The sequence below is a fragment of the Methanoculleus caldifontis genome (genome assembly GCF_032842345.1).
In the GTDB taxonomy this organism is placed as follows: Archaea; Halobacteriota; Methanomicrobia; order Methanomicrobiales; family Methanoculleaceae; genus Methanoculleus; species Methanoculleus caldifontis.
This window is the reverse complement of the sequence record NZ_WBKO01000002.1, coordinates 1-57671: the sequence shown is the minus strand read 5'-3', so window position 1 is coordinate 57671 and position 57671 is coordinate 1. Positions and strand designations below refer to the sequence as shown.

General features: G+C 61.4%; 48 protein-coding genes and 1 tRNA gene (1 of these 49 running past the window's edge). 22 read left to right on the top strand and 27 right to left on the bottom strand.

Going from position 1 to position 57671, the window contains the following annotated elements:
• The 5 genes from pscS to F8E02_RS09080 all read right to left on the bottom strand — a co-directional run.
• Window positions 1-28, bottom strand: the start of a protein-coding gene (gene pscS, locus F8E02_RS09100) for an O-phospho-L-seryl-tRNA:Cys-tRNA synthase (RefSeq protein ID WP_317065217.1). 1340 nt of this gene lie to the left of the window's left edge; 28 of the gene's 1368 nt are visible here — the first part of the coding sequence; its start codon is at window positions 26-28; the stop codon falls past the left edge of the window.
• 4 nt (window positions 29-32) lie between these two features.
• Window positions 33-104, bottom strand: a tRNA-Cys gene (locus F8E02_RS09095).
• Window positions 105-604: 500 nt separating this feature from the next.
• Window positions 605-1012 (bottom strand): molybdenum cofactor biosynthesis protein MoaE, encoded by a 408-nt coding sequence (locus F8E02_RS09090; protein ID WP_394357933.1) that lies wholly within the window; start codon window positions 1010-1012, stop codon window positions 605-607.
• Between the two features lie 14 nt (window positions 1013-1026).
• Window positions 1027-1305 carry a ubiquitin-like small modifier protein 1 gene (locus F8E02_RS09085; protein ID WP_317065215.1) on the bottom strand — a complete coding sequence of 93 codons (279 nt, stop codon included), beginning with the start codon at window positions 1303-1305 and terminating at the stop codon, window positions 1027-1029.
• A 10-nt stretch (window positions 1306-1315) separates the two neighbouring features.
• Window positions 1316-2050, bottom strand: a complete 735-nt coding sequence (locus F8E02_RS09080) for a HesA/MoeB/ThiF family protein (protein WP_317065214.1) — start codon at window positions 2048-2050, stop codon at window positions 1316-1318.
• Between the two features lie 262 nt (window positions 2051-2312).
• On the opposite strand from F8E02_RS09080, the gene F8E02_RS09075 reads away from it, so the two are divergent.
• A complete protein-coding gene (locus tag F8E02_RS09075; RefSeq protein WP_317065213.1) occupies window positions 2313-3362 on the top strand; it encodes a GNAT family N-acetyltransferase in 1050 nt (349 codons plus the stop codon).
• A 14-nt stretch (window positions 3363-3376) separates the two neighbouring features.
• Here F8E02_RS09075 and F8E02_RS09070 read toward each other — a convergent pair whose 3' ends face one another.
• Window positions 3377-4084: a PIN domain-containing protein gene (locus tag F8E02_RS09070; RefSeq protein ID WP_317065212.1), complete on the bottom strand. Its 708-nt coding sequence runs from the start codon at window positions 4082-4084 to the stop codon at window positions 3377-3379.
• Window positions 4085-4272: 188 nt separating this feature from the next.
• Here F8E02_RS09070 and F8E02_RS09065 point away from each other — a divergent pair, with 188 nt between their 5' ends.
• On the top strand, window positions 4273-7086 hold the full coding sequence (locus F8E02_RS09065; protein WP_317065211.1) for a PAS domain S-box protein: 2814 nt from the start codon (window positions 4273-4275) through the stop codon (window positions 7084-7086).
• Between the two features lie 25 nt (window positions 7087-7111).
• Here the strand turns inward: F8E02_RS09065 and F8E02_RS09060 are convergent, their stop codons facing one another.
• From F8E02_RS09060 to F8E02_RS09050, 3 genes are read right to left on the bottom strand one after another with little or no spacing between them, the layout of a single operon-like run.
• The gene (locus tag F8E02_RS09060) at window positions 7112-8548 is read right to left on the bottom strand and encodes a COG1470 family protein (RefSeq protein WP_317065210.1); all 1437 of its coding nucleotides are present in this window, start codon (window positions 8546-8548) and stop codon (window positions 7112-7114) included.
• Window positions 8545-9639, bottom strand: a complete 1095-nt coding sequence (locus F8E02_RS09055; protein WP_317065209.1) for an ABC transporter permease — start codon at window positions 9637-9639, stop codon at window positions 8545-8547. The genes F8E02_RS09060 and F8E02_RS09055 overlap by 4 nt, the downstream gene beginning before the upstream one ends.
• Window positions 9640-9643: 4 nt before the next feature.
• On the bottom strand, window positions 9644-10549 hold the full coding sequence (locus F8E02_RS09050; protein WP_317065208.1) for an ABC transporter ATP-binding protein: 906 nt from the start codon (window positions 10547-10549) through the stop codon (window positions 9644-9646).
• Between the two features lie 1273 nt (window positions 10550-11822).
• Between F8E02_RS09050 and F8E02_RS09045 the strand changes: the two genes are divergently transcribed.
• The 6 genes from F8E02_RS09045 (at window position 11823) to F8E02_RS09020 (ending at window position 20188) form a co-directional block, all read left to right on the top strand.
• On the top strand, window positions 11823-12968 hold the full coding sequence (locus tag F8E02_RS09045) for a glycosyltransferase family 2 protein (protein WP_317065207.1): 1146 nt from the start codon (window positions 11823-11825) through the stop codon (window positions 12966-12968).
• Window positions 12965-14110, top strand: coding sequence for a non-hydrolyzing UDP-N-acetylglucosamine 2-epimerase (gene wecB, locus F8E02_RS09040; RefSeq protein ID WP_317065206.1), 1146 nt, complete (start codon window positions 12965-12967; stop codon window positions 14108-14110). Before F8E02_RS09045 ends, wecB begins: the two co-directional genes overlap by 4 nt.
• A 46-nt stretch (window positions 14111-14156) precedes the next feature.
• Window positions 14157-15344, top strand: coding sequence for a glycosyltransferase family 4 protein (locus F8E02_RS09035; protein ID WP_317065205.1), 1188 nt, complete (start codon window positions 14157-14159; stop codon window positions 15342-15344).
• 349 nt (window positions 15345-15693) lie between these two features.
• Window positions 15694-16848 carry a glycosyltransferase family 4 protein gene (locus F8E02_RS09030; protein WP_317065204.1) on the top strand — a complete coding sequence of 385 codons (1155 nt, stop codon included), beginning with the start codon at window positions 15694-15696 and terminating at the stop codon, window positions 16846-16848.
• Between the two features lie 328 nt (window positions 16849-17176).
• Window positions 17177-18304: a glycosyltransferase family 4 protein gene (locus tag F8E02_RS09025; RefSeq protein WP_317065203.1), complete on the top strand. Its 1128-nt coding sequence runs from the start codon at window positions 17177-17179 to the stop codon at window positions 18302-18304.
• Window positions 18305-18325: 21 nt separating this feature from the next.
• Window positions 18326-20188, top strand: coding sequence for a glycosyltransferase family protein (locus F8E02_RS09020; protein WP_317065202.1), 1863 nt, complete (start codon window positions 18326-18328; stop codon window positions 20186-20188).
• Window positions 20189-20201: 13 nt separating this feature from the next.
• Here F8E02_RS09020 and pelF read toward each other — a convergent pair whose 3' ends face one another.
• The 4 genes from pelF to F8E02_RS09000 all read right to left on the bottom strand — a co-directional run bounded on the left by pelF (window position 20202) and on the right by F8E02_RS09000 (window position 27719).
• Window positions 20202-21347 (bottom strand): GT4 family glycosyltransferase PelF, encoded by a 1146-nt coding sequence (gene pelF, locus F8E02_RS09015; RefSeq protein WP_317065201.1) that lies wholly within the window; start codon window positions 21345-21347, stop codon window positions 20202-20204.
• Between the two features lie 106 nt (window positions 21348-21453).
• Complete coding sequence (locus F8E02_RS09010) at window positions 21454-22698, bottom strand: flippase (protein ID WP_317065200.1); 1245 nt, start codon at window positions 22696-22698, stop codon at window positions 21454-21456.
• 785 nt (window positions 22699-23483) lie between these two features.
• Complete coding sequence (locus F8E02_RS09005) at window positions 23484-25328, bottom strand: MASE3 domain-containing protein (protein WP_317065199.1); 1845 nt, start codon at window positions 25326-25328, stop codon at window positions 23484-23486.
• 315 nt (window positions 25329-25643) lie between these two features.
• Window positions 25644-27719 (bottom strand): PAS domain S-box protein, encoded by a 2076-nt coding sequence (locus tag F8E02_RS09000; protein WP_317065198.1) that lies wholly within the window; start codon window positions 27717-27719, stop codon window positions 25644-25646.
• 320 nt (window positions 27720-28039) lie between these two features.
• Here F8E02_RS09000 and F8E02_RS08995 point away from each other — a divergent pair, with 320 nt between their 5' ends.
• Window positions 28040-29965: a heavy metal translocating P-type ATPase gene (locus tag F8E02_RS08995; protein WP_317065197.1), complete on the top strand. Its 1926-nt coding sequence runs from the start codon at window positions 28040-28042 to the stop codon at window positions 29963-29965.
• A 13-nt stretch (window positions 29966-29978) separates the two neighbouring features.
• Here the strand turns inward: F8E02_RS08995 and F8E02_RS08990 are convergent, their stop codons facing one another.
• Both F8E02_RS08990 and F8E02_RS08985 read right to left on the bottom strand, forming a co-directional pair.
• On the bottom strand, window positions 29979-30842 hold the full coding sequence (locus F8E02_RS08990) for a cupin domain-containing protein (protein ID WP_317065196.1): 864 nt from the start codon (window positions 30840-30842) through the stop codon (window positions 29979-29981).
• Between the two features lie 62 nt (window positions 30843-30904).
• A complete protein-coding gene (locus F8E02_RS08985) occupies window positions 30905-33253 on the bottom strand; it encodes a PAS domain S-box protein (protein WP_317065195.1) in 2349 nt (782 codons plus the stop codon).
• A gap of 500 nt (window positions 33254-33753) precedes the next feature.
• Between F8E02_RS08985 and F8E02_RS08980 the strand changes: the two genes are divergently transcribed.
• The 3 genes from F8E02_RS08980 (at window position 33754) to F8E02_RS08970 (ending at window position 37209) form a co-directional block, all read left to right on the top strand.
• Window positions 33754-35787 carry a copper-translocating P-type ATPase gene (locus F8E02_RS08980; RefSeq protein WP_317065194.1) on the top strand — a complete coding sequence of 678 codons (2034 nt, stop codon included), beginning with the start codon at window positions 33754-33756 and terminating at the stop codon, window positions 35785-35787.
• 90 nt (window positions 35788-35877) lie between these two features.
• A complete protein-coding gene (locus tag F8E02_RS08975) occupies window positions 35878-36693 on the top strand; it encodes a hypothetical protein (RefSeq protein WP_317065193.1) in 816 nt (271 codons plus the stop codon).
• 153 nt (window positions 36694-36846) lie between these two features.
• On the top strand, window positions 36847-37209 hold the full coding sequence (locus F8E02_RS08970; RefSeq protein ID WP_317065192.1) for a type II toxin-antitoxin system PemK/MazF family toxin: 363 nt from the start codon (window positions 36847-36849) through the stop codon (window positions 37207-37209).
• Window positions 37210-37212: 3 nt separating this feature from the next.
• Here the strand turns inward: F8E02_RS08970 and F8E02_RS08965 are convergent, their stop codons facing one another.
• On the bottom strand, window positions 37213-38964 hold the full coding sequence (locus F8E02_RS08965; protein ID WP_317065191.1) for a PAS domain S-box protein: 1752 nt from the start codon (window positions 38962-38964) through the stop codon (window positions 37213-37215).
• Between the two features lie 286 nt (window positions 38965-39250).
• Here F8E02_RS08965 and F8E02_RS08960 point away from each other — a divergent pair, with 286 nt between their 5' ends.
• Window positions 39251-39838: a nitroreductase family protein gene (locus tag F8E02_RS08960; protein ID WP_317065190.1), complete on the top strand. Its 588-nt coding sequence runs from the start codon at window positions 39251-39253 to the stop codon at window positions 39836-39838.
• Window positions 39839-39877: 39 nt separating this feature from the next.
• On the opposite strand, the gene F8E02_RS08955 is transcribed toward F8E02_RS08960, so the two are convergent.
• Window positions 39878-40933, bottom strand: coding sequence for a S1C family serine protease (locus tag F8E02_RS08955; protein ID WP_317065189.1), 1056 nt, complete (start codon window positions 40931-40933; stop codon window positions 39878-39880).
• Window positions 40934-40961: 28 nt separating this feature from the next.
• Between F8E02_RS08955 and F8E02_RS08950 the strand changes: the two genes are divergently transcribed.
• Window positions 40962-41801 carry an alpha/beta hydrolase gene (locus F8E02_RS08950; RefSeq protein WP_317065188.1) on the top strand — a complete coding sequence of 280 codons (840 nt, stop codon included), beginning with the start codon at window positions 40962-40964 and terminating at the stop codon, window positions 41799-41801.
• Between the two features lie 8 nt (window positions 41802-41809).
• Here the strand turns inward: F8E02_RS08950 and F8E02_RS08945 are convergent, their stop codons facing one another.
• Window positions 41810-42499, bottom strand: coding sequence for a glycerophosphodiester phosphodiesterase (locus F8E02_RS08945; RefSeq protein WP_317065187.1), 690 nt, complete (start codon window positions 42497-42499; stop codon window positions 41810-41812).
• Window positions 42500-42663: 164 nt separating this feature from the next.
• The gene (locus tag F8E02_RS08940; protein ID WP_317065186.1) at window positions 42664-42918 is read right to left on the bottom strand and encodes a DUF2795 domain-containing protein; all 255 of its coding nucleotides are present in this window, start codon (window positions 42916-42918) and stop codon (window positions 42664-42666) included.
• Between the two features lie 264 nt (window positions 42919-43182).
• Here F8E02_RS08940 and F8E02_RS08935 point away from each other — a divergent pair, with 264 nt between their 5' ends.
• Both F8E02_RS08935 and F8E02_RS08930 read left to right on the top strand, forming a co-directional pair.
• Window positions 43183-43980, top strand: coding sequence for an ABC transporter substrate-binding protein (locus F8E02_RS08935; RefSeq protein WP_317065185.1), 798 nt, complete (start codon window positions 43183-43185; stop codon window positions 43978-43980).
• 109 nt (window positions 43981-44089) lie between these two features.
• Entirely contained in the window at window positions 44090-45175 is a 1086-nt protein-coding gene (locus F8E02_RS08930; protein ID WP_317065184.1) for a DMT family transporter, read from the top strand.
• A 198-nt stretch (window positions 45176-45373) separates the two neighbouring features.
• Here F8E02_RS08930 and F8E02_RS08925 read toward each other — a convergent pair whose 3' ends face one another.
• Genes F8E02_RS08925 through F8E02_RS08915 form a run of 3 tightly spaced genes read right to left on the bottom strand, consistent with a single transcriptional unit; the run spans window position 45374 to window position 47506 of the window.
• Window positions 45374-46060, bottom strand: coding sequence for an amino acid ABC transporter permease (locus F8E02_RS08925; RefSeq protein ID WP_317065183.1), 687 nt, complete (start codon window positions 46058-46060; stop codon window positions 45374-45376).
• Window positions 46061-46069: 9 nt separating this feature from the next.
• On the bottom strand, window positions 46070-46825 hold the full coding sequence (locus tag F8E02_RS08920; RefSeq protein WP_317065182.1) for an amino acid ABC transporter ATP-binding protein: 756 nt from the start codon (window positions 46823-46825) through the stop codon (window positions 46070-46072).
• A gap of 3 nt (window positions 46826-46828) precedes the next feature.
• Window positions 46829-47506: an amino acid ABC transporter permease gene (locus F8E02_RS08915; RefSeq protein ID WP_317065181.1), complete on the bottom strand. Its 678-nt coding sequence runs from the start codon at window positions 47504-47506 to the stop codon at window positions 46829-46831.
• A gap of 314 nt (window positions 47507-47820) precedes the next feature.
• Between F8E02_RS08915 and F8E02_RS08910 the strand changes: the two genes are divergently transcribed.
• The 3 genes from F8E02_RS08910 to F8E02_RS08900 all read left to right on the top strand — a co-directional run bounded on the left by F8E02_RS08910 (window position 47821) and on the right by F8E02_RS08900 (window position 51854).
• Window positions 47821-48741 (top strand): beta/alpha barrel domain-containing protein, encoded by a 921-nt coding sequence (locus F8E02_RS08910; RefSeq protein ID WP_317065180.1) that lies wholly within the window; start codon window positions 47821-47823, stop codon window positions 48739-48741.
• Between the two features lie 4 nt (window positions 48742-48745).
• Entirely contained in the window at window positions 48746-49780 is a 1035-nt protein-coding gene (locus F8E02_RS08905) for a 6-phosphofructokinase (RefSeq protein ID WP_317065179.1), read from the top strand.
• 226 nt (window positions 49781-50006) lie between these two features.
• Window positions 50007-51854, top strand: a complete 1848-nt coding sequence (locus F8E02_RS08900; RefSeq protein WP_317065178.1) for an ABC transporter ATP-binding protein — start codon at window positions 50007-50009, stop codon at window positions 51852-51854.
• Between the two features lie 148 nt (window positions 51855-52002).
• Here the strand turns inward: F8E02_RS08900 and F8E02_RS08895 are convergent, their stop codons facing one another.
• Window positions 52003-52194 carry a hypothetical protein gene (locus F8E02_RS08895; RefSeq protein WP_317065177.1) on the bottom strand — a complete coding sequence of 64 codons (192 nt, stop codon included), beginning with the start codon at window positions 52192-52194 and terminating at the stop codon, window positions 52003-52005.
• 97 nt (window positions 52195-52291) lie between these two features.
• Here F8E02_RS08895 and F8E02_RS08890 point away from each other — a divergent pair, with 97 nt between their 5' ends.
• Complete coding sequence (locus F8E02_RS08890) at window positions 52292-52978, top strand: metal-dependent hydrolase (protein WP_317065176.1); 687 nt, start codon at window positions 52292-52294, stop codon at window positions 52976-52978.
• Between the two features lie 4 nt (window positions 52979-52982).
• Here F8E02_RS08890 and F8E02_RS08885 read toward each other — a convergent pair whose 3' ends face one another.
• Both F8E02_RS08885 and F8E02_RS08880 read right to left on the bottom strand, forming a co-directional pair.
• The gene (locus F8E02_RS08885) at window positions 52983-53564 is read right to left on the bottom strand and encodes an archaellin/type IV pilin N-terminal domain-containing protein (RefSeq protein WP_317065175.1); all 582 of its coding nucleotides are present in this window, start codon (window positions 53562-53564) and stop codon (window positions 52983-52985) included.
• The gene (locus F8E02_RS08880) at window positions 53542-54105 is read right to left on the bottom strand and encodes an archaellin/type IV pilin N-terminal domain-containing protein (protein ID WP_317065174.1); all 564 of its coding nucleotides are present in this window, start codon (window positions 54103-54105) and stop codon (window positions 53542-53544) included. The genes F8E02_RS08885 and F8E02_RS08880 overlap by 23 nt, the downstream gene beginning before the upstream one ends.
• A 138-nt stretch (window positions 54106-54243) precedes the next feature.
• Here F8E02_RS08880 and F8E02_RS08875 point away from each other — a divergent pair, with 138 nt between their 5' ends.
• The gene (locus F8E02_RS08875) at window positions 54244-54948 is read left to right on the top strand and encodes a DUF1616 domain-containing protein (protein WP_317065173.1); all 705 of its coding nucleotides are present in this window, start codon (window positions 54244-54246) and stop codon (window positions 54946-54948) included.
• 197 nt (window positions 54949-55145) lie between these two features.
• Window positions 55146-55640: a hypothetical protein gene (locus tag F8E02_RS08870; protein ID WP_317065172.1), complete on the top strand. Its 495-nt coding sequence runs from the start codon at window positions 55146-55148 to the stop codon at window positions 55638-55640.
• Between the two features lie 251 nt (window positions 55641-55891).
• Here the strand turns inward: F8E02_RS08870 and F8E02_RS08865 are convergent, their stop codons facing one another.
• Together F8E02_RS08865 and F8E02_RS08860 are read right to left on the bottom strand one after the other, a co-directional pair.
• Window positions 55892-57130: a Coenzyme F420 hydrogenase/dehydrogenase, beta subunit C-terminal domain gene (locus F8E02_RS08865; RefSeq protein ID WP_317065171.1), complete on the bottom strand. Its 1239-nt coding sequence runs from the start codon at window positions 57128-57130 to the stop codon at window positions 55892-55894.
• A 2-nt stretch (window positions 57131-57132) separates the two neighbouring features.
• Window positions 57133-57671 (bottom strand): molybdopterin oxidoreductase family protein (locus F8E02_RS08860; protein WP_317065170.1); only part of this gene is annotated, 539 nt, incomplete at its 5' end.

Genomic DNA, 57671 nt, shown 5'->3' with positions numbered 1-57671 from the left:
CGAACGTCTTCTGGATCTGTTCCTTCATGGAGAGCCGAGGCCCGGAGTCGAACCGGGATGGAGTTGATCTGCAGTCAACCGCGTAGCCGTTCCGCCACCTCGGCAAGGGTATGAATTAACAATTGTTAATCTCACCCATCATAGATAACAATTGTGAATATTTATATCTTCGGGTCACGCCGGCTATCGGGCATTCGCTGTGGAACCGTTCCGGACATGCTACAGTCACGCGGACGTTGACAGGCCGCCGGCATGCCGATGCCGGTCACGGCGCAGGGGAATCGTGACCGTTGTGAAGAAGGGGCACGAGCCTCATCGTAGAGCGGTGGAACCGGTCGTGCCCATCACGGCGGTCAACCACTTCCGGCTGTACCGCTCGCGTCGGAAAACCGGGAGATTTTCCTCACTGTCGTTGCCGGATCGGATCGGCCCGACGTCTCCCGCTCCGGTATGTTTTCGGCAGCGAGAAAGCCACAGCCTGCCGGAGATCAGACCCATTTTCCATGCCCGGACGACCATTCCAAACCCTCTCCTGCGCGTCCCCAATCTTTGAGTGCTCCATGGGATCTGAACTGAGAGATTGGAGTGAGTAAAAAAGAAGGCTCTACTTTCCGGAGTCCCCCGGCACCCAGCGCTCGCCGCCCTCCCCGATCTCCTTCTTCCAGATCGGCACGCTCTCCTTGATCCGCTCGAGGATATACTCACAGGCCTCAAACGCCTCTTTCCGGTGCCCGGCGCCGACGACGATGAGAAGGATGTTCTCGCCGACCCGGAGCCGGCCGATCCGGTGAATGACGGTGACGGCCCCGATCGGGAACTTTGCAAACGCCTCGTCCCGGATCGTCTCCATCTCCTTCACCGCAACCTCCTCGTAGGCCTCGAGTTCCATCGCCTCAAGACCGCCCTCGTCCCTGACGACGCCGAGGAAGGTGACCAGGCCACCCATGTCCGGCCTTCTTACCCGGTCGATCTCGGCGTTCAGATCAAAATCGTCTCTTGTTACGCTGATCATGTTGATCTCCTCCGTCACCCGCCCGCCACCGGCGGGAAGAGCGCGACCTCGTCGCCTTCGGCGAGGGTGAGCGTCGCCGCCTCCGCACGCCGGACGCGCCTGCCGTTGTGCATCAGGATCACGTATCCCCTGAGTTCCCCGCTCTCCTCGAAGAGCGCCTCATGAGCATCTCTCGATACGTCGCCGACCGCCGCAAGCAGCCCGCTCATCGTCGTGCCCTGGGGGGTCTCAAGCGTCAGGTCCCCCCCGATGGCCTCCCTCAACCGGGCAAACGCCCTTACTCTAACCTGCATCTTCCGCTCCTCAACACCGATCGGTCCCGCACGCGCCGCACTCCTCCTGCCGCTCGACCGGCAGGGTCGCCATCGTGGCGGCCCGCCCGTCCCAGATGAGCAGCCGGTTCGTGAGAAGGTCGCCGGTCCCGGTGATATACTTGATCGCCTCGTTCGCCTGGACGAGCCCGATGATCCCGGCCGTGGTCCCGACCACGGGGATGACGCTCTCGCCGGGCGGGGGTGTCGGGAAGATACATTCGAGGCAGGCCGTCCGGCCGGGGACGATCGTCGTCGCCTGTCCGTCGAACCCCCTCACCGCCCCGTGAATGAGCGGAATGCCCGCATGGAGCGCCACCCGGTTGAGGGTATAGCGCACCCGGAAGTTATCGGCGGCGTCGATGATGAGATCGGCCCCGCCCGCGATCTCAGTGGCATTCTCCTCGTCGACGGTCGCACGGATCGAAACAGCCCTGAGATCGGGGTTCTGCGCGAGGAGTTTTTCGGCCGCCGACTCGACCTTCGCCCGCCCGATGTCGCGATCGGTATGGAGCACCTGCCGGTTTAAGTTGGTCAGGTCCACGACGTCGCCGTCGACCAGCCGAAGCTCCCCGATGCCGGCGGCGGCAAGGTAGAGAGCGGCCGGGCAGCCAAGCCCGCCGGCCCCGACGATGACGACCCTCGCCTTCTTCAATCGCTCCTGGGCATCCTCTCCGAAGAGCGCGATCTGCCGCCGATAGCGTTCCAGTTCCCGGTCCGTGAGCATATCAGGTCTCTCCTCCAGTGCAGCGCTTAGAGGCTTTGCGTCCGCAGACGAATACGCTTGTTATGTGGTGCCCGGGTCGATTTGAAGGTTATGATTCCGTGAAGCCGCCGTTGCCGGCAGCCCGGAGGGCCCGGCATCCGGTCCGGAGAAATTTAATTTGCCATAATATATAACTTCAGGAATAAATACCCAGGCCTGATCGGTGCGATTCGGCGAAATGTATATATGAACAATCGTGAATACTCCACCGCGACCGGCAGCAATGCCGGAAGGGGGGAAGAGAATTACTACAGGACTCATCGACGATAGGGAGAGATGGGATACGTTCGTGGACGAGAGCGCCTCCGGCCGCCTCTTCCACAAGTGGGACTTTCTGAAGATCACCGAGAGGCACACCGGTTTCCGGTTCCTCCCCTACGGCATCTTCAAGGGCAACGAACTGATCGGCATCTGCCCGCTCTTCCAGAAGCAGATGCACGGGATCAACCTCCTCCTCTCGCCTCCTCCACTCCAGTCGGTGATACCGTATCTCGGGTTCCTCATGGGCCGCCGCTACGACACCGCGAAACAGAGCAAGAAAGAGTCGATGCTCGCGATCATCACGGAGGACCTGGAGAGCGAGTTTGCGGCCCTGGCCCCGAATTACCTCGCCATAACCCAGGTGCCGGGGTTCATCGATGTCCGGCAGTTCCTCGGCGAGGGCTACGAAACCCGGATTCACTTCTCCTACCTCATCGACCTCATGCCGCCCATCCAGGAGATCTGGGACGGTTTCTCCTCCAATCTCAGGACCAAGCTGCGGAAGGTCGAGAAGAACGGATACCGCCTCGAGAAGAGCACGGACATCTCGATCTTTTACTCCTCGGTCGCCGAGCGGTTCAGCGACCCCGACATGAATATTCCGATGATCAACCGGGCCTACTTCGAGGACCTCTTTCGGGCGTATCCCGACGAGCTCGGCCTCTACTACCTCTACGACGCCGAAGGCACGGTTACCGGGGTGCAGGCCACCCAGGAGTACAAGGTCTTCACCCTCTGGATGGGGGCCCCGAAGATGACCGCGATGCCCGGCAACGAGTTCCTGCAGTGGCTTCTTCTCCAGCAGGCGAAGGAACGGGGGTACCGGCAGATGGAGAACGTCGGGGCGAACAACGAGAACTTAAACCTCTTTAAGTCCAAGTTCAACCCCTCTCTCACCCTCTTTCTGGAACTGAGCAGGCAGGACCTCATCGGCCGGATGGCACGCTGGGCCTACAGCACCATCGCGAGCAGAGCCCCGATGAAGCGCAAGGTCCTCGCGTACATCGAGTGACGGTCCGGAACTCCTCAGCTCCCGGCCACCTCCTCGCCGCCTTCGAGCCTGACCAGCGCCGGGGACGGCAGCCTGCCGACGAGTTTCAGGGCGTCGGATATCCGCTCGGTGATCGTGAGTCTGCTCTCCGTCCTCTCCCGGTACTCCTGCACGAGGTAAGCAGTGTGGTAGCGGTACGTCCGGTCCCGGCTGACGAGGATAAGGTCCTCGGCGAGGTTCGCAAGAAGCGTCTCCCAGATGAGCTCGTCGCCGATGGTATCCGTACCCGGGCTCTTCGGGGGGTTGCCGAGAAGTTTCCGGCGATGAGCCCGGTCGATGAGCTCCTCCGTCCGGTGAAGGATCCGGACGGCCGGGTCGAGGGAGAGTTCCATGAACGCCCGGGCGACCGGGTCGGCGGCAGGCTCCGCGATCATCGTCTGGATATCATCATAAAGAGCCCCGGCAGCCCGGTTGTACTCTTCTCCGATGCGCTGCAACGCGAGAGCATTCGGGTTTCCCCGGAAGACAGACGGCAGGCGGACCTCGTCGGTCTCCCGTTTCCGCACGTCGTCTGCAACCCGGTCGAGGACTTTTGCGCGGTTGCGGAGGAACTCGTCGAGGATGATGTCGGGAAAGACGAGGTTTCCTGCGATCGCCTTGACGTCGAGAAAGATCTCCTGTGGGTCCTCGTTTGACCCGTACAGCTCGAGAAAACGGTTCGTATCGATACATACGACGGTCATGCCGGCGGGCGGTGGTGCCGGGCAGGGATAATGGTTTCCCGGCGGGGCCCTGCTGCAGCAGAGGCCTCGCTCCGGTTGTGTAACCTAAAAGACTAATATTTTTGGGCTGTTTCCGGCAAAATGCGTGGACGTGCAGGATCAAAAATGTTTAAAGTTTATATTGTTTATTTCCATAGCAGGACTGACGTATGTTTCGCGTTCTCGTAGTCGATGATGAGCCGGCTCTCCTCGAACTGACCCGGATCTACCTGGAGCAGTCGGGGGATCTCCAGGTCGAGGCGACGTCGTCGCCGCAAAAAGCGCTCGAGATGCTCTCCGAAGCCCCGTGCGACGCCATCGTTGCCGACTACGAGATGCCGGAGATGAACGGCATCGCGCTCTTAAAAGAGGTCCGCTGCCGGGGCATGGGAACCCCGTTCGTCATCTTCTCCGGCCGGGGCCGCGAGGAGGTCGTCATCGAGGCGATCAACAGCGGAGCAGACTTCTACCTCCAGAAAGGCGGCAACCCCTCCGCCCAGTTCGCCGAGCTCCGGAACATGATCCTCCAGGCAATCAGGCGCCGGCAGGCCGAGGCGGAGGTGCAACGGTCCAGGGATCTCTACCAGAGCATCTTTGAGCATACCAGCGCCGCCACCATCATCGTCAGGGGCGACATGACGGTTGCCCTCGCAAACAGCGAGTTCACCCGCCTTACCGGCTACTCCCGCGAGGAGGTCGAAGGAAAGATGCTTCTGACGGCCTTTGTCGCTCCGGGCGACGTGGAGCGTCTCTCCGGCTACCACCGCCAGCGGCGGGTCGATCCCGGCTCGGCGCCGCGAACCTACGAGTTTGGGCTGATCGACCGGGAGGGCAGGCAGAGGGACATGCACATGACGATCGGGTGCATCCCGGGGACCGACCGCACCGTCGCGTCGATGATCGACATCTCCGACCGGAAGCGCTACGAGGAGGAACTGAGTACGGCGCATGAGGAGCTGACCGCAACGCACGAGGAGATGACTGCGGCGTTCGAGGAGGCGATGGCAAGCCAGGAAACGCTTGCAGAGCAGTACCGGGTCATGGAGGACCACCGGGTAACCCTCCAGGGGATCATCGATTTCCTCCCCGACCCGACATTCGTGCTCGACCGTGAAGGAAAGGTCGTCATCTGGAACCGGGCGATCGAGTCGGTGACCGGGATCCCGAAGGCCGGGATCATCGGGTCCGACACGGATCCCATTATGGGCGCGATACCCGGACTGCACACCCCCCTGCTCGCGACGGAGATCCTCTCCAGGGAAGCCGCCGGGAGCGTCGCCCGGGAGATCCGTATCCCCTCACCCCGCACCGGGGAGGAGATCCATCTCTGGGGCAAGGCGGCACCACTCTACGACGCAAAGGGGAAGCTTGCCGGCGCGATCGAGTCGCTCCGGGATATCACCGAGGTGAAACGAATGGAAGCACGGATCCGGCACAGGGTCGATCTCGAGCAGGTGGTGGGTTCGATCTCCGGGCGGTTCATCGCTCTCGACCCGGCCGATCTCGAAGACGCCCTTGAGGAGACAATCCGGATGCTCGGATCGTTCCTCAATGTCGACCGGAGTTACGTCTTCCGCTTCGATCGGGACCCTGCCCGCCTGGAAAGTCTCCACGAATGGTGTGCGGACGGCATCGCGCCGGAACTTGCAAATCTCACGGACCTGCCGGCCCACGTCGAGTCCTGGGCAGCGGCAAATATCGCTGCCGGAAGGGTATTCTGTATCCCCGACGTGGCCAATCTCCCGGCAGGTGCGCCGGAGCGCGAATTTCTTCGGGAATACGGGATCCGGTCGATCATCCTCGTGCCGATCGCGACCGCCGATGATATCATGGGGGTCCTCGGGTTTGAGACCGTCCTGCAGGCACGGGCCTGGTCGGACGACGACATCTCGCTGCTCACGGTCGTCGGCAATCTCTTCGCCGACCTCTTCGCGCGGATTCGAGCCCAGGAACGGCTCCGTGAGAGCGAGGAACGGTTCAGAACCCTCGTGGAGCGGTCGCACGACTGCTACATCCGTGTAGCGGCATCGTCGCGGACGATTGAGTATATCAGCCCATCCTGGAAGCGCCTGACCGGCTACCGTCCCGAGGAGTGTACGGGCGATCCGGGGTTCATAGAGAGCCTTGTCCACCCCGATGACCGGGAGATGTACCTGGCCCTGGCGCAGGTCCCGGCTTCGCCTGCCGATCGATTGGTCGTCCTCCGGGTGCGCCGGAAGGACGGGCGCTACGCCTGGCTGGAGGTCTGCTCGATCCCGGTTCACGCCGACGACGGACACCTGGTCGCGATCGAGTATGCCGTCCACGACATCGACGCCTGGAAAGAGGCCGAGGCAGCACTCCTCCTGGCCAACAGGAAACTCTCCCTGATGAACAGTATCGTGCGGCACGACATCTTAAACCAGGTCACGGTGGTGCTCGGCCACATCGGCCTCCTCCAGGACCTGCCACTCGATCCGGAGGTCGCCACTGCTCTTGAGAAGCAGCAGGCGGCCGTCCGGATGATCCAGTCGCAGATCGAGTTCACGCGGGATTACCAGGACCTCGGCGTCCGCTCGCCGCAGTGGTTCGGTATCGATACCCTGGTGAAGGATGCGTCGAAGGCCCGCCGGCCCGCCGGCATCGAGATCACGACCGGCGTGAACGGGCTTGCCGTCTACGCGGACCCGCTCCTCGAGACGGTCTTTGGGAACCTCCTCGACAACACGCTGCGGCACGGCGGGCCCGTGACCGCCGTCCGGGTCACGGCCGTGCCGGACGGGGGCGGCGCCCGGATCGTCTGGGAGGACAACGGCGTGGGCATCCCCGTCGAGGAGAAGGAGCGGATATTCGAGCGGGGTTACGGGAGACATACGGGGCTCGGCCTCTTCCTCGCCCGCGAGGTCCTCTCGATCACCGGTATCGCCATCCACGAGACCGGCGAGCCCGGAAGAGGCGCCCGGTTCGAACTTCTGGTGCCCGAGGGCTGGGCACGGTTCGCTTGAAAAAAGAATGACCGGGGGCCGGGCCCTATCTCCGGCCGTACTTCCTGAACATATACCAGAGCCCCGCGGCGACCCCGGCCATCACCAGGAGGCCGAGCACCGCGACGTAGGACTGCTCCTTGACCACAACCCGGTACTCGTCCTCCCTCTCGGCCTGATCGCTCTTCACCACGGCAACGACCTTGTACTCGCCGGCGACGATATTGGCCGGTGGGACCACCGTCACATGCACGGTCGCCCGCTCACCGGGATCGAGGCTCGCAACCGAGGCCGGATCGACGGTCACCCGCCAGCCTTCCGGTGTGCTCATGTTGATCCCGATGTTCGTCAGCGTCCCGCCGGTGCCGGCGTTCGAGACGGTCATATCGAACGCAAGAGTGTCGCCGCGGTTGATCTCGTGGCGGTAGCTCTTCGCGTAGGTCCGCATGTCGTAGGACCCCCGGAGTCGGAGCGTCAGGTTCTCCTCATACTGCCGGGCGGAGGAGTCGATCAGCACCGTGACGTTGTACTCCCCGACTCCGACCGAGTAGGGCGGGATGAGATCGAGGAAGAGGGTCTTCTCCTCACCGGACCGGATGTAGATCTCCGAGACCTCTTCGGCGGCATCCTTGCTCTCCCTGAACCGGGCATACCACTGCTCCGCGAGGCCCTGGACCGAGAGGGCATACGTGTCGTCGTTTCTGCCGGCGTTCTTCAGGGTCATCTCATACTGCGGAGTTGCCCCGATCGCCACCACCTTTGAAGGGGATTTCACCCGGATCTCGGCAAAGAAATTCTCTTTTTCGAGCGGCACGATCCCTAGGTTGGTCGTCTGGCCGATCCGGACCTCGACATCCTTCTTCTCCCACTTCCGGTACCCGGGCTTGGTAACCCTGACGGTGTAGGTGCCCATCGGAGCGCCGATGCTCACCTTGCCCTCGGCGGTCGAGAGCATCCCCTCGATCAGGGTAGCCCTGTCGTAAATACCGATGTCGGCGCCCTTCACGACGTTCCCTTCCTTGTCCACCACGGTGGCCTCGAGGGTCCCGGTCTCGCCGCTGTGGGTCTTCGTGATCCTGACGTAGACCCAGATCGTCCCCTTGCCGATGCCGACCCGGATCGGATATTCACCGACTGCGGCATGGCCGGCCGTCTCCACCACAAGGCGGACGGACTTCGTCTCGCCGGCCGGGATCAGCATCCGGTAGACCTCGCGATCGCTGTCTTCGAACCGGATCTTCCACCCGTCCGTGCCCCGGTAGGTCCAGTAGTTGAGGAGGCACGTCCCGGCCTCCTCCTGGTTCTTGACCACAATGTCGAAGACGGCGGTGTCGCCGGCCTCGATCACCTCGCCGGGAAAGTTGCACCAGAGCTCCGTCGCGACCGCCCCGTCCTGTGCGGCCGAGACCGCCGGGACGGCGGGCACCGCAAGGAGGAGGGCAAGAAGGATATACAAGACTTTTCTTCCTGTCAATGTTCTCACCTGATATCCATCCGCATGAATCTCACGTAGGTCGCGGCGAAGAAAGCCGACGGGAAGACGATGAGTGCGGCGATGTTCATCCAGACCCGGCCGAGCGCGTCGGCAAGGCCGGACGGCGCCTCCCGCTCCGAACCGTAACCGTAGGACGAGTACATCATCATGGAGATCTGCGGGTTCGTCACCGCCATCGCGACGGTGTAGTAGTTCATCTGCGGCGAGAGGATGTTGGAGATGTCGCTGATGAATCTGCGCTTCTCAATGTAAGATTTCATTTCCTCTTCGTAATCTTTCCACGCGGGATCCTCCTCCCCGCCGTACACCACGCTCTTCGAGACGCTGGTGGTGTAATATCCGTTGCTGCTTACGGAAACCCCTCCTCTGGAGATGGGGATGTCGGGCGGTTCGGGCGGATCGCCTGCAAAGGCGTCTGCGGCCATCGACCCGAACATGGGGAGGAGCGAGGAGACGGCAAAGAAGATCACCAGGGTGTAGATCAGCGCGTTCCCGCTCTCCTTCGAGACCGTCGACATCGTGAGCGCGACGGCGAAGTAGGCGAGGAGGAACGCAAGCGAAACCACACCGAAGATCAGGATGGCGGCGAACTCATCCAGCGTCGGGACGACCGAGAAGACGAGGAGCATGGCGAGTGCGATCGCAAGCGCGAGGGCCATGGCAAACCCCAGGGCGCCGACGCCCCCGAGCGCCTTGCCGTTGATGATCTCGTCCCGGTAGAGTGGATGGGAGAGGAGCGTCTTAAGCGACCGGGTTTCTTTCTCCTTTGAGACCAGGTCGAACCCGATGGCGATCGCAAGGATCCCGCCGAGCATCGCCATGTAACTCATCATGGAGAGGAAGACGTACATGATCGAGGGCTTTGAGGGCATCCAGCTCACATACGGGTCCTCTGACTCCGGCATGTACTGGAGCTGCTCGGTGTACGATTCCAGGCTGTCGTTATACTGTTTGATGCCATCGTAGATACTGATCGTCGAGATCACCAGGAGCAGGCCCAGGATGATAATGAACCGCCTGCTGGTGATGTGATCGGAGAACTCTTTGCGTGCTACGTTGAACAATCGATCGAATGCCATCTCCTCATCTCCTATAAGCCGCCATGAAGACGTCCTCGATATCCGGCTCCTCGACCCTCAGCTCCCGCACGTGTACGCCCTGTTCGAAGAGGGTTTCTGCGAGCCGGTCGCGGATGTCGGCCTTTGCCCGGACGATCGCCCGGCTCCCGTTCCGTTCGACCGAGATGACTTCGGGATCCTCGATCTCCGGCAACCGCTCCCGGGTCTCGACGACGATCCGGACGGCATCGCCGTCAGGGGACGCGAGCGTCCGGGCGACCTCATCGAGCGTCCCCTGTGCGACAAGTCTCCCTTTCGCAAGCAGCCCGACGGTCCGGCAGACCTCCCGGACCTCGGAGAGGATATGGGAGGAGACGAAGATCGTCTTTCCTTCGCCGGCGAGACGCTCGACAAGGTCCCGGTACTCCCGGACGCCCTCGGGGTCGAGGTTCGCCGTCGGTTCGTCGAGGAAGAGCACTTTTGGATCGTTGATCAGCGCCTGGGCAAGGCCGAGCCGCTGTTTCATCCCGCGGGAGTACTCGCCGGCCTTCTGGGTGACGCCGTCGAGGCGGACGAGTTCGAGCAGTTCCGCGATCCGCTCTTTTCGTTCTTTCGCGCCCATCCCGTAGAACCGGGCGAAGTAGTCCAGGTTCTGCTCGCCGGTCATGTTCCCATAGAACCCGACGTCTTCGGGGAGGTAGCCGATGATCTCCTTCACCTTCAGCGGGTCCTTCGCGACCTCGATCCCGTCGACCAGGCACCGGCCGCCGGTTGGCTCGATCATGCCGGTGAGCATCAGGATCGTCGTGCTCTTCCCTGCCCCGTTCGGGCCGAGGAAGCCGAAGATCTCGCCCTCCCCGACCTCAAGGTCCAGACCGTCGACGGCCGCCTTGCCGTTATACACCTTCGTGAGGTTTTCTGTCCGTATCATTCACCACATCCCGCCCGGTCCGGCGGCGCTTACTGCAACTTTGATATCGTCTTATTAACGTTTTCTGTGACAATCATCTACACGTCAGAGGGTATGGAGTGATTCAGGTGGTCCTCGGGCCCACATTTTTGCGGCAACTCCGGAGATCTGCCATAAATCAGGGGATCGTCCAAATACCGGCCTTTGCGCGGGCCGGGGCGCTCCAGAACGGCCTCTTTCTCCGTTCGGCACCCTGCGCATGAATGTGGGCGGGAACGGGAGATAAAGCGATGCTAAACTACGAAAAAAGTCGAACCTATTGGTCCGGTGCTCCTGTATTCGACTCCGCGAGGGAAATGTCGCCGGCCTCCTTCCCGGGCTTATGAGGCGGAGAGGGGATGGGGACGGAGGCCCCCACGGTGTGGAAGGCCTATCCCTAGATCGCTTCGTTCGTCGCGATCGCAGATGCGGTGAGCCTTATTGCACTCCTGAATCAAGATCTTCACCTATCCGCTGCCCCGACCCTACCCAGTGCCGCAGTACTGCTCCAGCCTCCCGAACCGGTCAGGTTAACCTCAAATCGTTTACCTATCCTCCCAAACCGGGCTCACACCGCTGCCTGAAAATAGCCTGATCAACCCGGGATAAAGGAAGATAAATTACATCCAGAAACGTGATCTATAAGAATTAAAACCCCATTTTTTATGAAGACTCGATACAATAACTACCGATTTCTCAAAACAAAATGATTTTCCTCGAATCAAATAAAGTTATCACGTATACTGTAACAGACAGCCATAATCGCTAAGAAATAATTAAATAGTAGTTGCTGCAGCTCTTCTGGGAAAAATCTTCTCGGCCCCGAGATAGAGAATGCTATTCATTTACGGGATTACATAACATTTAGATAAGTATCCGCTTCTTCATCTTCAGTTGCTCTCATCAGTTTCGGGAATCGGCAAATAGGAAAATTTATATAATATACCTGTACCAGATAGCCCCTAGGCCCTGGTGCCAGAACCCCCCCCCTCCGGCTGCTCCTGCCGAAAAGGGGGCCGCCCGTTTCCTCCGGGCAGTGACGCGGCCAGGTGAGGGCCTACATATGGGTGTGTGTTTCCATGGTGTCCAGGTGGATACCTTTTCGTGCCAGGTATGTGATCTTGCCGGGGTCGAGCAGTGTTGAGAATGTAGCTCCAGCCACCAGCACTACGAGCCAACTCCCCCGGTGTCACAGAACATCCGGGGAGGTCTTCTCAACACCGGTCCCCGTGTTCCCATGTCAGGAGCTGCCGCGATGAGCTCCTGCGTAAACACCTCCTCTGCCACCCGCACGACCGGAGAGGTCGTCAGGCACGGCGGTAACGGGGGAGGAGCAACTCTTGTCGCTAAGGATCTGGCAACCTGCAATGCTGAAGGGGGGTTGAGGCGGCAGGCCGGCACCGTCCGGACCCTCGTCGCCATGCCGGCCTACAACGAGGAGGCTTACATCGCAAAGACCATCGTCGGCGCACAGCAGCACGCTGATAAAGTCCTCGTCGTTGACGACGGGTCAAATGACGACACCGTCCGGATTGCCAGGGCGCTCGGGGCGATCGTCGTCCGGCACGAGACCAACAAAGGCTACGGCGGAGCGTTGCAGACCATCTTTTGCACCGCCCGGGAGATGGGTGCGGAGGAACTCGTCGTCATTGACGCCGACGGTCAGCACAACTCCGGAGACATCCCCCGGCTGCTTGCCGAACTTCGGCAGGGCAACGACGTCGTCATCGGGTCCCGGTTCGTCGAGGGTATGGAGTCATATATTCCGAGATACCGGAAGGTCGGGATGAAGGTCCTCGATACGGCTACCACGATAGCGGGGACCAATCTTGCGATCACCGATTCCCAGAGCGGTTTTCGGGCGTACGGGAGGAGGGCTATCGAAGCGATCCGGATCAGCGGCGCGGGGATGAGTGCCGGCTCCGAGATCCTGATACAGATCAGCGATCACCGCCTTAAGGTCGCCGAGGTGCCGATCCAGGTGCGCTATGACATCGAGGGGACCTCGAGTAAGGACCCGGTCTCCCACGGCATCGAGGTGCTCATGAACATCGTCAGGCTCGTCAGCCTCCGCCGGCCGCTGGTGTTCTTCGGCATTCCGGGCCTGACCTTCACTCTCTTCGGCCTCGGCGCGGAGATTCACACCTTTTCCGAGTACTATCGCACCTCTCAATTCCACTATATCCTCTTCACCGGTGGCTTCTCCATGCTCATCCTCGGGCTCCTGCTCGTCGCGGTGGGGATGATCCTGTATTCGCTTGTGCAGATTATTCTGCAGGGGCAGGGAGAAGGGAAACGGGTGTTCTCCGAACCGGGTGCTGTAGTTACCTTCGCGCCCACAGAGAAGACCAGGGAAGGCGAGGAGAGGACACCTTATCCTCTTGAGGGTATTCCGGAATGATTGCGATTGTTCTCGGAACCAGGCCGGAGATCATCAAGATGTCCCCGATCATCCGCGAATGCGAAGCACGAAACCTCGACTACTTCATTCTCCACTCCGGGCAGCACTACTCCTACGAGATGGACCGGGCGTTCTTCGAGGACCTTGAATTGCCCGAGCCGAAGTACAACCTCGACGTCGGCTCCGGGACCCATGCCGGGCAGACTGCAAAGATCATGGCTGGGGTTGAGGATGTTCTCATAAAGGAGTCTCCTGACATTGTCCTCGTCCAGGGCGATACCAACACCGTCATAGCCGGAGTTCTCGCGGCCGCAAAGCTCCACATCCGGGTCGGCCACATAGAAGCCGGTCTCCGGAGTTTCGACAGGACGATGCCCGAGGAGATCAACCGGGTGGTTGCGGACCATGTCTCCGACTACCTCTTCGCCCCCACGGAGACAGCACGGCAGTATCTCCTCGCGGAGGGGATCGAGGAGAACAAGATCTGCGTGACCGGGAACACCATCGTCGATGCCGTACTCCAGAACCAGGAGCTTTCGAAGAAGAAGGCAGACATTCTCGATACCCTCGGCCTTGCACCCCGTGAATACGTCCTGGTCACCGCTCACCGGCAGGAGAATGTCGACAGCCCTGAAAACCTCTGGAACATTGCCGCAGGGCTTGAGGCGGTCCACCGGGAGTACTCGCTCCCCGTCATCTTCCCGATGCACCCCCGGACCAGGAAGATGGTCGAGCGGTTCGCGATTCCGCTGGACGGGATATCCGTCATGAGTCCAGTCGGGTTCCTCGAATTCCTGCAGCTCGAGTCCAATGCCCGCCTTGTCCTGACCGACTCCGGCGGGGTCCAGGAGGAGGCCTGCATTCTCGGGGTGCCCTGCATCACCCTTCGCAGCAACACCGAGCGCCCGGAGACGATTGAGGTGGGGGCGAACATTCTTGCAGGGACTGGGGCCAGCGAGATCCTGGCATTTGCCCGGCAGATGCTCGCCCAGCCCAAGAGTTGGCAGAACCCTTATGGGGACGGTATAGCAGGCAGGATGATTGTTACGATATGTAGAGGGCTATCCAGAGGAAGGAAGACATCAATCAAATCCGGCACACCGGGTTACGGCATTCAGGCCCAGGCGACTAAGACATCGTAACTACGCCCGGATCCGGAACATAGATGAGTGTTAAGGGGACAATACGATGAAAATCCTGGTTTCGTCCATCGTCGATCTCAAAAACTCGGCTCATAACAGTCGGCTACATCAGTTTTTGAAGTATCTTTCACGCGATCACGAGATTTCGGTTTTAAGCATAAACGACTGCTGGAAAGCCAGGTGGGATCGGACCACAGAGAACTATAATCAAAGTTTTAAGGATCTTTTTGAGAAGATAGACCTTATTTATCTGACCAACAGGCGGGTAAGCCCGGTTGTCCAAGAAGCTCTATCACTGGCAACTGTAGGCAGCACTCTAGATCGGATTGGAATTTCGGACTATGACGTGCATTTCAACTACAACGGCATGGTGTCCGGGTATGCGGTTGCAAGATATACTCATTCGCGTGGTATTCCAACGGTATATGACATCGCGGACGATCTGCCGGGAATGATCCGGACGTCCCCCCAGATCCCCCCATTTGTCAGGCCGGCTGGTGGCTGGCTCGGAAAAGCGATCCAGGAAAGGATCATTCAGGCTTCAAAGAGGGTCACAGTAACAACCGAGTCCCTCTGCCAGACCTACAAAGTCCCCCGGGAGAAAAGGGAACTGCTGCCGAACGGAGTGGATGTCGAATTATTTTCGCCCCGGCCTTGCGAGCACATTAAAGAGAAATATGACCTTGAGGATACATTTGTCGTCGGCCATGTCGGCGTCCTCAGAGAATGGCTGGATTTGGAGCCGCTTTTCATCGCCATTAGAGAACTGGCATCGGAAATCAATGTTAAACTGCTTATTGTGGGAGGGGGCGCAGGATACGATAGAACCGTTGAGATGGCAAGAGACCTGGGGGTGCTGAACCATACCGTCTTCACCGGTACGGTCCCCTACTCCCATGTGCCTGAATACATATCATGCATGGACGTGGGCGTGATACCGTTTAAACAAGATAATGTCTCAAACAACTCACTTCCCCTGAAGTTATTCGAGTACATGGCGTGCGGCGTACCGGTCATCTCCACACGTGTGAATACCATTCAGGAAACTTTCGGCCACACAGTCAGGATCGTCTCCAGCGCAAACGAGTATGCAGAAGAGATTCTGGAGCTGTATCGGGACTCCACTCTGTGCAGCAGAATGAGGTCGGAAGGGAGGCGTGTTGTCGAAGATGAGTATCAATGGGCCGCTATTTCAAAACGATTAGAGCATATTCTGATCGAAGCGGGGTGCTAGTGATGAGGATACGCCTGCTCAATCCATCATCCATCGAAAATTTTGCTCGATGCGGCAGGTGTCAGAGAGCTGCAACCCCCAGTGGCGGATCCAACAATGCCGGCAAAAAAGCCGGGACAAAGTCCAACGTGCCATCTCCGGGCACCCTCCCCGGATCTTCAGATGTACAGGCGCTACCCTGCAGAGAGGATATACCCCCTGTCAGAGATCACCAAATACCGGATCTTTCTCATAAGCATAAGCACAGGATACCTGGTTTCGCGGGGTCACGCAGTACCATACGAACTTCAGACGCAACATCTCCCCCCAACAACTGGACTTCTGCTCAGGATCTGGAGGTACGAGGTCCATGAGAGTCGTCATGCTCCGCTCTAACCCCATTGATCCTGATGTCAGACTGGAGAAAGAAGCAACAGTGCTGACAGAAGCAGGTCATGATGTCATATTGCTTGGATGGCAGAGATTTGGCGACGCACCCGCCCAAGAGGGGCGGCACCGCTATGCCATCAGACGCCTCAAATTTAGAGCGCCTCTTGGGAAAAAGGTAGTACTTTATCTCCCTGTCTGGTGGCTTCTTGCAGTTTTTTGGCTGTTAAAAGAGGATTGGGATATCGTTCATGCTGCAGATCTCGACACATATATTCCCGCCCTTGTTGTCGCAAAACTTAAGCGGAAACGGCTGATCTACGATATCTTTGACTTTTACGTCGATATGGTGACGTTGCCGCCGTATGTGCAGAACTGTGTGGCAGCATTCGACATCTTCTTGATACGATTTGCAGACGCAGTCATCGTTGTGGACCCCAGTCGACTAAAACAGATCGGGAAAGAAGGGGATTCCAGTATCAACGTCATCTACAATTCTCCCCGGGATCTACCGATGCCGTCTATGATGGACGCACCGAGAGAACACCAGGCGCCATTCAAAATATTCTACGCCGGAGGACTGGGAGGAGATAGAGACTTCGAAGCAGTCATCCAGGCAGCAAGGGCTATTGGAGATGTTCAGGTCGAACTCGCCGGATATGGATGCCATGCAGAACGGATACAAGGTATGAGCGAACAGGAGCTCCACATTACGTTCCTTGGAACTATCCCTTATGATGAGGTCATCAGGAAGACGTTACAGTCAGACCTGCTGTTTGCTCTCTATGATCCGGATATCCCTAACAACCGCTATGCCAGTCCCAACAAATTATTTGAAGCGATGATGTGTCGGAAACCAATCCTGGTCAGCGACGGAGCGGCAATGGCCGATATTGTGAAGGAAGAGAATTGCGGTCTTGTCGTGCCGTATGGGGATGTTGACGCGGTCAAGCGTGCAATCCTTACGCTCAAAGCGGACCCGCTCTTGTGCAGACACCTGGGCGAGAACGGCCGGAGAGCCTATGAGACAGAGTACAACTGGGAAATTATGAGAGAGCGACTGCTGGAGATTTACAGGAACCTGGATTCTGAACAGGAGCGAACGGATGTCACAGACGACTCATGTCACCGTGAATAGCCCGGCATCGATTGTAGAGGAGGATCTCCGGACTGATCCTCAAGGTAAATGTTGTAAAGGCTCGTCTCCCGACCGGACTACACTTACATACGCAATCATGATCTGGGAAGCTTTAGGAGGCCCCGCGTTATGCGATGCAAGGGATCGTCTTCCTCTGGAGACAACTCCGGGGTAAGAACCAGACGAGAAACTCTGAGGAAATATAGATGGCGGTGTCATAAGGATACAGGCGAAAATGATGACATACAGATTGGGGTACCTGTGGTCACCGGCTACGGGTGGGAAATAACTACCTGGTAAAATAGTTTTAACGGGAGGTGCCTCTACTATGAAAGAAAAAGGTCAATCAAGCGTTGCAGTCGTTTCATTTCATATTGGAAAAGCCTTCGGCGTACCGCTATCTCACCTGACCGGAATACTTTCAACGATATGTCTTCCACACTTCTTCATCGGTGCGTACGAGAAGATTCACTTATCGGGTTCAAACGATTCCAAAAATATTTCATTTTTCAATTACCCCACAAGTCCCGTCTTTATTGCCAGAATTGTTGCTTACTTTGTTTTACAAACGAAAATATCGTTTAGATTACTGTTGGTCAAACATAAATTCGGGCGTGTTATCTACTTTATGTCACTCCCACCGCTTATCCCCATGTTGATCGCTAAAATACTCAATGTCAAATCATATTGGCTGCTGAGTGCAAGTCCGATGAAATTATCTCTATCGCCCGACGATAAGAAGTCGAGACAGACGGGATTTTCTGCAAAAATATGTTTTCGTCTAACCGACTATATTGTCCTATATTCCCCGATACTTGTTTCTGATTGGGACCTCGAATCCTACCGCCACAAGATCCTCATCGCCCATGAGCACTTCCTCGATTTCAACATCTTCACTGTTACCACCCCCCTGGCCAGCCGCCCTCCCCTCATTGGCTACATCGGCCGGTTGAGCGTGGAGAAAGGCATCCAGAACTTTGCTCCAGCCCTCCATAGAATCCTCAACGACCGGCAGGATCTCCGCGTACTCATTGGCGGAGACGGGCAATTGGAGGAGACGACCCGGACCTCCCTACAGGAAGAGGGGCTCGCTGCCCGCGTCGATTTACCGGGCTGGATCTCTCGTGATGACCTCCCCAAGCATCTAAACCAACTCCGTCTCCTTGTCCTCCCCTCCTATACCGAAGGACTCCCGAATATCATACTTGAGGCGATGGCCTGCGGGACCCCCGTACTCGCGACGCCGGTCGGGGCGATACCCGACGTTGTAGTCGATGGAGTGACAGGGTTCATCATGGAGAACAACTCCCCGGGGTGTATCGCGGAAAATGTGCTCCGCGCGCTCAATGCTCCGGATCTGGAGCGGATTGCGGAGAATGGGAGGCAGTTCGTGAAGATGAATTTCTCCTTTGAGTCCACGGCTGCTAGATGGAAAGAATTACTTGAAAAAGTATAACACAGCGCCAAAGGTTATACTATGCGATTAAAAGACTCAGTTATCCTGCGCGACCCGGACAAGGCACTTGCCGTTGTGGGAGTTATTCTCTCGCTGATACTGATTGCCTATCTGGGTAAAGAGTTCGGCAGGGTAATTTATCTGCTCACCGGGGTTCTGGCCCTCGTTTCCTGTCTCCTGTGGTTGGCGATCAGGAAAAGCCATACCTTTGAGGCTCACCCACCAGAGTCCCGGAACCGGATCACTTTCTGTGCGACCTGCTTTTTTGGACTCTACACCTCAAGCGTTCTCTCGGTCTATCTCCGACCGGAGTTTTACGAGCGGCCTCTCCTTTACTTTGTCCTGACAGCGCTTATGACCGGCATAGTCGCCTGTGAGATCTTTACGTCAGGTAGGCGACACACCTGCCTCATCTTCAGCCAGATCCTGCTGCTGGGAGTGAGCATCGCCTGGTCGCAGCTGCTAATCTTCCCAAGCCTCCTCGGAGTGGACCCCTGGTATCATTCTGCCTTTACTAGTTGGATCATTGAAGGAGGCGTCATCCCGGAGGGTTATGAATACTCAAAACTGCCTCTTTTCCATCTCACGATAGCCGTGAATTCACTCATTGCCGACCTCCCATATAAATTCGCCGCGATGATGTCGGTGAGCCTCGCGCAGATCATCTGCAATACTGTGTTCATACTTCTTATTGCCAACAACTTGTTTAAGAATCACCGAATAGGGTTACTGGCCGCTCTCATGACGGTGATCGCAAGCCATCATATCATCATGTCCTACTGGTCCATCCCCAACGCCTTTGCCGCCATATTTATCCCCATTTCCCTTTACCTGCTCCTCTTCAGACATGAAGGATACTCTTGTTCCGGATATGCCGTTCTTCTTGTAACGGCATTAACGCCTATCATCCTAACACACACTATTACAGCGATGTGCATGTCCATACTTCTCTTTGTCACCTGGGGTGCACTCACATTCTACCGGCTTTGCGGTTTAGAGATACAGAATCATGTTTCGCTATCAATTCCGATCGGTTTTACAATAGCGATGTTTGTCTGGTGGACATTTGTCTCTAACAGTATATGGACACTAATCGACCTGATCGAGTCTGGATTCAGTACAGACTTCTTTGCGGCAACTCCCGGAGAAGTTCGGGGATATTCAGCAATCATCCCACTGGGAGAGCAGTTTTTCAATACCTCGGGACTGCTCTTGTTCTTCGCTTTCTCATTTATCGGTATATTCTACATGATCTCGCGGAGAGGGAGCAGCTCGTCATTTACCATGGCGTGGGTAGGAGTGACTCCTCTTGCAATCGGTTTTTTTTCACTCATCTCGAACCATACGGTGATTGAGCACCGGTGGTGGTACTTTGCCCAAATCCTCACGAGTATCCCGCTCGCGATTGCTATTTATACGGTTGGAACATGGAAATTAAAGAAGCACCTGAGCCTCTATAGTCTTACTATCGGGTTTGTTGTTGTCTTGAGTCTCCTCATGATCATAAGTCCCCCGGCGAACATCGATAACCTCTTACTTTTTCCAAACTGTCATATGCGATATTCACCTACAGAAGCGGAGTTAAAATCAATGACGACGATTATGGATAAGTGGGACGGCTCGATCAAAACAGATGAGTACTTCGCGGGAACTCAGAAATTTCAGCATCGTCAAGTATCAGCATTTTCGCAACAACTTTATGCTGGCGATTATCCCGGTTTGAAGAATCATCTGATTGTAACCCGAAAGGCTACCATCCGTAAGCCATTCTGGTTTTTGGGAGGCATATACACACTTGATTACGATCTAAACGTCAAACTGGAAACACGAGGATTTTCCCGGATCTATGACTCTGGTTCTGGAAGCGGCTATCAAACATGGTAAGTGGCTTCGGCGCTCACCACTTCCCTTTACCGATCCCGCCTTTCTGGTTGGCACCTCCTCCTCCCATGTTTCGTGCAATCGCCATTTGATACTCCTCCTCCACCTTGCCAGCGACCGTATCCCACGTAAACATCTTCGCTTTTACTCTGTTATTGGCCGATACTTTCTCCCGCATCTCATCGTTCATCATCAGCATCAGTATTCCCGTCGCAATCTCATTGGATCTCTTTGCATCGACGAGGTATCCATTCACTCCATCCTCTAGAATTTCAGGCACTCCCCCAACGTTCGTCGCAACAATAGGCAACCCCGCAGCCATAGCTTCTAAAAGTACAACTGGGAGTCCTTCTGAGAGACTCGGCAATGTGAACACGTCTGCCTGATGCATGACTCTAGGAATTTCTTCTTGCGGCACTTGGCCTGCGAATTGTACACAGTCTTCTAAATCTAATTTCTCCACGAGCTTCTCCAGCTTCGATCGCTCTGTACCGTCACCTACGATAATCAATTTGGCATCAGGTATCTCCCGGTGCACAATGGCCATCGCTTCGAGCAGGTAATGAACCCCTTTTATCGGGTGCAACCTGCCTACAAAGATAACTGTCCTCCCATTACCCTCTTTCCAGTCCCTTGAAGATATCTCAAACCTTCCAGAATCGATACCGTTCGGCACAACAGAAATTTCCTTGTCGCACACAGTCTGCATCTTCCGTTTCATGTTGTCGGTAAGGGCGAAGACTGCATCTGCGTTTTGAAGTATATGCTTTGAGGTCAGCTGGAGGAATCTTTCCGGGAAATAGATCTCTGATCCCTGCCCCCAGACAACATATGGGATATTCATGGTTTTCTTCGCTATCCTCGCAGGAATACAAACATCTAAAGCTTGACAATGGACTACATCTGGGTGAATTTTCCGGATCTGGAGGTATATCCTGGCCCAAAAAGAGAGATAGCCAATGATGCGTACCTTAGGCCATGATACCCTGTGAACATAGAGACCATCCTCCTCGCTGAAATAAGGCAGGCCATCATCATGCGTGGTTATGATGTGGATTTCATGTCCCCTTCTAGTCAGATTTTTTGCTAGATTGTATGTAGCAACTTCTGTCCCACCGATCCATCTTGGAAGGAAGAGCTGAAGCAGAATTGCGGCTCTCATAGTTACTCGCAGCCTTATCACTCTGCTATATAATATATGTCTCTGCGCCTTATCGCCGTCAATTTCTAACTTCGTCCCTATGGTAAAGCTTCAATCTAAGTTAATTTCAATTTCGCAGATGCTGTTGGGCCAACCTTCTGGTGAAGAATCTTTTCCCCCGGTAGAAGTTGTAGCCTAGACCGAGTGCGAAAGCGAGTGCTGTTGCCCCAATAGCACCGTAAAGCCCGAATCGTGGGATAAGTATGAGATTTAAGACGATGTTTGCGATTGCAATGATCAACGTCCCAGAGACTGTTAATTTAGATCCCTGTATCCCCTCTGAGTTAAAAAACCATGCATATATCTCATACCATGTCACCAGAATTGCGGCGACCGCAAATACAAGCATGAGTGGAAGTTGTATAGGATAGCCCTCCCCAAACAGTCGTAAAATAATGTACTCACCTAGTAACGCTGCCGGCACCCCCAGAATCAGTAAATACGGAACAAATTTATTGAGTTTCGCGTAGAGTGCCCTTTTATCATGCGTCTTTGACGATGTTGGGAAGAAAACAGTTGTAAATACTCCTGAGATCAGCATTAACACCGTGAACGATGCGTAATAATACACCCCGTAGATTCCCACACTCTCAACATCCATGTAGTAGTTGATCATAATCCGGTCGATGCTGGTATAGAGAGTGAAGGATATCCCCCCTATGACCGCCACCGAACTATATTTCCATAGTGTCGAAAGCCATGAACGGTCGATGATAAACGACAGGTGTTTTCTGAGGAATATCAGTACGATAATAGACCCGACTATCCCGTAGGCAAGACATGTCGCGTAAACCATTGCTTTAAAGGAATTGAACTGGATATAAATGAAAACTAGAAGCGCCGACAACAGCGTAACCCCGTAGATCGGCTGAAAGACCGCATAATCCTTCATCTGGTGCAGACCACGGAGGCTACTGATTGCCAGAGTGTAGTATACAAAAAGCAATGCAAAAAGAACCGATATTGCGATGATTTCTTGACTTACAGAGAAGACATCTGCAATCTGATATCTAAAGACGCCATAGAGCAGTAGTGTAACTATAGTCAGGCCGATGACGACGCCATACGTCGTTGAGATAATTTTGCGTTGCTGGTACAGATCTCTGCTCTCTGCACAATATTTTATCATAGCAGTATTCAGCCCTAAAAGCATGGGAATATACAAGAACATGGCGATGGATTGGACAAGCGTGAAACCACCATATCCGGCGGGGCCGAGCACTCGCCCTGCGATGATGTTATACGAGAATGAAAATATTGTTGACAATATTGTGCCTAGGCCCACGTAAGATAGATTCTTGGCAAACTTCATTGCCTCCGCGCCTGCTGACTCATGGAATATTTTTTCATAAAGGAGCGATATTAGACCTCCAAAAAGTTGCGAGAAGGCATGTATGATGCTTGTGCTCAGCAAGTAACGTTGCCATTCTATTAGACGATCAATCATGATCTAAACCATCGATTACCGTCAGCGACTGGTATTACACAGGATATCTCGGGATTTTTGGCTTTTGTCACATGGGTGGAAACGGCACTGATCACGACATTCGCCTCGCAGATTATGACCGAGTCTATGGTGGCAAGAACCTTATTATCGGATTTCGCATGGATCGAGATGACCTCGTTCACATTGGGATCATAGCCGATTGACCTGAGGCGCCGAGAGAAGATATCAACAAAGGAATAGTTAATACAACCTAAACTAACGGTACAGACTGTTGTATCTTTTGCTGGCGCCATAAAGAGTCTTCCTGATAGGTCTCTGTCAGTGTAAGGGTAGTCCAGAGATTATAATATTTAAATGTAAGGCCTTTCATGCAGATGTGACGAGGGAAAAGCAGAGTTATACCCTGCAAATCTAATAACCGAAAGTCGATCGCATGCTAACGAGTTTGTAGAAGCAGACTGCGGAAATGAATGGCTGCTCTGCCAGATGTGCGCAGTGGACGAAAGGAAACGGAATCTGTCGGGCCATTGATGACTATCAGGGTTTTTCGTGCGCGGTACGCCTGTCAGTTGTGTGAAACAAATGGAGAACAATGACGGTTAGCCAAGTCAATATTTCTCGCCAGAGAAACACGCCGCCGTCTATCGAGTTCAGGGCCCCTGCTCTTCCTCACCTCGCCACCCCCCATTCACCACCCTAACCTCAAACCGCGCCCCCTCTCCAAAAACCCCCGTCTCCCGAATAGTCATCCCCGTAATCCCGAGAATCCCCGCGACCAGGAACAGCCCGTGCCCGTACCGGCGCTTATACGTCTCGCGGAAGATCGCCTCCTTCTCCCCCTCAGGGATCCCGTTGCCGTCGTCCTCGCAGACGATCGTCAGATCCGGCCCGGATCGTACGCACGAGAACCGGACCTCCGTCACCTTCCCGCCGTGCCGGACGGCGTTGTCGATGAGGTTGAAGAAGACCTTCTTCACCATCGGGTCCGCGTAGATCTCGAGGTCCCCGAGGTCCGCCCGGACCCGGACGTCCGCCGGGAGGGCGAGGTCGCGGGCGCTCTCGCGGATGAGGTCTGCCGGCCGCTGCCAGACGGGCGCCGCGACCCCCATGTCCTGGTAGTCCCGGGAAAACTCGACCTGCTTCTGGATCTCGCCGACGGCGGCCCGGGCACGCTCCAGGTGAGCCCGGATGACGGGATCCGTGCTGTCCTCCGCGGCGAAGTCGATGTAGGCGCGGGCGACGGTGATCCGGTTGAGGATGTCGTGGCGGGTGATCCCTGAGAGGAGGTTTAACTTCGCGTTCGCCTGCCGGAGCGCCTCCTCGGCGCGCTGCCGCTCGGTGATGTCTTCGCCGGAACTGAGCGTCCCGCAGACAGCACCGGTCTCGTCCCGGAGCACGGTGGTGTGCCACGCGATGATCCGCTCGCTCCCGTCCGCAGTGAGGACCGGCGCCTGCATGTACTCCGCAGGTCCGATCTCGCCATCCAGCAGCCCGGAAAAAAGCGTTGCTGTCCGCTCCCGCTCCTCCGGGGGGATGAACCGCTCGATCCAGACCTCGCCCACGGCCGCGTCTGCCGGGTAGCCGAGGACCTCGGACGCCCGGCGGTTGATGAGAGAGACCCGCCCGCCTCTATCGATGACGACGAAGAGGGCGCCGGCGATATCCAGGTACTGGCCGAGCCGGTCCTTCTCGCGCCGCAGCCGCTCCTCGCTGTTTTTCAGGCCGGCAAAGACCAGCGCGTAGGGCTGGCGGATCCCGGTCTCGACGAATCCCAGGTAGATCAGGCCGTATGCGAGCACCATCAGGAGGTGGCCGATCATGTTCGCGGGGCCGTAGACACTGATGTAGAGCGTGAAGGCGAGTTCCGAGGCGATCAGCACCACGATGGCGGCGGTGAGGTGGGCCGCCACCCGGGGTGAGAAGATCTCTCGCAGCCGGTAGACGGCGACGGCACCGACGGCGAGGAGGGCCGCGATGACGTACTCGCTCCAGATCTTGAAGGGCGTCAGCCCGGTCCCCTCGACGTAGCAGTCGGGAAAGACCGGGACGACGAAGATGGAGATGAGGAGGGCGCCGGCAACTCCTGCGAACGCGGCAAAGACCTGCCGGGGAGCCGGGTTCCTCCGGAGCAGGATGGGCGCGGCGAGCAGTGTCCCCGCGAGAAGGTAGCGCGAGGCGATCCAGAGCTGCGTCGGGAGGTTCGCGTCGTAGCCGGCAAAGACACCCATCCCGTCGTAGGCGAGGGTGTGGATCAACCCGAGCCCGGCCACGAAGAGGAGCCCGGTGCCGGTGACGAGGAGGTAACTGTTCTCCCGCATCGTCCGGGCGTTCCAGGCGACGGTGAAGACGGCGATCGCTATCGCGGCGGCGACGAGCTCGGCGAAGGTGTGGAAGAGGAGGTAGTTGTAGAGGCTGGTCGCTGCGAGGGCGGCGAGAAGCGCCGCAAAGGCTACCGTCGACTTTCCTATACCGGATCCGGTGACGTTCTGTTCCATCTGTCCCTCCTCTGAATGCTCTTCTGCTCGCGCCGGATTGACCGCGTGCTGCCGTCCTGCACGGTCCCGCTCTATCGGGCGGCCGGGGGCGGCGGTCGAACCCCTAAACCTCTCCTCTGGAGCGAACCGCCTTGCCCGGGTGCCCCGTTGGTCCCGGCAATGCCCGCGGAATTTTATTCATATTATATCATATAATTCATCTTTAAGTTAACTGAGAGGATGACCCGGCGATAACAGTTATTTGCTCAAAAAAGTGGTCGGTGAGGAACTTTCCGGGGAAGCGAGCCGGTCCTGAGAGGAGTTTCGGCGTTCCAGTTATACCAGCTCGTTCCTCCGCAGGAACTCCCGGATCTCGCGCGACTCGACCCAGCCCTCGTCGAGCTGCTTCACGATCCCGTTGATCCGCTCCACCTGCGCCCGGATCTTCTCAGAGGCCGGCCCATCGTCGAGCAGGTCCGCCGTGCCGAGGATCACCTGGAGGGGCAGGCGGATATGGTCCGCGAGAACCGCGAACTGCTCGATGTTCTGCTCGATCTGCTCGAATGCCTGGAGCCGCAGGGCCTCGTGGCGCCTCCTGTCCGAGACGTCCCGCCCGACAACCTGGACGCCGGTCGCGACTCCGTCCTCGGTGATCGGCGAGCAGTTCATCTCGATGGCGGCCGCCGTCCCGTCCTTCCGGCGGAACTCCACGATGAACCCCTCGACGGATTCGCCCCGCGCGACCCGGCGCCGCATCTGCTGCCATCCGGGGAGCGTCTTCCCGATGAGGTACTCTCTGCATCGCCGGCCGGTCATCTCTTCGGGGGCATAGCCGAGGATCCTCGTCACTGCCGGGGAGATGTAGGTGATCCCGCGTTCGGCATGGCAGATGAAGATCATATCGAAGTTTCGCTGGGCGATCATGCGGAACCGTTCTTCGCTCGCGAGCAGAGCGTTCTGCATCTCCCGCCGGCCGGTGACGTCCTCCACCATCGCGATGACGAGTTCTCTTCCTTCCCGGTCGCGGAGCGGGGACGTGGTCAGCCTTCCCCAGACTGTCCGGCCGTCCTTCGTCACGTAACGCCCCTCCCGGGGGACGCTCTCGCCCAGGATATCCCCGGCATCCTCCCTCTCCGCCGGGTGGACCAGGTCCACAAACCGCATGGTGCAGAGTTCCTCCTCGCTGTAGCCGAAGATCCGCACGAACGCCGGGTTCACCTCCCGGATCCACTCTTCGGGGTCGATGAGCGCAATCCCGGTCCCGGCCTGCTCGAATATCCCCCGGAACCGCTCCTCGCTCTCCCGGAGGGCCTGTTCCGCCTTCTTCTGACCGGTGATCTCCTGCCCGACGACGGCGAGCCTTCCAGCCTCCGGGCGGAAGATATAGAGATCGTACCACCGCCCGCTCCCGGGCTCCTGCAGCCGCCGGCGCATCGGAGCGCCCCGTTCCGCGACCTCACCGTAGAGGTCCCGGGCTCCCTCGCTGATCGCCGGGAAGACGTCGAAGAGCCGCCGGCCGACCAGCTCCTCACGGCCCCGGCAGAAGACGCCGGCCGCTTTCTCGTTCAGTTCGACTATCCGGTAGTCGACAGGGTTCCCCTCACTGTCCCGGACGACCTCATAGAGGGTGTAACTCTCGAGCATCTGCTCGTAGAGGAACCGGTAGCGCTCCTCGCTCACCGCAGCCGCCTGTACCTGCTCGACGATCCGGCCGAGCCTCGCACCGACGGCGTCGATCAGGCGGCGCCCGTCGGCGAGAACCGGCCCTCCTCCGTCCAGGCATCGCTCGTGGCGGCAGTAGACCTCCACCTTCCCGACTGTCCTGCCCCGGACCAGGATCGGGCTTTCCCGCCGCCACGGAGTCTCGGTAAAATCGGGCGACAGGTATTCCCGGCCTTCGACCGTGATCCGGACGGCGGCATCCTCCGGGCTGAGCCAGCCGGCGGGCAGGACGGCGGCGGCGACCCGGAGGGTCTCGTCGAGCGAGACTCCGGACCACTCCACGATGCTGCTTACGGCGCGAAGCACCCCGGAATTTTTCGTCCGGCCGATGAGGTCAACATTGATCCCCACCCAGAAGAGCACCCGGCCGGCGGTGTCCCTGACAGGAACTCCCGCGCTCGCGACGGCCCGGTACTCCCCGTCGGGGTCCCTGATACGGTAGTTGCACCTCCACGGCGTCCCGGCGGCAAGACACTCCTTCCACCCGGTGACTACGGCATCCAGATCCTCCGGATGAAGGCTCTCCACCCATTCCGGACCCCGGCATACCTCGAGCGGCGTCCCGATGAGTCCGGGGCAGGAGTCCGGGAGAGAGAGAGCCTCTCCCCCGGGCCCGCAGATCCAGACGCTGCAGGACTCCGTCTCTTCGTGATCGCTCTGCGCTGTTCTCGGTATGTCGGTTGCTCTCATGGCTCGGTCCGGGAAAGGCTCCGGGGGATCATGCGCCCTCACGCATCGTTTCGGGCGCCACCCGCGGGAGACGCCCTGTGCCGGGGCACAACAGTGCACCGGGTGGTCCGGGAGACCTCCCGGGACAATTGCAGAACAATTCGAGTGATCCCCCCATAATGGTTACCATTTGCAGAACTGTCATCTGCAGAACGGACAGACTCATCCCGGGATCGCCCGCGGATGATCCGGAACACTACTTTTATGCAGGGCATGGCCTACCTCCTGCAGTATGCTGGAGTCCTGCACCCGGGAGGCCGGGAAGTCTTCGGAGGCGGACCGTGGCCGGCGATGAGGCGTGCCCACACTGCCGGGTGGGAGTCTCTCCGGTCCGGAGACCCGCTCCCGGCCGCCGGGAGATCGCGGTCTTCACGATCTCGGGGGCCCTCCTTCTCTCAGGAATACTCGTCGGCTACTTCACCCCGTATCCCCTCGCCGGCACCGCCCTCCTGCTCGCCGCCGCGGTCCTATCCGGTTACGGCACCCTGAGAGCCGGGTTCCTCGCCCTGATCCGGCTCCGGTTCAGCATCGCCGTCCTCATATCCATCGCGTCGGCCGGTGCGTTCCTGACCGGGAACCCTGCGGAGGGGGCGACCGTCCTCTACCTCTATGCCGTCGCCGAGTACCTGGAGGAGTACGCCGCCGGGAGAGCGGAGCGCTCGATCGCCTCCCTCCTCGATCTCGCGCCGCAGACGGCCCGCATCAGGCGGGACGGCGAGGAAGTGACCGTCAGGGTCGGCGAGGTAGGCGTCGGGGAGACCGCGGTCGCGAGACCGGGCGACACCGTCCCGCTCGACGGCATCGTCACCGCCGGCGCGTCCTCGGTCGATCAGGCGGCGATCACCGGGGAGAGCGTCCCGGTGGCGAAGGGCGTCGGGGACGCCGTCTACGCCGGGACCCGGAACGTCGAGGGCTACCTCGAGATCCGGGTGACGAAGCCCGAAGAGGAGAGCACGATAGCCCGGGTCGTGGCCCTGGTCGCGGAGGCCCAGGCCCATACCTCTCCCACCGAGGCGTTCATCGAGCGGTTCTCCCGTTACTACACCCCGGCGGTCATCCTCACGGCCGCCCTCCTCGTCGTCGTCCCGCCGCTCGCCCTCGGCGTCCCGTTTCTCGAGGCGTTCTACCGGGCGCTGATCCTCCTCGTCATCGCCTGCCCCTGTGCCCTCGCGATATCCACCCCGGTCTCGATGGTATCGGGGATCACGACCGCGGCCCACAACGGCGTGCTCATCAAGGGCCGGGACTCCCTCGAGGCCGTGGGGACCGCCCGGGTGGTCGTCTTCGACAAGACCGGCACCCTCACGACCGGGAGGCTCAAGGTGGACGATCTGGTCGGCTTCGGCATACCGGCAGAGGAGGTGCTCGCCCTCGCCGCGTCGCTTGAGTCCCGCTCCGGCCACCCCGTTGCGGAGGCGATCGTGCGGCGGGCAGAGAAGGAGGGGATCGCTCTCCGGGATGTGGAGGAGTTCGTCTCGATCACCGGCAGAGGCGTCCGGGGAACGATCGGGGGTGCGACCTACCTTGTCGGGAACGAGGCGCTCCTCGCGGGCCGCGACAGCGGCGCATGGCAGGAGACGTATGACCGGCTGGAGAGCGAGGGAAAGACGGTCGTCCTTGTCGGCACCGATTCGGCGGTCATCGGGCTCGTCGCCCTCTCGGACGTGATCCGGGAGAACGCCATAAAGACCGTGGCCGACCTGAAGTCGCGGGGGATCCGGACGGTGATGCTCACCGGTGACAACGAACGTGTCGGGGAAGCGGTTGCCCGCCGTCTCGGGATCGACGAGTGCCATGCCGGCCTCCTCCCCGAGGAGAAGGTGGCGATGGTCGAGCACCTGATGGACCGCTACGGGCTCGTGGTGATGGTCGGCGACGGCGTGAACGATGCGCCGGCGCTGGCCCGGGTGAACGTCGGGGTCGCGATGGGGGCGATCGGGTCGGACGTCGCGATCGGGGCGGCCGATGTCGTCGTGATGGAGGACGACATCGCCCGGGTCGCCTACCTTGTCGCCCTCTCGGAGAAGACGGTCTCGGTCGTCCGGCAGAACGTCGTAGCAGCGCTCGTCGTGAAACTCGGCATCGCCGGGCTCGCCGTCCTCGGCCTCGTCACCCTCTGGATGGCGGTGGCGTTCGGGGATATGGGGCTCTCGCTTGCGGTCATCGCCAACGCTCTCCGGATAGGCCGGCCCGACGCAGAGCAATAAAAAAAGAGGTGCCTCACTTCCAGAGGCCGGTCTTCTCTTCTGTCCATGCCGGGTCGACGAACGAGAGGATCTTCGTCACCGTCTCCGCGGCGTTCCGGGACGTCTTCACCAGGTCCGGCGGGACGTACGCGGCACTCCCCGCGGGGACCCTGACCGCCGCCCCGTCGGGCGTGACGACCTCAAGTTCCCCCTCGATCACGTAGATCAGGTCGGACGAGCCGGCGATACCGTCGTAACCCAGGTAGCCGCCCGGCTGGAGCTCGCCGTACGCGAGGCTGTAGTTGATCGGGAGAGCAAGGTCGCTCATCAGCACCGGGTTCAAGAGGGTGTAGACGACCGCATCGGACGTGGCGTTCCACTCGATCCCTTTCCGGGGATCAGGAACGACGAACGGGGCACAGTCTGTCTTCACGCTGATCAGGTCAAGCTCGTCCCCCGATATCTCGATCTCGGGCGTGTAGGCCGGCTGGCTCACGGTGATGTAGTGGAGATCGGTATCCCCGGCCGAGGCTATCGACTGCAGCACCCCTTCCGGCAGGAGCACAGTCTCTCCCTCGCGGGCGGTCACCGTCTCGTTGTCGCAGCGTATCTCCGCCGTACCATCGAGCACGTAGACGAGTTCCGCCGTCCCAAGCAGGCGGTGCGGCGGCGTCGCGTTGCCCGGTGCGACGGCGACGTGTCCCATGCTGTAGTTTGCCCGGATCTGCGGCGTCTCATTGCCGATGATCCCGGAGTAGGTTGCCTGGCCGTCGAATATGGGTATCGGGTCAACCGGGGCCAGCAGGCTGACACCCGCCCCTGCCGGAGAATCGTCTGCGGCGAGGCATCCGGCGGAGAGGAGGATGCAGACAAAGAGAAGAGAAACGATTCGATACATGGTAAAATGTTTACGACGGGAGGAATAAACCCGATCGTCCGGAGCGGCATGCACGGGAACGCTCAGACGGAGGTACTTCCTCCGCGTCCGGCGTTCCTGAGGGTGAACCGGAACGTCGCGCCCTGCTCCGGATGCCCCCTGACCCGGTCCTCGACCCAGATCCTGCCGCCGTAGCGGGCGGTGAGCATCCGGCAGATCGAGAGGCCGAGCCCCTGGCTCCCCCTCCTGCCCCCCTCCCGCTCGAACCGGTAGAAGATGGCCTCCTTCGCCTCATCAGGGATGCCGGGTCCGGTGTCGGCGACCGAGATACGGACTTCGCCGTCCAGATCTTCGACCGAGATCGTGACCTCGACGCCCGGCCCGCCGTGCTTCGCGGTGTTGCCGATGAGGTTCGTGAGCACCTCGGGCAGGAGGTCGTCGGCGAGGACCTGCACGGGCAGCCCGTCGTAGGCGATGCGAAGGTCGGGATAGTGGGCGATCTCATCCCGGACGACCGCGTCGAGGTCGAGAGGCGCAAGCCCCGTCCTGCTCTTGTGGATCTTTCGTATGGTCGCGACGTTTGCGGTGATCTCGATGCTCTTTCTGATCCCGTCCTTCAGCTTCCGGGCATGTCGGGCGGGCTCGCCATCGAGCTCCCCGATGAGGATGTCGGCGTAGATGTTTGCGACGTTGTCGGCGTTCCGGATATCGTGGGTGAGGATATCGAGGTAGAGGTTCGCCTCCCGGTTTGCCGCCTCGAGCCTCTGGTAGAGCATCCCCCGGAGGATACCGACCCCGATCTCCCGTCCGATCGCCTCGAGGAGCGCGCGCTCTTCGGGGGAAAAGGATACTCTCTCCCTGTTGCCGATGAGGAGCGCTCCGACGGTGTCGGGCTCGACGACGAGCGGGACGCAGGCAAGTGCGGCGAACCCGAAGTCCCGGAGGAGACAGGAGTCCGGGGTGCCCGGACTTCCGCCGGACTCAAGATAACAGGGGAGGGCGGCGCCCGGGCCTGTCCACGACGCCTCAAGGAGGTCCACCGCCAGTTCCCGGCACGCACCAGGCATGTCCCGCTCGTGCAGGAGCGCGATCCCGCGCCGTCCGGCTCCGGGGAGGTAAACGGCGCCGCCGTCGTAGCCGAGGAGGTCGAGCGTCTGATCGAGCGCCGTCTCCAGGAGCTCGCCGGGCGTTTTGGCCGACGCTGAGGTGCCGACGATCCGGTTCAGCAACAGGAGGTGCCGGTTGCTCGCCTGCAGCCGCTCCTCCGCCTGTTTCCTGTAGGTGACGTCCCGCACGACGACCTGGACTGCAGGTCTGCCCTCAAAGAGCGTCCGCGTACCCCTCCCCTCGACGGGGACCGTCGTCCCGTCGGGCCTGAGGATGGGGATCTCGACGAGCGGCGTCTCCTCCCCCAGGAGGTCCCGCACCGAGAGGGCCCGGATGAGATCCCGGGCTTCGGGGTGGACGATGTCGAGGACGGCCCTCCCGACAATCTCATCGGGACCCCGCGCGTCGAGGAGCCGCACGCCGGCAGGATTGACGTACACAATTGTACCGTCACGGTGGATCAGGGTCGCTTCGGCCGAGAGCTCGACGAGCGAGCGGTACTTCTCCTCGCTCTCCCGGAGTTGTATCTCCATCCGTTTCAAGGGCGTAATATCCTGGACCCCGGCCAGGAACCCCCGGCAGGCACCGGAGGCATCGAGGATCGGGGTAGTCGCCATCAGCGTATGGACGCGGGCACCGCCCTTACGGATCAGGTCGATCTCAAATACTTCGTGCGGTGCCTGATCCAGGCTCTTCAGGTACTCGTTCAGGCACCGGGCCCCCTCCCCGTCGACAAACGCGGAGACCGGGGCCCCGATGATATCGGCGACGGGGTAGCCGACGATCTCGGCCATCCTCCGGTTGGCAAACACCGCGACGCCCTCCCTATCGATCAGCCCGAAACCCTCGTTCAGGTTCTCGACCAGGAACCGGTGCCAGTCCTCGTTCTGCCGCAGGGCCTCCTCGATCCACCTCCGGCCGGAACCTCTCTGCGACCCTGAAGTATCGGGCAGGAGACGGACGACCCGCATACCCCGGAGGGGCTCCTCGTCGACGACCCTGCACGAGCAGCAGAACTTCTCCTCTCCGCCAGCAGATAGTAACGTGCACGGGATGTCTGCAGTCTGGAGGCGGCCGGAGATGAACGCAGCAAGCCCGGCAAGGGACGACGTCCCGGAGATCCGGGGTGCAAGGACCTGGCGGACGAAGAGGTCCGCGTCGGTCCCGCCGAGAGTGTCCCGGTCGATGCCGAAGATCTGCCCCAGGTGCCTGCTGGCGCAGGCTATCCGGTTGTCGGGGCCGACGACGAGCAGCCCTTCGCCGAGCGCGTCGAGAATAGCGGAGAGCGCAGGGATATCGCCGTATACGGATCTGCTTTCGTCCATTGGCCGGGAACACCTTCCATTACTCTGAGGGGACTTTTATACCACGTGCAAATAAAACATTCCCACGCGATCAGGATGAATCCGGGTTCTGTTTAGGGGAATTTGAGGGGATTCATCACTCCTGCGGGCAGGTTCGTCCGACTACGAGCAGTATGCTGCTGCTTATAGGTTTATAATCCTGTTCATTCCTTCCGGAGGATCTGCACGATCCGCCGGATACAGGGGGCGCAAGTCCGGCATTCCTGCATCTGCGCGCGGCCGATGGCGGTGCAGAGGGGAACGCACCCGTACCCGGGATGGCCCGGCATCTTTACGTCACCTCCGGCTACTTCACCACCATGGCGGGCTCATGCCCCCTGCCGGGAGGGCTGCCGTATTCCCGCTCAGCGGGCGAGTTATGACGTTCGCCCGGCTGAAAACCGGACAATAAATCTGCCCTGGAGGCGTTATGAGCGCGAAACGATCGTTGAAGAGGGGCTCCGGAGGAGCAGGGGACTGATATGGACCACGAACACGGGGAGACCGGGCGGCAGTACGAGACGCAACTTGAGGAGGCGAGCAGGCAGGAGCCGCCCCGGACCCACCGGCCCGGTAAGCCGCACCACCACGCCCTCGAGGATTTCCGGCGGCGGTTCATCGTCTCGTCCATCCTCACGATCCCGATCCTCCTCCTCTCAGAGCCGATCCAGGCGCTGCTCGGTATCACCATCGTATTTCCGGGCTCGGATTACGTCCTCCTCGCTCTTGCCACCGTGGTCTACCTCTACGGCGGCTGGCCGTTTCTCGTCGGGATCGTGAGCGAGCTCCGGGAGCGGAGGCCCGGCATGATGACGCTCATCGCCGTCGCGATCACCGTCGCCTACGTCTACAGTTCGGCGGTCGTTCTCGGTATCGTCGGCGAAGAGGGGTTCTTCTGGGAACTTGCCACCCTGATCGACATCATGCTCCTCGGCCACTGGGTCGAGATGCGCTCGGTGCTCGGGGCGTCGCGGGCGCTCGAGGAACTGGTCCGGGTGATGCCGTCGGAGGCGCACCGGGTCCGCGACGGGGGGACGGAGGACGTGCCCGTCGACCGGCTCGTGCCGGGCGACCGGGTCCTCGTCCGCCCCGGCGAGAAGGTGCCGGTGGACGGCGCGGTCATCGAGGGAACAACGAGCGTCAACGAGGCGATGCTCACCGGTGAGTCGATGCCGGTGGAGAAGGGACCCGGAGACGAGGTCATCGGCGGCGCGATCAACGGCGAGGGCTCGGTCGTCGTCGAGGTCAAGAAGACGGGGGCGGAGACCTACCTCGCACAGGTGATCGACCTCGTGCGGAAGGCGCAGGAGAGCCGATCGCGGACCCAGGACCTTGCCGACCGGGCGGCCTTCTTCCTCGTGGTGATCGCCCTCTCGGTCGGTGCGGCGACGTTTGCAGGATGGTTCGCCCTCGGCCAGGGGATCGGGTTTGCAGTGGAGCGGGCCGCGACCGTGATGGTCATCGCCTGCCCGCACGCGCTCGGCCTCGCCGTCCCGCTGGTGATCGCGGTCTCGACGGCGATCGCCGCCCAATCGGGGTTCCTGATCCGGGACCGAAGCGCGTTCGAGCGGGCGAGGGACCTCCAGGCGGTCGTCTTCGACAAGACCGGCACCCTCACGACGGGGAGGTTCGGGGTCACCGATGTCCTCGCCTTCGGCGGCGCGACGGAAAATGACGTGATCCAGGCGGCAGCGACAGTGGAAGCGCACTCCGAACACCCGATCGCCCGGGGCGTGGTCCGGAGCGCGGAGGAGCGGGGCCTCTCCCTCCTCCCGCTCGAGAACTTCCGGGCGATCCCGGGCAAGGGCGTCGAGGGAACGGCCGCCGGCCGGGCCGTCCGGGTGGTCGGTCCCGGCTACCTCGCTGAAAAGGGGATAGCGGCCGGGGACGGGCAGGTCGAGACGCTCCAGCGCCAGGGCAAGACCGTCGTCTTCCTGCTCGAGGACGAGCGGCTCACGGGGGCGCTCGCGCTCGCGGACATCATCCGGCCGGAATCAAGGGAGGCGATAGAGAGGCTCAGGGAGATGGGCGTCCGGTGCATGATGCTGACCGGCGACAACCGCGATGTCGCCGCGTGGGTCGCGGGGGAGCTCGGTCTCGACGAGTTCTTCGCCGGGGTCCTCCCCCACGAGAAGGCGGCAAAGATCCGCGAGGTGCAGGAACGATACCGGGTGGCGATGGTGGGCGACGGGATCAACGACGCCCCCGCGCTCGTCGAGGCCGACGTCGGGATCGCCATCGGGGCCGGGACCGACGTGGCCGTGGAGAGCGCCGATATCGTCCTCGTGAGGAGCGACCCCCGCGACGCCGCGGCGGTCATCGGGCTCGCCAGGAAGACCTACCGGAAGATGCTTGAGAACCTCTTCTGGGCGACCGGCTACAACGCCGTCGCCATCCCGCTTGCGGCCGGTGTGCTCTTCGGCGCAGGGATCGTCCTCACGCCGGCGGTCGGTGCGGTGCTGATGAGCGCAAGCACCGTCATCGTCGCGATCAACGCCCGGCTGCTCCGGCTATAGGCCGGCACCAGCCGGGTGATCGGTTGAACCAGGGAGCTCAATGCGGTCAAATAGGGGAGGGCGCCAAGTATCTTTCGGAGACGAGTTCCCATGAGACATGATACACCGATCCGAATCGTCATACTGCTGCTCGCCCTTGCCGTGGCGGTTCCGGCCGTGCAGGCCGCCCTCACAATCGACGCAGGAGGCGACCGCACCGTCCTCGCAGGCGAACCGGTCACCATCCTCGCCGTCTGCAACGACACGGACGCCCTTGACATCGAGAACATGAGCGCCTCCATCGACTGGGGCACGAGAACGACGGAACCGGAGATCGTCCTGGATGACGACCGCAACGCCACCATACTGGATACCTGGACCTACCTCGCTGCCGGGACCTACAGCGTCACGGTAGAGGTCGCAAACAACGCCACGGGCACCGTCGCCCGCGACACCCTGAACGTGACCGTGAGCCCGAAGCCTGTCGAGGTGAAGGTCGCCCCCCAGACCCTGAACCAGAAGAGCAACGGCGCCATGACGATCTTCGTCAGTCTTGCGGAATGGTTCGGCTTTAGCGATGCCGGCAACAGACATGCAACGCTACCAGACCCCTCCGCGTTCACGATAGGCAACGCGACGCCTGAGAGAGTCAACTTCTGTATGAAGGACGGTGGCACGCTCATCCTGAAATACAACCGGCAGGACCTCGATCTCGCCGCCGGCGACAATACCCTCACCGTGACCGGCAGCCTGACGGGGGAGAACGGCACTATCCCGGTGGCCGGTAGCGGTACCGTCTCCGTGATCAACCCCGGCAACGGGAACAAGGGTGAGAACGGCGACGGGAAAGAGAAGGTGAAGAGTCAGCACAAGTCCGGTGAGGCAGAACAGCAATCCGGCGGAAAAGCGAAAGGAAAGACACAGTAACAGCCTGCAGAGCGACGCTCCCTCCCCCTGTTTTAGCATCCTCACGCCCGCCCCGAAACGGTTCCTCCTGCCGTTCCGGGCACGGGCACCTCCATCCCGCACCCGCAGAACAGGAACAAGCCTCTTATCGGTTCCGGGGCAATCTATACGTACATGGGGCATTACGCCGGCGGCGACGTTCTTCTGGCCTCCGTGCGCATCGGACGTCTCGACGCATGGAAGGTACGCCCGGTGGTCGTTGTTTCTGCGAGAGAGAGCGGCGACCTGTTTGTCTGTCCGGTATCGAGCAGCCCGTCCTTCGACGGACCTTCAGTCCCGATCTCGCTCGAAGACTTTGCCCGGGGCGGGCTCGACCTCTTCGGGGAGAGTTACGCCCTGACCGCGTATGCCTCCACCATCCGGCCGGCAGACGTCGTCGCGAAGAAAGGCACGCTGCTCCCCGGGACGCTCGCCGCTATCCGGGAGACGTTGCCGGAAAGAGACCGCTCGCCCCAAAGGAAGCCGCACCGCCGGTAATCTTCAGAGTTCATAGCGTTTCAGGAACTCCCGGATCGTCCGGGACTCCACCCATTCCTGGTCCAGGTGGCTGATCTGCGTGTCGATCCTGCGGACCTGCTCCCGGAGTTTCTCTGCGGCCACCTCGTCGTCGAGCAGGTCGGCCGTACCGAGGATCACCTGAAGGGGATGGCGGACGTGATCGGCCAGGACCGCGAACTGAGCGATATTCCGCTCGGTCATATCGAGCGCCTGCTCCCGGAGCCGCTCGTACAGGATCCGCTCGGAGATATCCCTCCCGACGGCCTGGAACCCCACCACCGCTCTCTTCTCGAAGATCGGCGACTCGTTCAACTCCAGCGTTACGGTCTCCCCGTCCTTCCGCCGGACCGCGACCTGGAGCCCTTCGACCTGCTCGCCCCGGAGCACTCTCCGGCGCCCCCGCTCCCAGACAGGGAGACTCTGAGGGAGGATGTAGTCCTCCCACCCGGTCCCCCTCATCTCTTCGGGCGAGTACCCGAGTATCCGCTCCATCGCCGGCGAGATGTAGTTCAACCCCCCGTCGAGGTAAGACGTGACGATGAGGTCGAAACTCCGCTGGGCAATACCCCGGAACTTCTCCTCGCTCTCCTGGAGCGCCGTCTCGACCTGCATCCGCTCGATGACGCGGCCGATTCTCCTCGCAACGGCGTCGAGCAGCATTCGCTCTTCCCGCAGGAACGGGCCTTCGGCAGCATCGGGTCTCTCGCGGACGTATCCTACCTCGACCTCACCCACCGGAACACCGCTGGCGATGATCGGGCTCTCCTGCTTCGAGAGAACTGCTCCCGGATCGCCCCGGCGATACTCCCGGTCCTCGACCCGGATCCGCACCGCCGTCTCCTCCGGGTACCGCCAGCCCGAGGGGAGAATGTCCACAACCGCCTGCAGAAACCCATCGGGCGTGATCCCCGGCACCTCGATGAGGTGCGTGACGGCATACAGGCACCGGAGTTCGTCCACCCTCTTCTTCAGCTCGTCAGTCTTTACCTGGAGCGCTTCCTCCGCCCGGTGCCTCTCGGTCACGTCAAAGGCCGTCCCGATCACCCCGGCAACCCCACCCCCTTCATCGAGAAGCGGCTTTAATGTCAGATCCCGGACGTGCGACTCGCCTCCGACGGTGAGCGTCGTCTCCGCCCGCAGGATCTCCCCGGTCTCGAGAACCCGCCGTTTGAGCGCGGTGAGGCGCGCCGCCTCGTCCGGCAGGAAGAGATCCTCGTCTTGCATGCCGATGACGGATGCATCGGTGGACCCCAGCTGCTGGTTGTAGGACCAGATATAGCGGAGCTCCTCATCCTGCGCAAAGACGACCACCGGCGACCGGTCGAGCGCGGTCATGAAGTTGTGCGCGTAGCAATCTCCGGTCACGTCGCGGACCCTGATGAGCCGTTCTCCGGATGCGTTCCCCATCGGTGCAGCCGAGATCGAGAGCCGGCGCCGGACGCCTTCGGAGGTCCGGATACGACAGAGGACCAAGGGAAGATCCGCGCCGTTATCGAGAGCCTGCAAGAGCAGTTCTCCGGCGGCCTCGTCCTCGATGAGGGGGAAGAGGTACCTGCAGAAGAGAGAGTGGAGGTCCATCCCGACGGCCTCTTCCTGCCGGATGGCAAGGGCGCGCGCGAGAGCCGGGTTGTACCGGAGGACCTTCCGGTCACCGCTTACCACGAGAAATCCTTCGTCGAAAGCGTCGAGCACTGCAGGATAGCAGGATACCCGGTCACGGTATGGTTCTGTCATCTCTCTCCGGCGCAGAAATGCAGTAGTTGTAGTTGATGAGCTCGGGGGGGATAAAAAAGGATCCATCTGGCCCGCGGGCCAAAATCGGGTTTATCCGGGTTCCATGGGGATTTCAGCGAGCATACAGGAGGTTTGAGAGGTTCGGGAGGTCCGGGCCCGGCCGCGGCCCGTGTCGAGGACGTGCAGGTCGTCCCGGAGGAGTTTGAAGGGTTCTCGATCCTGAGGCAGGGAGTGCGGCCCTTCCTCGCCAAGACATAAATACCGCCGGCAGGCCATAGGGGTGCCCATGCTGACGGATATGGAGCCAGTCGAGATCTTCACCGTGATCCGGGAGCGCCGGAGCGTCAGGAACTATATCGACCGTGAGGTCCCGGAGACGGCCCTCCGCACCATCATCGCCGCGGGCATCCAGGCCCCGAGCGCTCTCGGGCTTCAGCCCTGGCAGTTCGTGATCGTGCGGGACAGGAGCCTGATGCAGCGGGTCTCCGACTACTGCAAGCCCATCCTCGCGGAGAAGATCGGGGAGGAAGCCCGCCCCGGAACAGAAGAGTTCCTTGCGGCGCTCAGGAACCCGGACTACAACATCTTCTACAACGCCCCGGTGCTGGTCCTGGTCCTCGGCGCCCGCGAGGTCGTCTCGAGCGTTCTCGACTGCGCGCTCTGCGCGGAGAACATGATGCTCGCCGCCTGGTCGCTCGGTATCGGGAGTTGCTGGATCGGTTCGGCGGCCCTCGTCGAGCAGAACCCCGATCTCCTCGCAGCGTTGAAGATCCCCGCCGACCACCTGGTCGTGGCGCCGTTGATCTTCGGCTACCCGGCCCCCCTCCCCCCGAAAGCCGGACGGCGGGAGCCGCGGATCACGTGGGTGCCGTAACTGCCGCAGGTGAGACGGGCGGGTCGTTCCGCCCGCCGCTCACCCGACGGCGGGGCACGCGACGGCCTCGGCCGGGACGACCGGGAGCGTGATCTGCCGCCGGTCCCGGATCAGCGTCAGGGTTGCCGGTTCCGCGATCGGCCAGGTGGCGAGGAACCGGTGCAGGTCGTCCACGCACGTGACGTCGGTCTCGTTGATCCCGACGATCAGGTCGCCCGGCCGGAGCCCTGCCCTGCCGGCGGGGCTTGCGCGGTTCACGGAGATGACCTCGACCGCCTGGCTCGCGGCAAGCCCGAGCGCCAGGACGAGCGGCCGCTCGAGCGGCCGTGACTGGCCGGCGATACCGAGATAGCCGCGCCGCACCCTGCCGTCGGCGACGAGCTGCGGGAGCACCCAGGTAGCGGTGTTCGAGGGGACCGAGAAGCAGATCCCCTGGGCCATGGGGATGATGGCCGTGTTGATGCCGATGACCCGGCCGCGCGAGTCCACCAGCGGGCCGCCGGAGTTGCCGGGGTTCAAGGGAGCGGTGTGCTGGATGATGTTCTCGATCAGGCGGCCGTCCCGGCTCCGGAGCGCCCGGCCGAGAGCGCTCAGGACGCCCGTCGAGACGGTCGAGTTGAAGCCCAGCGGGTTGCCGATGGCTATCGCGAGCTGGCCGACCGCAAGGGTCCCGGAATCACCGAACGACGCGTATGGCAGCCCTCCGGTCTCGGTGCGGAGGACGGCGAGATCGGTCGCCGCGTCGGCGCCGGCCAGGCGTGCGGGAAGAGCGGTCCCATCTGCCGTGCGGACCTCGATCCTCCCCGCTCCCTGCACCACATGGTTGTTGGTCATGATGTAGCCGTCCGGTGCCACGACCACGCCCGAGCCTGCTCCCATCGGCTCGCCTCCCCGGCCCAGATGGTTCTTCCCCACGACCACGCTCACGACCGCGGGCCCCACGGACTCGACGACCCGGACAACGGCCCGCGAGTAGGCGTCGAGGAGGTCGGCGTCGGACTCTCCGGCACCACCGGACGCAGCGTGGGCGCCTGCGCCGGATGACGCCGATGCGTTGCCGACCTGCTGGAAGAGCTTGTGCTCGATTTTATCCATTGTGATTTATATTTGGTAATCTATAGTAATGTACTTTCTGCTGGAGTTTGGGCGGAATCCCTGCCTGCGAGGCGCAGGACCGGGCCTCACCCCGGCGCGCAGGCAGGTCTCGATCACGGCCGGTACAGACGCCACAAAAGAGAAGTATGCGAGGGATCTATTGCCCGCCATGCTCGGCACGGCTGCAGTCGAAGTGGAGACTACGAGGGTAGAGGTCCGCCCCACGGATGTGAGAAGGACGCCCCGGCCCGGGGAGGCCTACGACCTCGTGGAGATCGAGACCGATCGCGGGACGATCGCCTGCCACTACTACGAGGCGGAGGGGGGGCGGAACGGCATCGTCATGGTGGGCGGGACCGGCGGCGGGTTTGACACCCCGGGAAAGGAACTCTACCCGCGGCTGGCAAAAGATCTCCGAAACGACCGGATCAGCACGCTCCGGGTACGCTACCGGCACCCGGCCGACCTCCTGGAATCGACGGTCGATACGGTCCTCGGTATCCGCTACCTCAAGAGTCAGGGCGTCTCGGCCGTCGGGCTGGTCGGGCACTCCTTCGGCGGGGCGGTGGTGATCCAGGCGGCGGCGGGCGACCCCGCGGTCAGGGCCGTCGTCGCCGTCTCTACACAGGGGGCCGGGACCGGACCGGTCGCAGGGCTCGCGGGACGGGCGGCGGTCCTCCTGATCCACGGGGACGCCGACCCGGTCATCCCTCACCGCTCGTCGGAGGAGGTCTACCGGCGCACCGTCGAGCCCCGGCGGCTGATCATCTACGAAGGGGCGGGCCACGTCCTCGACGAGGTGGCGGAGAGCCTCTCCGTCGAGGTGAAGGCATGGCTCCTGAAGCACCTGCCGGGGACGCTCGTCTGACCGGCCCGTCACCTTGCCGGGATGCTCTCCTGGAGGTAGCGCCGTGCGGCGCAGGGGTCGTCACTCGCAAAACCGTCGACCCCGAGCCGGGCCGCTTCTTCAAACTCGTCCTCCGCGTTCAGCGTCCAGGGGACGACGAGCAGCCCGGCGTCGTGCGCCTGCTCCACCACCCCGTGCGAGAGGCGGTCCCACCGCGGAAGGATGAGATCCGCCTGCGCCGAGCGGGCAAGGTCGACGGGATCGGGGGTCTCCTGGGAGTAGATGAGGCCCGCCTTTGCGCCGGGGAGGAGCCTCTTCGCCGTCGCAACGCTCCCGGGATGGAACGAGACCAGGAAGAGCTGCTCCGGCATCAGGTCCATCAGCACCGAGGCGACGATCGCCTCGGTTCCGGGCTCCTTGATCTCCACGACAAGCCCGGTCTGTCCCTGGATGATATCGAGGATCTCGCGAAGCGTCGGGATAGTCTCTCCCTCGCCTGCGTCCAGTTCTTTCAGGTCCTCGATGATGTAGCCCTTGACCGGCCCGGTCCCGTCCGTCGTCCGGTCGACGGTTGCGTCGTGGATTGCGACGGGAATGCCGTCCTTCGTGAGCCGCACGTCGACCTCGACCAGATCGGCGCATGCCATACCCCTCCGCAGGGCCCGCAGGGTGTTCTCCGGCTCGAGAGCCCCGGCCCCCCGGTGTCCGATGATGAGCATGCCACGCCATGCAACTCGATGACGGATATAGGTGGCGGCCGCGGGAGAAGAAGACCATCGTGCGATGCGGCGCTGGCAGGACCGGTCTACGGTAGCAGGTTTTCGGCGTAGACTGCCGTCCTGCGAGACGGTCCCGCCAGGGCCCTGTCCACCTTAAAAAAGGGTTATCTCTTCTGAACTCTCTGATACTCGGCTTTCACGTCGTCCGAACTGTTGTACTGCTTATCCTCGAACTGGTTCAATACGTCGAGGATACCCTGCGACGCTCCGCTATCCTGCGCCCGGGTGATGAGATCGTTCTTCGATGCAGGGAAATTGAGCCGGGACATGATCATATCGATCACCCGCGGGTCGAGTCCCTGCAGGGACCCGGTGGCCTTTGACATCCCGCTCATGGCGGACTCTTTCATGCCTTTCATGCTTCTTCCCACCCATTACGTGCTCCTTCCGGGAGACGCCCCCTGAGTGGGGGTATGGGATAAATACCTATCGCTCACGCTGCGGCGGCGAGGCTCGCCCCGGCGCGGCCGGGGTTCCGGAGACTGCACCGGTTCGAGCGAGAGGGGGACAGGGCGACGGGAATTCTTCTGAAACCGGATAGTTTGCCGGCCGTCAGGCCAGCCGTTCCTCCGGCAGGGCCATATCAAAAGGTTAATTTTACTTGTCTATCTAATCCCTTCGCTATGAGAATGCGTGGTATTCTTACAGTGCTGGCCTGCATCGTCGCAGTGCTGGCAGTCGCAAGTGCAGGGTGCACCGGAACGGCCGAGAAGCCCGGTGACGTCAGCGGAGCAGAGTTAAAGAGTTCCTACATCGTCGGTATCGACGGTGCGTACCCGCCGTACAGCTACGTCGACAAGGACGGCAGCGCCCAGGGATTCGATGTCGATTCCATGAAGTGGATCGCCGCGAAGAAGGGCATCAACGTGACGTTCACGGCAGTCGACTGGGACGCCATCATCCCCACGCTCCAGGCAGGGAAGATCGATATGGTCTATGCCGGGATGACGATCACCCCCGAGCGGCAGGAAGCGGTCAACTTCAGTGACCCCTACTGGACCATCAACCAGGACGTTGTGGCCCGCAACGACTCGAACGTGACGCTCGACGATGTCCTCGCCGGGAAAGCGATCCTCGGAACGCAGCGGGGATGCACCGCCGCAATCTGGATCGAGGAGAACCTGATCGATACCGGAAAGATGCCCAAGGCCAACCTGAAACTCTACGCCGACACACCGGCCGCGGTCAGTGACCTTGGAATCGGCAGGATCGATGCGGTCATGTACGACGACGTCTCCTTAAACGACATCGTCAAAGGCAAGCCGATGAAGACCATCGGCTTTGTCGAGACGAAAGAGCAGTTCGGCGTCGCCATCCGGAAGGACGACACCGCGCTCCTCGCGTTCATGAACGAGGGGCTTGCGGAGCTGCAGGCCGACCCCTACTGGGAAGAACTCAAAGAGAAGCACAACCTGAACTAGACCGGGATTGTCGGGCCAATCGGCCCCTCTTTTCTCTCAGCGCACAACCCTTTCGGAGGTCCTTCTTCTGTATCCACGCGATCCTCTCCGCAGCGGCTATAACCAATCCATGTTTTCGCAGTACAGAACACCCGTCCTCTGTGCACTGGTAACGGCGGTCCTCATCGGCGGGAGCGCCCCGTTCACAAAACTCCTCATCGGCGGAGCCGGGCCGCTCGCGCTTGCCGCACTGGTCTCGCTCGGCAGCGGGTCGGGAGCCCTGCTCTTCTCCCTCGCAGGGGTCTTCTCAGGCACCCGCCGGAACCATGTGGAAGCGCCGCTTGCGAGGAGCGATCTCCCCTGGCTCATCGGCGTGACGCTCTTTGGAGGCCTGCTCGCCCCGGTCACCCTGATACTCAGCCTGCCGGCGACGCCGGCGGCGACGGCGGCCCTCCTCCTGAATTTCGAAGCCGTGGCGACGACGCTGATCGCCGCAGCGGTCTTTGGCGAGTGGGTGAGCCGGCGGATCTGGGTTGCGCTCGGCTGCATCACCGCAGCCTGCATCGTCCTTACGCAGGACCCCTCTGGCGGGATCGGGCTCTCCCTTGCAGCGCTCGGCATCCTGCTCACCTGCCTCTTCTGGGCCGTCGACAACAACCTGGGGCAGCGGCTCTCGGCGAGGGACCCCCTCCGGGTCATCTCCGTGAAGGGGATCGGGTCCGGCACCGTCGTCCTCCTCCTCGCGTTCGCCGCCGGGGAGCACCTTCCGGACCCGCCCACGGCCATAGCCGCCATGGCGATCGGGTTCCTCTGCTACGGGGGCTTGACGAGCATCCTCTTCCTCCTCGCTCTCCGTGGCATCGGTGCCGCGCGGGCGGGCTCGCTCCTCGCCGTCTCCCCGTTCTTCGGCGTCTTCTTCTCGCTCCTGCTCTTTGCCGAGGTCCCGGCGGAAGGGTTCTACGTCGCGCTGCCCGTCATGGCCCTCGGTGCCTGGCTCCTCGTCACCGAGGAGCACTCCCACCACCACCGGCATGAGGCGACCGTCCACGAGCACCGCCACCGCCACGACGACCTCCATCACGACCACGCCCACGAACCCGGCGACCCCACGCTCAACGGGACCGGCGAGCACTCCCACCCCCACGCGCACGCCGGGATCGTCCACGAGCACCCGCACCAGCCCGACATCCACCACCGGCACCTGCACCGGCGGTAAGGGCGGCCCCCGCTCCGTCCCCGCCCCATCATGTCCGGGGATCTCGGCGCAGCCACCTGACGGTGCTCATGCCCCGGTTCTAACGAACCGTTGCATTTCGCGTTCTTCGCGGCTTCGCGTGAGACTATAGCAGTGGTGAAATATAGCCGTGATGAAATCTCGCGCAAAGGCGCGAGCGAAAGTATCTGCATGAAAAATTTAGAGTTGAGCCGCGGTGGTCGCCCGGGCCGTCCCGGGAACCGCCAGCCGCTTCTCGAGGAGATGGACCGCCGCAGTCGTGATCGTCACCAGGACGAGGTAGACGACCCCGACCACCGCAAACGACTCCGTGTAGAGGAAGTACTTCGTCGCCACCAGTTTTCCCGCCCCGGAGAGCTCGATCACCGTGAGCATGTACGCGAGGGACGAGTACTTGATGAGGTAGATGAACTCGTTTGAAAGGCCCGGGATCGCCCGGCGGAGGGCCTGCGGCAGGATGACGCTCCGGATCGCCTGCCACCGGGTCATCCCCAGAGCCTGGGCAGCGACCATCTGGCCGTCCTTGATCGATATGAGTGCGCCCCGGATGTACTCGGCGTTGTACGCGCCGTTGCAGAGGATGAACCCGATCACCGATGCAACGAAGGCCGTGAAAGTGATCCCAATCGCCGGCAACCCGAAGTAGAGGATGAAGAGGAGGAGGAGGAGCGGGGTGCCCTTGATCAGGAAGACGAACGTTTTGCAGAGCCAGGAGATGGTGCGGCCGCCGTACTGCCTCCCCGTCGCGACGGCGATCCCGAGCGCGAGGCCGAACGGGGCGGAGCACGCGATCAGCTGCAGGGTGACGACCAGCCCCTCCATCAGCGCCGGGAGGAGGATATCGAAGATGAAGGTTGCCTGGTCCATCGCTGCGCCTCAGTCTCCCGGATGGGAATCAAACCGTCCGATGAAGTCCTTCATTCGGGTGAACCGCGGATCGTGCAGGAGCAGGTCCGGAGAGCCCTGCTCGGCGACCACACCGTTCTCCATGAAGAGGATCTCGTTTGCGACCGAGCAGGCAAACCCCATCTCGTGGGTGACGACGAGCATCGTCATGCCGTCCCGGGCCAGCCGCTTCATGACCTCTAGGACCTCGCGGGTCAGTTCGGGGTCGAGCGCGGACGTCGGCTCGTCGAAGAGGATGACATCCGGGTCCATGGCAAGCGCCCGGGCGATGGAGACCCGCTGGGCCTGGCCGCCGGAGAGCTCGGCCGGATAATGGTCGGCCCAGTCCTCCATCCCCACCTGCCGGAGCTCCATGAGCGCTTTCTCGCGCGCCTCGGCCTTGCTCATTCCCCTGACCTTGAGCAGGGCCAGTTCGACATTTCTGACGGCGGTGAGGTGGTCGAAGAGGAAGAAGTTCTGGAAGACCATCCCGATCTTCTGCCGGAAATGGTTGATCCGGGCTCCGGAGTTCGTGACCTCCTCGCCGTCGAGCCAGACCCTTCCGCGGTCGGGCAGCGTGAGCTGGTTGATGCACCGGAGAAGCGTGCTCTTTCCCGTCCCCGAAGGGCCGATGAAGACCATCGTCTCGCCTCTCCGGACATCGAACGAGACACCCCGCAGCACCTCCTTATCCCCGAAAGCCTTGTGTATGTCCTCGACTCTCAGCACAATCTCGTTGTTGTCCATCTTCTACATCCCTCCTGCCCCGAACCCCGGAACCGCGACTCTCTTCTCAAGCCCGTGCAGGACTCTGAGGCCCCCGTAATTTAAGATGATGAAGATCCCTGCCGCGGCGAGGTAGATCGGCATCGTGATATGAGTCTGCGTGACCATCCTCGATGTGATGGTGAGCAGTTCTGCGACCCCGATGGCGTAACAGACTGCCGAGTCCGTCAGGATGTTCGGGTACTCGTTCGACCATCCGGGAAGAGCGATCCGCATCGCCTGGGGAAGGACGACGGAATGGATGGCGGTGAACCTGCTCATCCCGAGTGATCGTGCCGCGATCATCTGCCCTTCCCCGACCGACTGGATGGCCCCCCGGAAGATCTGGGACTGGTACGCCGCGCCTCTCAGGCCCAGCACGACCGCTCCGACGACGAACGCAGAGAGATCGCCGAGCCCGATCGCCGGGAAGATGCCGAACCAGAAGAGGAAGAGCAGGACGAGGATGGGGAGACCCCTGAAGAACCAGACGTAGATCCCGATGATATAGCGCACCGGGCGAGAACTGTACACCTGGCCGAGCGCCATGGGGAGGCCGATAAGGACCCCTATACCGAGAGCGACGAGGACAAGACCGAGGGTCGCGGCAACGCCTGAGAGGAGATACGGGAACCAGTCGATGAGGATTGGCAGAAGATCCATTGGGCTATTCCTGAATCGATGTGCGGCACCGCTTTCAGCCGGAAGGACAGCGCCGGGTACTTAGGAATGATTCTGGCGGAAAGCAAAATAAACATTGTCAAACGCCCCTCGATACGGGGCGACGACCACCGCCACCGGGATGCCGTCCGGTCCGGCCGGAGCGGTTCTCCCGATCGTCCCTGCCGGGAAGGGGGCCGCCGCCACCTCCGCCCGGCCAGCGTGAGCCGGCTGTCCATAGCCCGCCCCCCGGCTTGCCGCACCCGGCATCCGGACGCCAGCAACACTTAAGTATCTAGGGACGGGGAGGAAGGGGTATGTCACCAGCACCCGATATCAGGATCCCTCTCGATGTGCCTCCCGAAGAGCAGGAGAGGTACCGGGAGAACTTCCGGAAGATCACGCACGGCACCGGGAGGCTGATGCTCTTTGCCGGGGACCAGAAGATCGAGCACCTCAACGACGACTTTTTCGGCGAAGGCATCCACCCCGAAGACGCCGACCCCGAACATCTCTTCCGGATCGCGAGCCGGGCGAGGATCGGGGTCTTTGCCACCCAGCTCGGCATGATCGCCCGGTATGGCGAGGATTACCGGGACGTGCCGTATCTCGTCAAACTCAACTCCAAGACCCACCTGGTCGGGACCTCCCAGCGGGACCCGCTCAGTTCGGAGCTCCACAACGTCGGGCAGGTCGTCGATCTCCGGGACCGGACGGGGCTCTCGATCCTCGGCGTCGGCTACACAGTCTACCTCGGCAGCGAGTACGAGCCGATGATGCTCTACCAGGCGGCCCAGCTCATCAACCACGCGCACGCGAACGGCCTCATCACCGTGCTCTGGATGTATCCCCGCGGCAAGGCGGTCAAGGACGAGCGGGACCCGCACCTGGTCGCGGGGGCGGCGGGCGTCGCGGCAACCCTCGGGAGCGACTTCGCGAAGGTGAACCCCCCGAAGAAGGGCGGGACGATCGATGCCGCGCTGCTTAAGGAGGCGGCGGCGGCGGCCGGCAGGACGGGCGCGGTCTGTGCGGGTGGGGCGCATGCCAGCGTGCCGGAGTTCCTGCAGCAGCTTCACGACCAGATCCACCTTGGCGGCATGGTCGGGAACGCGACCGGCAGGAACATCCATCAGCGGTCGCTCGACGAGGCCGTCCGGTTCTGCAACGCGATATCGGCGATCACCCTCGACGATGCGAGCGTGGACGAGGCGATGAAGATCTACGAAGGAGGGAGGTGACGGGATGACGACGGTCGGCGTACTGACGGGAGGGGGAGACTGTCCGGGCCTGAACGCGGTGATCCGGGCGGTGGTGCGGACAGGGGCGAGATACGGATTCGACACGATCGGGATCCGGGACGGATGGCACGGACTGGTCGCCGGGAACGTCGAACCGCTCACCGATTACTCGGTGACCGGGATCCTCCCCAAAGGCGGGACGATCCTCGGGACGTCGCGGACGAACCCCTTCAAGAACGAGGCGGACGTCCAGCGGCTGCGCGACAACATCAGGAAGTTCGGGATCGATGCCATCGTCGCGATCGGGGGTGAAGATACCCTCGGCGTCGCGAACAAACTCTCGAAGATCGGCATTCCGGTCGTGGGGGTCCCAAAGACCATCGACAACGACGTCGGCGCGACCGACTACACCTTCGGGTTCGATACCGCCGTCTCGATCGTCACGGAGGCGATCGACCGCCTCCACACGACGGCGGAGTCGCACCACCGGGTCATGGTGGTGGAGGTGATGGGCCGGCATGCGGGATGGATCGCGACCGTGGCCGGGATCGCCGGCGGAGCCGATGAGATCCTCATCCCGGAGATCCCGTTCGACCTCGACGAGGTCACCCGGCACCTCAAGGCGCGCTACGAGCGGGGAAAGCAGTTCAGCATCGTCGTGGTCGCGGAGGGCGCCCAGCCGAAGGGGATGGCGGAGGCGATCACCCGGTCCGCCCGGACGGACGAGTTCGGCCACGTAACGCTCGGCGGCGTCGGCAACATCCTGCGCGACGAGCTCGAGAAGAGGCTCGATATGGAGGTGCGGGTGACGGTGCTCGGCCACGTCCAGCGCGGCGGGTCCCCGACGGCGCACGATCGGGTGCTCGCGACCCGGTTTGGGGTGGCGGCGGCGAACCTCATCAGGGACAAGGACTTCGGGAAGATGGTCGCGCTCAGAGGGAACGAGATCGTCGCGGTCCCGCTCGAAGAGGCGGTGGCGAACCTCAAGACGGTGGATATGGACCTCTATGAGATGGCGAGCATCTTTTATGGGGGATGAACCCGGCCCCTCTCCTTGAGGGTCCCCGCCCTGCCCGGCCTTATGCGGCGGGGGCACCCTGTCTTTTCCGACATCTGTCTGCATCCGGAGATCTCTCGCCTTGCCACCTCCTGCAGTTCGGTTCTGGCACGCACGGGTCCGCCGGTATTATATCGACCGGGCGGCATGAACCGGCAAGGGACCCGGTGAAGAACAGGGGACCACCACCCGACCGGACCTGCGTATCATGGGACTCACAGACTGCTGCCGGCGCACCTTCGCCTTCACCCGCGAGATCCTGAGGCAGCCGGCGAAGGGCGACGGGGATCTCCGGTTTTCCGACCTCGGCTTCTTTCTCCGGTTCGCCCGGCCGATATGGAAGGCGGGGGTCCTCGCGCTCGTGGCGACGGCCATCGTCTCGGCGCTCAAGACGGTCCTCCCGCTCAGCATCAAGGTCTTCATCGACAACATCCTGCTCGGAGAGGCCCCCTCGTCGGACGCCATCCTAGCAGGGGCCGGCGGACTCCTCTCGTCGCTCGATCTCCTCATCGTCGCCCTTCTCGCGCTCGGGCTTCTCACCGGCGCGACCGACCTCGCCCGGAACTACCTGACCGCCCGGTTCAGGGAGGGCTACGCCTTCAACCTCCAGACCGCCCTCGTCGAGCACGTCCTGAGTTTCCCGCTCTCCTACTTCAAGTCGCAGCAGACCGGCTACATCATGTCCCGCCTCTCCGACGACGTCCAGATCCTGCAGTACACCATCTCCCAGTACCTCCCCCAGATCGTCGCGAACGCCCTCTACGTCGCCTTCACCCTCGTCATCCTCAGTATCCTGAGCCTCTCCCTGACCTTCGTCGTCCTCGCTTTCATCCCCCTCTACCTGCTGGTCAACGCCGTCTTCGTCCGGAGGATCCGTGCCGCCACGCACCGGGAGCGCGAGCGGCAGGCCTATGTCTCGCGGGACCTCCAGGAGGTGATATCCGGGATCGATACCGTGAAGTCGCACGCTGCGGAAGACCGGGAGGTCCACAAGGTCTCCGGAACGCTCCGGAATATGGTCGATGCCCGGATCAAGAACACCATGCTCTCCGCGTTCTCGGAGTACTTCAGGATCGGGACGATGTCGCTGATGCTGGTCGCCGTCATCTGGTTCGGCGGGAACGAGGTGCTCGCCGGCGCCATGACCGTCGGGGACTTCGTCGCGTTCGCGGTCTACATCATGACATTCGCCCCCACCGTGAACACCTTCTTCGCCTTCCCGGTGGTCATGCAGCCTGCGCTCACGTCCGCCGCCCGCCTGCACGAACTCTTTGGGATGCATGGTGAATCGGGCGCCGCCCCCGGTGCCGGCGGGATCGTCCCCGGCGCCGTGCAAGGCCGGATCGAGTTTGCCGGCGTCTGGTTCGGCTACGACCGGTCCGATTGGGTTCTCCACGACGCACGGTTCGTCATCCGCCCCGGCGAGGCGGTCGCCGTCGTCGGGCGGACCGGGGCAGGAAAGACGACGCTCATCAACCTGATCCTGCGGGCTTTTGCACCGCAGCGAGGCACGATCACGCTCGACGGCCACGACCTCATGTCGCTCGATCCGCAGTGGCTGCGGCGGCAGATCTCGATCGTCTCCCAGGACCTCTTCCTCTTCCACACCACCATCGAGGAGAACATCCGCTACAGCAGGCCTGAGGCCACTGTCGAGGAGGTCGTTGAGGCCGCCCGGAGGGCGCAGATCCACGACGAGATCGTGCGGCTCCCCGACGGTTACCGGACGATTGTCGGCGAGCGCGGGACCCAGCTCTCCGTCGGCCAGCGGCAGCGGGTCGCGATTGCGAGAGCGTTCCTCAAAGACGCCCCCATCCTCATCCTCGATGAGCCCACGTCGGCGCTCGACCTCCAGACCGAAGATCTGATACGCCGGACGCTCCGGACCCTGGTCCAGGGCAGGACGACCATCCTCATCTCCCACCGCCCCTCGCTCCTGGAACTCGCCGACCGTATCCTCGCGGTCGAAGACGGGCGGGTGCGGGAGTGCCGCGATGCCGGTCCCGGCCGCGGGCTTACGGGATACGGTGACGCACCCCTATGGCATGGGGCATAAGGCAATGCCTCACCTGCGGCCGGGACCTCCGGTATACAGAGGAACACGACTCATAGTTCGCGATTCGGACGGCGAGGTCGAGGAGCGGGGGGAGTTCGGCGATATCGGCCGCGAGTGCCTGCAGGAGGCATGCCCCCCTCCACGCCGGTTACCCGACCGGGTGACCCGCGGCCCGGAGGACGGTTATGATGACGAAGTAGCCGATCACGGTCCCGATGAGGGTCGATGCAACGGCAACAAAACTGTTTCCCCAGTATGTGCGGCTCCACCAGCCCGCCGCGCTGCCGATGAGGACCGAGGCGAAGAGTATGAGGATCTCAGACCTGTCGAGCGTTGCCATGATGAGGTCTCCTATCAGGTATCGGTCTTTGCCGGGAATAGGGTTTGCGTATGCCCCGACCTCAGGGTTATATCTCCGACGCATCAATTCCATAGAGATGTTCGCCGCCTGCCACCTCCTGCTCGGCCTCATTATCGGGCTCGCGCTCGCCGGGCGCCTCGGTGACCGGCGACTCATCGGTCTCTGCGCCTTCGGGGCCATCCTCCCCGACCTGATCGACAAACCGGTAGGCCACATCCTGCTCGCGGGATCGCTCGACTCCGGCCGGATATTCGCGCACGGACTGCTCTTCCTCGCACTCCTCCTCGCTCTCGGCATCGTCCTCAGGCAGCGGCGCGGATCGTTCGGGCTCATTGCCGTCGCGGTGGGCGCATTCTCCCACCAGGTCATTGACACGATGTGGGCGATACCCGTCACCTGGTACTTCCCGCTCCTTGGCCCATACCGGCCCTACGATACCACCGATTACTTCGGCAACGCCATACTTGCAGAGGCCTCCTCGCTCTCGGAGTGGGTCTTCCTCATCGCGTCGGCAGGCATCGCCCTCGCCGTCTACCGGGACTCCCGGCCGGACCTTACCCGGTTCGCCCGCCCGCTCGTCCGCGTCGCCGTCCCGCTCCTTCTGGCCCTTACCATCGCCTCGCTCTACGCCTGGGCGGCCGGCATCCCGGAGAGCGTCCTGATGGCCGGGGGCGGGGAGGAGGACTACCTGGTGCTTGCCGCGGTGGGGGCCGCCGGGGCCGTCGGGATGGTCAGGTACCGCGACCTCCTCTCTGCCGGGTGACCCGTCAGTCCAGGCGGGTCACCCTCTCGATGCTGCCGGGAACCGTCCGCTCCACCCGGAGGGCGGCCCTTCCGGCAGGTTTGATCTCGATGGCGAACGATCTGTAGGGTTTGCAGTCATTCAGGTTTGACGGCGAGATGTTCAGGACGAACTGTTCTCCTGCCTCGAGGATCATATCGGAGTCACCGTTCAACCGTTGCTGGACGCTCCAGAATCCGGATTTTGGGAAAACATCGACCAGGGGGACATTCTGGGCAACGGTCTCCCGGTGCCCGGAACCGACGAGACGGATAGAGACCGTGGTGATATCGATCGGCTTGCTGCCGGCCGTAAGCCCGATGGGGATGACGATCGCATCTATGCGATTGGGCGTGGCGCCGATGCCGTAAACGATACCGGTCACCGTGCAGCTCGACCCGGCCTGCCCGATGCCGTCGTGGATGACCGACTGGCCCTGCTGTGCCGACAGGAAACCCGCCTGGAGGACGACGAACGAAAAGACGGCTGCAACGATGACGAAGGCGATGAGGACGATCGCGGCCTCAAGCCCGGTGAACCCGGCATCAGAAGAGTTCGAGGTAGACATTCTTCCCGATCCCGGCAGGAATCGTTCTCGCAAGCGTTGCCGTCGCACCTTCCGCGGCGGTAATCGCGAGGGTGAACGTATCCCCGCGCCCGATGCCCGTGCGTCCCAGCCCGCCCAGTTTCACCGTGACGATCTCCCCTGCCTCGAGAAGGCTGTCGGCGTCTCTGCGCTGCCGCCAGGTTAGCGTTACCGTGGGATCCCCGGAAGGGATCGTGAAGAGCGCATCTTTTGTGACGATGGCGTAGGTCATGCTCTTCATATCGACTCCGGCAAGATCGGTCGCGGTCTCGAGATCGAACTCGATGAAGTCGAGAAGCCCCTCACCGTTATCCAGTTTTGCGATGACGGAGTATCCCGGACGGAGAGCAGACCCGGCTTCCTCGAAGGCGTCGTGCATCACCTTCTGGCTCTTCTGCGACGTCGCCATGCCGGCCCCGAGAACGGCGTAGGCAAAGACCGATGCGACGACAACGAAGGCGATGAAGACGATGCCTGCCTCAAGGCCGGTGAGCGCCTGCTCGTCCCTGTCTTCCCGGGGCATGATGATGTGGAGTTAGTCGCACTTCGATTAAAAGATGCTGATCTCTCCCCCGGAGGCCTGCGCGATGTCCCGGCAGCATCGGCACCGGCTCCCATCTCCAGAGCATATATATAGTATGGATTTTTATGGGATAGCAGAATGCCGTCTGAAGCCTCCGCAGGCCCTCTCTCCGATCTCCTGTACTCGTGCGCTCTCCCGCCGGACCCGACGGGTATCCACCCCGCCCTGCCCGCCCTCTTCCCCGGCTGCCTGCTGATCGCAGTCTTCTTACTGGCGCAAAGCGGGCCCGGCGGGACCGGGCACCCCCATGCAGCGGAAAAACGGGAGAGAGCACCCGGGAGCTCCACCCCACGGACCGAGCAGGTCCTGAGCCTTCTCCTCATCGCCGCCGTCCTCCTGGCCACCGCAACGACGGTATATATCGTCGTCAACCCGCAGGAGGGAGAGAGGTTCACCGAGTTCTATATCCTCGGTCCGACAGGAAAAGCCGCAAACTATCCGACGGAGTTCATGGCGGGAACACCGCAGACGGTCATCATCGGGATCGGAAACCACGAGTCCCGGGATATCACCTACACGGTCCAGACGTTTGCCGTGAAGAGCAGGTTCAACGGTGCGACAAACAAGTCGGTGATCGTCTCTGCGACGCCTCTTGACCGGTTCTCGGTCACCGTACCGAACAACCGGACCGTCGAGCAGCCTTACACGTTCCGGATCATGGACTCGGACGTGGACCGGCTGGAGTTCCTCCTCTTTATGGAGGCGCCCCAGGCAGAGATACCGGTCGCCAACCTCACCAGAGCCGGTTACCGCAACCTCCACCTCCTGCTGCGGGTGCATTGACCGCACATGCCGTGTGAGGGCCCGGCGGCGGCGCGGGGTGCCCCGCGATTGCCGGGAGCCCCCGCCTGATTTTTCGAGAATTGATCCTTTCCCGGAGAACAAAAACGTAAAATCAGTATTCTCAGGCGATCAAATGGCAGAACGGCTTACAAAATGTTTATACCCCCGGGCGCCGTATGCTTGTTCGAGGTACAAGGATGAAACGCGGAGTTCTGGTCGCATCCCTCCTGATCCTGGCGTTTGTAGTAGCCCCGGCAGGGGCTTTCAGCGCAGAGAACCTCAGGATCACTGTAGACGAGGATGGGAGCGCAGATGTCACCTTCAACTACAAACTCTCGTTTGTCGAGAGGATCGCCGTCTTCCTCAAGATTGCCAATCCGGAGCAGGAACTGAAGTCCGCGCTCGAGGAAGCAACCGGCTCACCCGTAACGGTGACCGCGGCAGAGAGCAATGTTGCCGTCTTCTCGATCCAGAGTTTCGCAAAGGTCAGGAGCGCTGAGGACGGGAATGTCTACGCTACGCCGGGGCTCAACTTCACCGGTGCGCAGGCGACGCTTGACCGCTACTGGTTTGCGCCGCTGGTCCAGGCCGACTTCTCCCCGGAACTGACGGTGGTCCGGTTCCCGGACGGCCATGAGGAGACGTTCATAGACCATTTCGCAATTCCGGCCCTCTCTCACACGATTTCGTGAGCCGGTCCCCCCTTCTTTTTTCCATACGAGAATACGGTCGGACTGTGGCCGGGTCCCATTACTTACTCCGTTTCGCTGGAACGTCGTTCTTCGCGCCTTTCGCTGAGACATCGCCATTATCTTTGTAGATTACCCCACGCGAAGCCGCGAAGTCCGGTGTCAGGGTGCTGTCGCTCCTTGTCGTACCTGACGGGCGCTCATGCTCCGCTTGCGCGTGGGTCGGCGAGAAAAAAAGAAGGGAGAGATCTCCCTTACTCGAAGACGTTGAAGATCTGGTCGCTGCCGGTCGCGGAGAGCCGCTCCCGCTCGGCCTTCTCTTCGGCGAGCGCGAGCACCGGGAGGTCCATGCTCACACCGGGGGTGTGGCCGAACATCTTCTCGAGGTCGACTTCCAGGGCGTGCATGAAGAGCGCGTTCGGGATATCCATCGCGCAGTTCTCTTCGCACTGGCCGCAGTTGATACACGAGTCCGATACGTGGGCGTAGCGGATCAGGTGGAACATGAAGGGCGGCGGGACCTGACCGGGCTCGACCAGGTAGGCCTTCTTCGTGCTGCACTCAACGCAGTAGCAGATCGGGCAGTTCTCGATGCAGGCGTAGCACTTGATGCACCGGGAAGTCTCGTCCATGATCTTCTTTAAGCGGTCCTTCCCCTCGCCGAGGCTCTCGAAGTGGCGGGCCCGCCACTTGTCGCCGAGCTTCAGCATGGCGCCTTCGACCTTGCCGCGGATCTCAAGTGCCTTTGCGGGCACGGCGTCGGTCTTGATGGCCCCGGCCTTCACGGCGCCGTCAAAGAGGTTGGCACCCTTCTCGGAGCAGACCTCGACGAAGGTGGCCTTGCCGGCCTTCTCGCCGATGACACCCCAGTTGCCGCAGGCGAGGTCCGCCTGGCGCGGGATCTTCATCTTGCAGCGGCGGCAGTTGGACCGGCGGCCGAAGCCTTCTTCCTCGAGCTCGTCGATCGAGATGCCCTTGTGCTGGCCGTCCTTCGTGACGATGATGAACTGGCCCTTGTCGATCTCTTCCTTGACAACGTCGTCGGGGTTGACACCGAACTTCTCGGCGATCATCTTCCGGGCGGAGACCGGGCTGACCGATCCGCCGCAGTTGAGGCCGATCATCACGACGTTGTCCAGGTTGACCTGGTTGCGCTTTGCAAGTTCGTACAGGCCCATCGTGTCGCAGCCCTTGACCGGGACGGCGATCTTCATGTCCTTCGCGCCGTCAAGGTACTTCTTGACCAGCTTCGAGAGCAGGAGGGTCCCGCAGTGGAGGGAGCCTGCCGTCTCTGCGAGCTCGGCGGGGTCGGTGATGAGCGTGGGGACGGCATCGTAGATGTCCTGTCCCTTCTTGACTGCAAGGACGGCGTCCACCATGCCGGACTTAAGAGCGTGCGTCAGCAGAGCGGTGACCGCTCCGCCGCACTCGCCCTTCTCCTGGCAGGCGGCGTCGGCTGCCCATGCGTAGAAAGAGTCTCCTTTCGCTGCCATATTCAGGCCTCCGTAATCTTCTCAACCTTCACAGCACAGGCCTTGAACTCGGGGATCTTGGCGATGGGGTCGAGAGCGTTGTTCGTCAGGATGTTTGCCGCGCACTCGGCGAAGTGGAACGGCATGAACATGACACCCTTCATGATGTCCTTCGTCACCCGGGCGGGAACGTCGACCGTGCCGCGGCGGGTGCTCGCACGGACAAGTTCCTTGTCCTTGATACCGAGCGCCTTCGCGTCCTCGGGGTTGATCTCGATCCATCCCGTCGGGACCTCGTTGTCGAGGGTCGCGGACCGGCGGGTCATGGAGCCGGTGTGCCAGTGCCAGAGGATACGGCCGGTCGTGAGCACGAACGGGTATTCGGCATCGGGGACTTCCGCCGGGGGTTTCCACTCGATGGGGTTGAAGATGCCAAGACCATCGGGGTGGGCGAACTTCGCCGTGTGGAGGATCGGGGTGCCGGGGTGGTCGGCCGCAGGGCAGGGCCAGTGGAGGGCTTCGGGCCTGTTGAGCCGCTCGTAGTTCATGCCGTGGTAGGACG

Coding starts and splice junctions, on each gene's coding strand:
- F8E02_RS09090 (WP_394357933.1), bottom strand. CDS start 1,012: ATGATCAGCGTAACAAGAGACGATTTTGATCTGAACGCCGAGATCGAC.
- F8E02_RS09085 (WP_317065215.1), bottom strand. CDS start 1,305: ATGCAGGTTAGAGTAAGGGCGTTTGCCCGGTTGAGGGAGGCCATCGGG.
- F8E02_RS09080 (WP_317065214.1), bottom strand. CDS start 2,050: ATGCTCACGGACCGGGAACTGGAACGCTATCGGCGGCAGATCGCGCTC.
- F8E02_RS09075 (WP_317065213.1), top strand. CDS start 2,313: ATGCCGGAAGGGGGGAAGAGAATTACTACAGGACTCATCGACGATAGG.
- F8E02_RS09070 (WP_317065212.1), bottom strand. CDS start 4,084: ATGACCGTCGTATGTATCGATACGAACCGTTTTCTCGAGCTGTACGGG.
- F8E02_RS09065 (WP_317065211.1), top strand. CDS start 4,273: ATGTTTCGCGTTCTCGTAGTCGATGATGAGCCGGCTCTCCTCGAACTG.
- F8E02_RS09055 (WP_317065209.1), bottom strand. CDS start 9,639: ATGGCATTCGATCGATTGTTCAACGTAGCACGCAAAGAGTTCTCCGAT.
- F8E02_RS09050 (WP_317065208.1), bottom strand. CDS start 10,549: ATGATACGGACAGAAAACCTCACGAAGGTGTATAACGGCAAGGCGGCC.
- F8E02_RS09045 (WP_317065207.1), top strand. CDS start 11,823: ATGAGCTCCTGCGTAAACACCTCCTCTGCCACCCGCACGACCGGAGAG.
- wecB (WP_317065206.1), top strand. CDS start 12,965: ATGATTGCGATTGTTCTCGGAACCAGGCCGGAGATCATCAAGATGTCC.
- F8E02_RS09035 (WP_317065205.1), top strand. CDS start 14,157: ATGAAAATCCTGGTTTCGTCCATCGTCGATCTCAAAAACTCGGCTCAT.
- F8E02_RS09030 (WP_317065204.1), top strand. CDS start 15,694: ATGAGAGTCGTCATGCTCCGCTCTAACCCCATTGATCCTGATGTCAGA.
- F8E02_RS09025 (WP_317065203.1), top strand. CDS start 17,177: ATGAAAGAAAAAGGTCAATCAAGCGTTGCAGTCGTTTCATTTCATATT.
- F8E02_RS09020 (WP_317065202.1), top strand. CDS start 18,326: ATGCGATTAAAAGACTCAGTTATCCTGCGCGACCCGGACAAGGCACTT.
- pelF (WP_317065201.1), bottom strand. CDS start 21,347: ATGAGAGCCGCAATTCTGCTTCAGCTCTTCCTTCCAAGATGGATCGGT.
- F8E02_RS09010 (WP_317065200.1), bottom strand. CDS start 22,698: ATGAAGTTTGCCAAGAATCTATCTTACGTGGGCCTAGGCACAATATTG.
- F8E02_RS09005 (WP_317065199.1), bottom strand. CDS start 25,328: ATGGAACAGAACGTCACCGGATCCGGTATAGGAAAGTCGACGGTAGCC.
- F8E02_RS09000 (WP_317065198.1), bottom strand. CDS start 27,719: ATGAGAGCAACCGACATACCGAGAACAGCGCAGAGCGATCACGAAGAG.
- F8E02_RS08990 (WP_317065196.1), bottom strand. CDS start 30,842: ATGTATCGAATCGTTTCTCTTCTCTTTGTCTGCATCCTCCTCTCCGCC.
- F8E02_RS08985 (WP_317065195.1), bottom strand. CDS start 33,253: ATGGACGAAAGCAGATCCGTATACGGCGATATCCCTGCGCTCTCCGCT.
- F8E02_RS08980 (WP_317065194.1), top strand. CDS start 33,754: ATGGACCACGAACACGGGGAGACCGGGCGGCAGTACGAGACGCAACTT.
- F8E02_RS08975 (WP_317065193.1), top strand. CDS start 35,878: ATGAGACATGATACACCGATCCGAATCGTCATACTGCTGCTCGCCCTT.
- F8E02_RS08970 (WP_317065192.1), top strand. CDS start 36,847: ATGGGGCATTACGCCGGCGGCGACGTTCTTCTGGCCTCCGTGCGCATC.
- F8E02_RS08965 (WP_317065191.1), bottom strand. CDS start 38,964: ATGACAGAACCATACCGTGACCGGGTATCCTGCTATCCTGCAGTGCTC.
- F8E02_RS08960 (WP_317065190.1), top strand. CDS start 39,251: ATGCTGACGGATATGGAGCCAGTCGAGATCTTCACCGTGATCCGGGAG.
- F8E02_RS08955 (WP_317065189.1), bottom strand. CDS start 40,933: ATGGATAAAATCGAGCACAAGCTCTTCCAGCAGGTCGGCAACGCATCG.
- F8E02_RS08950 (WP_317065188.1), top strand. CDS start 40,962: ATGTACTTTCTGCTGGAGTTTGGGCGGAATCCCTGCCTGCGAGGCGCA.
- F8E02_RS08945 (WP_317065187.1), bottom strand. CDS start 42,499: ATGCTCATCATCGGACACCGGGGGGCCGGGGCTCTCGAGCCGGAGAAC.
- F8E02_RS08940 (WP_317065186.1), bottom strand. CDS start 42,918: ATGAAAGGCATGAAAGAGTCCGCCATGAGCGGGATGTCAAAGGCCACC.
- F8E02_RS08935 (WP_317065185.1), top strand. CDS start 43,183: ATGAGAATGCGTGGTATTCTTACAGTGCTGGCCTGCATCGTCGCAGTG.
- F8E02_RS08930 (WP_317065184.1), top strand. CDS start 44,090: ATGTTTTCGCAGTACAGAACACCCGTCCTCTGTGCACTGGTAACGGCG.
- F8E02_RS08925 (WP_317065183.1), bottom strand. CDS start 46,060: ATGGACCAGGCAACCTTCATCTTCGATATCCTCCTCCCGGCGCTGATG.
- F8E02_RS08920 (WP_317065182.1), bottom strand. CDS start 46,825: ATGGACAACAACGAGATTGTGCTGAGAGTCGAGGACATACACAAGGCT.
- F8E02_RS08915 (WP_317065181.1), bottom strand. CDS start 47,506: ATGGATCTTCTGCCAATCCTCATCGACTGGTTCCCGTATCTCCTCTCA.
- F8E02_RS08910 (WP_317065180.1), top strand. CDS start 47,821: ATGTCACCAGCACCCGATATCAGGATCCCTCTCGATGTGCCTCCCGAA.
- F8E02_RS08905 (WP_317065179.1), top strand. CDS start 48,746: ATGACGACGGTCGGCGTACTGACGGGAGGGGGAGACTGTCCGGGCCTG.
- F8E02_RS08900 (WP_317065178.1), top strand. CDS start 50,007: ATGGGACTCACAGACTGCTGCCGGCGCACCTTCGCCTTCACCCGCGAG.
- F8E02_RS08895 (WP_317065177.1), bottom strand. CDS start 52,194: ATGGCAACGCTCGACAGGTCTGAGATCCTCATACTCTTCGCCTCGGTC.
- F8E02_RS08890 (WP_317065176.1), top strand. CDS start 52,292: ATGTTCGCCGCCTGCCACCTCCTGCTCGGCCTCATTATCGGGCTCGCG.
- F8E02_RS08885 (WP_317065175.1), bottom strand. CDS start 53,564: ATGTCTACCTCGAACTCTTCTGATGCCGGGTTCACCGGGCTTGAGGCC.
- F8E02_RS08880 (WP_317065174.1), bottom strand. CDS start 54,105: ATGCCCCGGGAAGACAGGGACGAGCAGGCGCTCACCGGCCTTGAGGCA.
- F8E02_RS08875 (WP_317065173.1), top strand. CDS start 54,244: ATGCCGTCTGAAGCCTCCGCAGGCCCTCTCTCCGATCTCCTGTACTCG.
- F8E02_RS08870 (WP_317065172.1), top strand. CDS start 55,146: ATGAAACGCGGAGTTCTGGTCGCATCCCTCCTGATCCTGGCGTTTGTA.
- F8E02_RS08865 (WP_317065171.1), bottom strand. CDS start 57,130: ATGGCAGCGAAAGGAGACTCTTTCTACGCATGGGCAGCCGACGCCGCC.